This is a genomic window from Bacillus cereus group sp. Bc031, from assembly GCF_027716265.1.
GTDB classification, from domain to species: Bacteria; Bacillota; Bacilli; order Bacillales; family Bacillaceae_G; genus Bacillus_A; species Bacillus_A paranthracis.
Genome location: NZ_JAQFUL010000033.1, coordinates 1 through 51,418 on the forward strand (window position 1 = coordinate 1; position 51,418 = coordinate 51,418).

Genomic DNA, 51,418 nt, shown 5'->3' on the forward strand with positions numbered 1-51,418 from the left:
TTTTCTCTCATTATACAAGAAAGACCCTATAGAATAGACTTTTTTTTAAGTGTCTATTCTATAGGGTACATTTTAACCTGCGTCCTCTTTTTTAGGTTATTCTGTTGAAATTGACTCAATAAAATAATAACAAATATTATTTTATAAATAAATAACTTAATATTTAAATTTACAAATAAAAAATATTTGTCTTATTATTTTAATATATTTTCCACAAAGATACATATAGTATTGAAAAAACAGAGAAGGAGAAGCTTCTCTGTTTTATTTTTGTATATTTTTTTCGACTTGTTCTCGAACAGTTTGAATGTAATTCATTTTATGATCCCAGCATTCTTGACTTAAATCGACAGGGTACTCTTCAGGATTTAAAGTTCGCATATACTCTTCCCAAAATAACGCGAGACTCTGTTCATTGTATTTTTGAATATCCAATATGTCAGGTAGTTCATATGTTCTTTCACCGTTAACGAAAATGTCTTTATGCAGTTCGCGCGCTTCAAAGTTTGTTACAAATTTACTTATATACGTGTGAACAGGGTGAAACATTTTTAAGCGTTCTTCTTTTCCTGGTTCTTCACAATCTAATGCAATATAATCGCCTTCTGCATGATCATTAACTCGGTTGATAATGCGATAAATTCGTTTTAGTCCTGGAGTAGTGATTTTTTCCGGGTTAGATGAAATTTTAATTGTATCATTTAACTTTCCATCAGTATCTTCAATCGCAACGAGTTTATAAACAGCCCCTAATGCTGGTTGCTCAAAGGACGTAATCAATTTTGTTCCAACGCCCCATACATCAATTTTTGCTCCTTGAGATTTTAAATGCATAATGGTGTATTCATCTAAATCGCTAGAAGCAATAATTTTTGTATTTGTAAACCCGGCTTCATCTAGTAGTTTTCTTGCCTTTTTAGATAAATAAGCCATATCACCACTATCGAGGCGAATGCCATAAAAATCGATGCGATCCCCGAACTCTTTTGCCACGCGAATTGCATTTGGAACACCAGATTTTAATGTGTCATATGTATCAACGAGAAAGACACACTTTTTATGAGTTTCAGCGTATTTCTTAAAAGCAACATATTCATCACGATAAGCTTGAACAAAAGAGTGCGCATGTGTGCCGGCTACAGGTATTCCGAAGCGTTTCCCAGCCCGTACGTTACTCGTAGATGAGAAACCACCGATAAAGGCAGCACGTGTACCCCAAAGGGCTGCATCGAACTCGTGGGCACGTCTTGTGCCGAACTCTAAAAGTTCATCGTTATTTGCAGCGTGCTTCATACGAGCTGCTTTTGTTGCAATTAATGTTTGGTAATTCACAATGTTTAACAGGGCAGTTTCAATAATTTGTGCTTCGCCAAGCGGTGCATCAACACGTAATAAAGGCTCGTTATTAAAGACAACTTCACCTTCTCGCATACTACGAACCGTACCAGTGAATTTCATGTTTTGTAAATAATGAAGGAATTCTTCTTCAAATTGCAATTCTGCTAAATAAGCGATATCGCTTTCGGTAAAGCTGAAGTTTTCTATGTACTCTACAATTTTTTCAAGACCGGCAAAAACAGCATAACCGTTCTCGAATGGAAGCTTTCGAAAGTATAAATCAAACACCGAGCGGCGATTGTGAATACCATCTTTCCAATATGTATAAGCCATATTAATTTGATATAAATCTGTATGTAAGGCATAGCTATCGTCTTTATAATAAGTCATCGCGAAAACACCTCCATAATTTGGTTATAGTATACCAATTTTTCACCGCTTGTAGCAAAGAATGGATATGAAGGTGTAGTCAAGAGGGAAAAAAATGAAATAATGCATATTTTTTAGAAAATTAACATTTATCAATTTATATTTCTCAAGATTTTATGTATTATTAGAGTAATGGGGGTAAATGAGAATGGAGGAGGACAATGCAACAAACATTAGAAAAAATAGGCAAACAAGTCTTTTACAAACGGCTACAGCAAAAAATGACACAAGAAGAATTATGTCAGGGCATTTGTTCTGTCTCATACTTAAGTAAAATCGAAAATGGAAAGATCGAAGCATCAGAAGAGATTCTACAATTGCTCTGCACAAGATTAGAAATTGCCGTGACGGATTTGAGAGATGTAGAAGAAGATGTGAAGGTGAAGTTGGATGAATGGTTGAATGCATTAGTTCATTTGGACAAGCCACAAGTAGAACGCATATATGAAGAATTGCAAGGTGAAATGAAGCATGTTTTGGATTTTGAAATTATAAATTATTATAAACTGCTTTATACGCGTTATTTAATTATGAAACGAGATTTTCCTGCTGTTGAAGAAGAATTAGAGAGATTAAAAAAGATGTACAAAAAGTATTCGCCATTTCAGAAATTATTATATACGTATAGTAAAGGTCTATATTATTTTTTACAACATAAATATAAGAGGGCATTGGAATACTTGACTCGAACAGAAGTAATGGCAAAGGAACAAGGTTATCACGAAAATGGAATATATTTTAATTTAGCTCTTGTTTATAATGAATTGGAAGTTGAACATATGACTTTACATTTTGCTAATGTAGCAATGGAAGGATTCAAGAATGAATATAAGTTTCGTTATGTGATAAATTGCCAGTTACTTATTGCATTGAGTTATATACAAAAAAAACAATATAATGAAGCACTATCTATTTATAATAATATTTTGAGGGAAGCAAATTCTTTTGCCGATAAAGAAAATATAACAGCCATTGCTTTAAATAATTTAGGCTTCCTGTACTACAACTTAAAAGATTATGCAAAAGCTAAAGATTATTATTTGCAATGCTTAAAGTACAAGAAGGAAGAGGATTTAAATTATATTGATGCAGTGTATGAAATCGCTTTACAGTGTATTGAATTAAAAGAATTTGAAGAAGCGAAAGATTGGATTGATAAAGGGATAGATATCGCGAAGAGGGATGAAAAGTATAAAAGTATGCTATATATACTTTTAATGCTTAAGCATAAATACTTTGAAACTAAAGATGTTTATAAAAAGTTTTTAGAAGTTGAGGCAATCCCATTTTTTAGAGGCGAAGAAAATAAAAAAGAATTAAAACTGGTTTATTTAGAACTAGCAGGATACCACGAAGAATTATTAGAGTTTAGAGAAAGTAATAATTATTATAAATTAGCAATTAATTTATTAGAAGAAAAGGGAGGAAAATAGTATGAAAAAGAAAATAATTATTGGTGCTTTAGCTTTGGTAGCTGTACTGGTGGTATTGGAACCGCAATATGCTTGGACATCGGATATCTATGGTCAAGGAGAAAAAGTAGTTGAATTGGTAAATTCTTAATAAAAAGCCCCTTTCCAACCGGAAAGGGGTTTTTCAATATTTGTTCCTCAAAATTCTACAAAACTTGAGAAAAAAATTAATTGAATTTTTAGTATATTAATAGTGGAAACATAATGCTAATATGAAACTACTCTTTTTCAAAAAATAATTTATTAGGGGGAAGGTTCATGAAAAAGAAAAGTTTAGCATTAGTGTTAGCGACAGGAATGGCAGTTACAACGTTCGGAGGGACAGGCTCTGCATTTGCAGATTCTAAAAATGTGCTCTCTACGAAGAAGTACAATGAGACAGTACAGTCACCGGAGTTTGTTTCTGGGGATCTAACTGGGGCAACTGGTAAGAAAGCAGAATCTGTTGTGTTTGATTACTTAAACGCAGCAAAAGGTGATTACAAGTTAGGGGAAAAGAGTGCGCAAGATTCTTTCAAAGTGAAACAAGTGAAGAAAGATGCTGTAACTGATTCAACAGTATTACGTTTGCAACAAGTATATGAAGGAGTACCTGTATGGGGTTCTACGCAAGTAGCTCACGTAAGTAAAGATGGTTCTTTAAAAGTATTGTCTGGAACAGTTGCACCTGATTTAGACAAAAAAGAAAAGTTGAAAAATAAAAATAAGATCGAAGGCGCAAAAGCAATTGAAATTGCACAAAAAGATTTAGGGGTAACACCTAAATATGAGGTAGAACCAAAAGCGGACTTATATGTATATCAAAACGGTGAAGAAACAACATATGCATACGTTGTAAATTTAAACTTCTTAGAGCCAAGCCCAGGAAACTACTACTATTTCATTGAAGCAGACAGCGGTAAAGTATTAAATAAATATAATAAATTGGATCATGTAGCAAATGAAGATAAATCACCAGTTAAGCAAGAGGCACCTAAACAGGAAGCGAAACCAGCTGTAAAGCCTGTAACAGGAACAAATGCAGTGGGTACTGGTAAAGGTGTATTAGGAGATACGAAGTCGCTTAATACAACGTTATCTGGCTCATCTTACTACTTACAAGATAATACGCGCGGAGCAACGATTTTCACATATGATGCGAAAAATCGTACTACATTGCCAGGAACATTATGGGTAGATGCAGATAATGTTTTCAATGCAGCGTATGATGCAGTAGCGGTAGATGCTCATTACTATGCAGGTAAAACATATGATTATTATAAAGCTACTTTTAATAGAAATTCTATTAATGATGCAGGAGCACCATTAAAATCAACAGTTCATTACGGAAGTAAGTATAACAATGCGTTCTGGAATGGCTCTCAAATGGTATACGGAGATGGTGATGGTGTAACATTCACTTCATTGTCTGGTGGAATTGATGTAATTGGCCATGAATTAACGCATGCTGTTACAGAGTATAGCTCAGATTTAATCTATCAAAATGAATCAGGAGCATTAAATGAAGCTATTTCAGATGTTTTTGGTACTTTAGTAGAATTCTATGATAACCGTAACCCAGATTGGGAAATTGGTGAAGATATTTATACGCCTGGTAAAGCAGGAGATGCGCTTCGCTCTATGAGTGATCCAACGAAATATGGTGATCCAGATCATTATTCTAAGCGTTACACTGGTACTAGTGATAACGGTGGGGTTCATACGAACAGTGGTATTATTAACAAACAAGCTTATTTATTAGCAAATGGCGGTACGCATTACGGTGTAACTGTAACTGGTATTGGTAAAGATAAGCTAGGTGCAATTTATTACCGTGCAAACACACAATATTTCACGCAATCTACTACATTTAGTCAAGCGCGTGCTGGTGCAGTACAAGCTGCAGCTGATTTATATGGTGCGAACTCTGCTGAAGTAAATGCAGTTAAGCAATCATTTAGTGCTGTTGGTATTAACTAACGATCTAAAGGATAGCTATTAATAAAATACCTCAAAAATAAAGAAGGAGCCTATGCTCCTTCTTTATTTTTTTCTCCATTTTTTCCACAAATAAAACAATCCAATAGCGCCCACGATTGTTACAATCCACTTCGCTTCATTTGTTCCGTTCATGACATGATAAGCAGAATATACCTCGATTAATAATGCCGGTATTTTACCTATTGTACTGGCAATACTGAAGGATAGTAATGACATTTTACCTAGAGCTGCAAATAAAGTCACGATACTAGACGGAATGAAAGGAATGAGGCGGAACGATAGGACGAGTAGAAAGGCCTCTCTACCCTCTACATAAAGTAGGCGTTCTACCTTTGGATACTTATTTACTTTGCTGTGAGTGAATTTCTGAAGACCTATACGATAAATATAAAACGAGATAATAGCCCCTAACGCCTCACCAGCGATCGAAATAATAGTTCCATTTGCTACACCAAAGAGCTGTATGTTAATAGCGGTCAAAAAAATACTAGGGATAACACCTAAAAGACTAATGACTATGTTGATTAAGATACTAAGTGGAATTGCGATTGAATAATAGTCTGTTAAGAAGTTTTGAATTGTTTCAGCCATTGTTTAAAATCCTTTATCTTTTTTTGCATTACACCATATTTCCATTGTGTAGGCAAGTACAAATTTACATAATGTAGAAAAACGTTGATAAAACACCATTAATATACCTTATATAGGTATTGGGTATATATGATGAGGGGTATATTTAAATGACTTAAAAAACACCAAATAAACCCTTTATTTAAAGGCTTTATTTGGTGTTTTTATAGGTGTTTAAACTTGGGAAATAATTGTGAAAACATAGGGGTATATTTATAAAAAGTCAAAAATAGCGGTTTTATGAAAAATAGATGAGGAATTTGAAAAATGTGTATGTTTTTTCGATGTGAAATTGACTTTTAGTGAAGTTACGATAATAATCATGAAAGAGGTGATATGATGAAACGAATAAGTAGTCTTTTCGTGAGTAGTTTATTGGCACTCATGCTGATCTTAAGTGGATGTGCAGGAAAAGAACAAAAAACAGAGAAACAAACAGGGAATCAATCGGCATCAGTAGAAAAAATTAGTGATAATATTTTAGATGAAATGGAAGGGCCACCTAAAAATGGTCATACGATTGAAAGACATGTAGGCAAATCAGAAGAAGATTTGAAGAATCGCTTGAAGACAGATAAAGTATCCGCAGCAAGTACATACTATGACAAGGAAACAGCGACGAAAGCTGTAAAAGATAGTTTGAAGCAGCATGATAAGGAAATTCAAGATTGGTTAAAAAATTCTAAAGAGGCTCGTCTCGTATTAAATACAACACATTCATTCCCGGTTGGAAAAACGGTAATAAAGAAAAATATGAATGTAAAAGACAAGTTAGTAAAAACTGTTACTGTTTTAGCGAGAGATAAGTCAGGGGATTTAGGATATAAGATCATTACTTCTTATCCATCTGATAAATAAGAAGGGGGAGTAAATATGTATACGACATTACAATATTTTTTCAAATCGTATTGTACGTTAAGTATCCATGAAGATGAAATAGTAGGCGTGATGGAAGAGTTTATAGAGCAAGAAGACGAAGAAATTGTTTTGAAATTACGCGATGAATTATTATATATGAAGAAAAAGGATGCTTGGGAAGAGGCGTGCGTATTAGCTGCGAAGCAAGGAAATCGTATGTGGTCGTTAGAAGAAACGAAAGACCATCTTGCAACCTTTTTATTATTATTGCAAAAGAAAAAGGCGTGAGTAGATCACGCCTTTTTTGTTTGATAGTGTCTTATTGTTTTGGAGCGCTTTTATATACGCTTTTTGAAATTTGCCCATTAGATATTACTTCACCGTTTTGTGTAACTTTTTTATATGTAACTGCTGTTATTTTATCATTAGTTCTACTAATTACTTGAGAAGAAACTTCAACATTTTTACCAGTATTTGTGCCGAAAATACGTGTAGTAATACTACCTCCATTTGAAAATGCTTGAATATAAATATGATTGCCTGTATTGTTTTTAAATTTTAAATCTGGACCATAATCTGCTACTGCTGCATCTTGCCCAAGTGGTAAATAATTTACGGGCATAGAATGGTTGCTTCGAGAAACAATTCCTAAATCTGCTCTTAAAGCTGCGCTATATAAAGTACTACTCACTTGGCAAACGCCTCCGCCTGCACTTTGTATAACTTTCCCTTGTGAATATACAGCTGCGGATTTATAACCATGAGCAGCATCCGTTACGCCAACGCGGCCATTAAAACTAAATGTTTCATCAGGTGCGACAATCACTCCACTTAAAGTATTAGCTGACTTATTTACGTTAAAGGATTGATTCCCATTACGGCCAGCCATTGGAGTTGAATATTCAGCAATTACTTCTTTAATCCCCATTTTCTGTATATCTTCTGTAGAACGTTCAGGCTTTAATAGTGTAACGGGTAATGTAACGTCAGATGTGCCAGAAGTAATGGCTTGCCGCGTTAAATCAGTTAACTTTTCTTTATCGATTTTTTCTCCATTTTGGCTTTGGCTAATATTTACTGTAGTGCCTTCAATACTTAATTCTGCATTAACAGGATTTTTTAATGTTTCATTATATTTATCCTTCATAAAGCTTTTATAAGCAGTTGTATTTAATTGAGGTGTTAATTTATAGTCACGTTTTAATTCACCGTTTTCAGCCTGCTTCCGCATTTTGTAACGATTCATTGCATTTCCTTCTTGTTCTTTAAAGATTTTGTCGATAACATCTTTTTCTTTATAATTTATCCCTAAATCTTTCCATGTGTAAGTTTGTTTATCATTTTGGAATATGTAAGTAAGTGATTTTTGATCTAACTCAGTTATCTTTTGATTAATAATAGCTTGAATATCTTTTTTATTTTTTTCATCGAGAGAAATACCTTCAAATGTAGTATTGGGTAATGCAGTAGTATCTAATTGATTATTCAGTTTGGATACATATTGATATCCACCAATACCGCCTACACAAAGTAATATGCCTCCAGTAATTGCAGAACCGATCAGTATTTTACTTAGCTTCATTTATTTCCCCCCAGAAATTTTTGTATAAATATATGTATTACATTTTTTGTATAAAAATGATGAAAATAACATTATGTACGTACTAGTATACTATTATTTTCATTGTGTGTGTAATGTTTTTATAAAATATGTTACACTGTTGTAATGATTGTCTCTTTTTGTCACAATATGTACGAGAAATATGTTGAAAATTATAATAAAAAGGCTGTCTAGAAAGTTCTAGCAGCCTTTTTATTATAATTTTTTATGTTCATTTTTATTCGTAACACCGAGATGTTCTTGTAGTGTTGTCGAAATATTATCGACGCTTTTTTCGTTTGGAACGTAATAATAAATACCACCTATATATTTATCAGTACCTTCTACTTGCAATTTGTCCATTTTTAAGTTTGAACCCATTGAATTTTTCGCAATTGTCATCATATCATCAAAAGTTAAATTTGTTTTTAAGTCTTTATCAACAGCGTCTAATAAACCACCGATTTTATTAATGGAATTCAGAGATAATGCCTTTTCAGCAATAGCTTCTAAAACAAGCTGTTGTCGTTGACCGCGCATATAATCACTATCGATATGACGAGTTCTCGCTAGTGCCAGTGCTTCTTCTCCATTTAAATGTTGACGTCCCTTTTTAAGGTGAATTGCATCTGCTTCATCTTTACTATTTTGTTCTGTGAACTCCACTGGAACATCTACAGTAATCCCACCAAGGGAATCAACAATTTTGATAAAGGATTTAAAGTTGAATTTTACATAGTAATCAACTGGAACATCTAAAAAGTTCTCTACCGTATCAATTGTGCTATCTACACCACCGAATACGTGCGCATGTGTAATTTTATCGTATTTATCACGTGATTTAATATAGACACGTGAATCACGTGGAATACTGACAAGCTTAACAGATTTATCGTTTTTATTAATGGTTGCAAGTAATAGTGCATCTGTACGAGTTGCTTTCCCATAATTCTTGTCTCTAATATCACTTTCATCAACACCCATAATAAGTATGGAAATGTTGTCAGTCATAGGTTTAACGGCTTTTTCACGTTTGCTGGATTTGTCTCCGCGACCAAGTTCAGAATAGGCATTATTTAAAATTGATTTTGCTTTACTGTATATATGGAAGGAGTAGCCTCCTGCTCCAAGTGCTATAACCAGTAATGGAATAAGAAGGAACCAAAGTAGACGTTTTTTCTTTGAGCGTCCCTTTTTGGCTCGAGTATCTTTGTGCATATCGGATTTCATCATTTTTTCTCCTTTAAAACTATCAAAGTATATACATCTAGAAGCGCATTCAAACACATAAAAAATATTGTACGCTAAATAAAAGCGATTGTACATGTATAAAAAATAGATGTCTTGATTATTTATAAAGACATCTATTCGTTATTGTATACAAAAGATAAGGAGAAGAAAATGATAAAATTTTACCTAATTACAACATAATGCTTACGATAATTGCAGATAAAATGCTAACGAGAGTTGCTCCGTATAGTAATTTAAGGCCAAATCTAGCAACGACGTTTCCTTGTTCTTCGTTTAATCCTTTTACCGCACCTGAAATAATGCCGATAGAAGAAAAGTTAGCAAAAGAGACGAGGAAGACAGAAATAATACCAACTGTACGAGGAGAAAGGCTATTAGAAATTTTACTAAGATCCATCATTGCTACAAATTCATTCGTTACAAGCTTCGTTGCCATAATGCTACCAGCCGCGACAATTTCAGAACTTGGTACACCGATAAGAAACGCAATTGGTGCAAAGACGAATCCGATTAATTGCTGGAAAGTAATGCCGAATATAATGAGGAATAGATCATTAATGCAGCTAATTAATGCGACGAATCCGATAAGCATAGCACCGACAACGATAGCTACTCGAAAGCCATCTAGAATGTATTCTCCAAGCATTTCAAAAAAGCTTTGCTTTTCGCCTTTTATTTCTAAAATATCTTCATCATCTTTCACGTCGTAGGGGTTAATAATCAGTACGATAATAAAACCGCTAAATAAATTGAGAACGAGTGCGGTTACTACATATTTAGGTTCGATCATTGTCATATAAGCACCTACGATAGACATAGATACAGTTGACATGGCAGATGCACAAAGTGTATAAAGACGGTGTTTTGGAATTTGAGCTAATTGTTTTTTGACCGTAATAAAAACTTCTGATTGGCCGACAATGGCAGATGCGATAGCATTGTAAGACTCTAATTTCCCAAGACCATTTATTTTGCTGAGGAAGTAACCGATCCAACGAATGAAAAATGGTAGTATTTTGAAATGTTGCAATATACCAATTAAGACGGAAATGAAGACAATTGGTAATAAGACAGTAAGGAAAAATGGCATTTCACCTTTATTGGCAAGGCCGCCAAATACGAAGTTTATACCATCAGCAGCATACTCGAGTAGCTTTGTAAACAGACTGGAAATGATCCGAATAAGTATGAGACCGATTTCTGTATTTAATAACAAATAGGTTAAAATTAACTGTATAATAAGCATGATGAAAATAGGTTTAAATTTAATATGTTTCTTATTGTTACTAGCAATATAAGCAAGCAAGAAAACAACGATAAGTCCCACGAAAAAAGTAATAAATTTCATAGTAAGCCCCCTAAAAGAGATATTCTGCTATATATGTTTTTCATTTCAAGAGAGAATATGCATCTTTGGTAAAGAAAGGAATAGAGAGTATGAATATATGTAGAGTGCACCACGTTGCAATTATTTGTTCAAATTATGAAGTGTCAAAGGATTTTTATACTCGAATATTAGGTTTTAAAGCGACAAATGAAGTATATAGGAAGGAACGAGATTCTTATAAGTTAGATTTATGTGTAGGAGAAGAGTATCAAATTGAATTATTTTCATTTCCAAGTCCGCCTGAGCGCCCGAGTTTCCCAGAAGCGGCTGGACTTAGACATTTAGCATTTGCTGTTACAAATATAGAAGAGGCTGTGAAGCATTTACGCCAATGTGGTGTTAAGACGGAATCAATCCGTATTGATGAAATAACGGAGAAGAAATTTGTCTTTTTCCAAGACCCTGATGGTTTACCTTTAGAATTGTATGAGGTTTGAAATTGGTGAATTTTATATAGGGTTGCTTTTGAGTAAATGAAGAAACTAAAGTGAAACTTCTTTTTTAAAGGAGGTGTCACTTTAGCTAAGAAGGCTAAAGGATATATGTGGATATTTTAAAATTACTGATGGTAGTCATTCTTATTGCATTAACAGGTTTTTTTGTAGCTGTTGAGTTTGCAATTATTAAGGTGCGTAGCAGTCGTATTGACCAACTCGTTAGTGAGAAACGACGAGGAGCATTGGCAGCAAAAAAAGTAACTTCAAATTTAGATGAATATTTATCAGCATGTCAGTTAGGTATTACAATTACCGCTTTAGGGCTTGGGTGGTTAGGAGAGCCGACCATAAAACATTTACTCGAGCCGTTGTTTTTAAAACTGCATTTATCTCCTGCAATTTCCAGCACAGTTTCATTTATTATTGCCTTTGCAGTGATTACGTTTTTACATGTTGTCATTGGTGAACTTGCTCCTAAGACGTTCGCCATACAAAGGGCAGAGCAAGTTAGCTTATTATTATCGAAGCCACTTATTTATTTTTACCGAATAATGTATCCGTTTATTTGGGCTTTAAATGGTTCAGCAAGGCTTGTAACAGGGTTATTCGGATTACATCCGGCTTCTGAACATGAAGTTGCTCATTCGGAAGAAGAATTACGGTTAATCTTATCTGAGAGTTATGAGAGCGGAGAGATTAATCAAAGGGAATTTAAATATGTAAATAATATTTTTGAATTTGATAATAGAGTGGCAAAGGAAATTATGGTACCTCGTACGGAAGTTGTAGGTTTATATGAGGACGAACCATTTGAAACACATATTAAAATAATCGCACAAGAAAAATATACGAGGTATCCTGTATTTGGTGAAGATAAAGATGAAATCATTGGGATGGTTAATGTAAAGGATTTATTTATTCGTTATATGGATGGTAATCGGGACGAGGAGTGCTCGATTATGCCATATACAAGGCCGGTCATTGAAGTACTAGAAAATATTCCAATTCATGATTTACTATTACAAATGCAAAGAAAACACATTCCATTAGCTGTGTTGTATGATGAATATGGTGGTACAGCTGGGATTGTTACATTAGAAGATATTTTAGAAGAAATTGTTGGGGAAATTCGAGATGAATATGATGAAGATGAACACCCGCCTATAGAGCATATAAGTGAAGGGTGTAAAATCGTAGAGGGGAAAGTGCTTATTAGTGAAGTAAATGATTTATTTGGCATACACTTAATCGCTGATGATGTAGATACAATTGGTGGATGGATTATGGTACAAAAGCAAATCGTTGCTGAAGGAGATATTATTGAAAAACACGGCTTTTCTTTTAAAGTTCTGGAAAAAGATATGCATCAAATTAAACGAGTGGAAATAAAGAAGGGAGAAGAATGATTTTCTATAAAAGGTATATATAGAAAATTAAATGTTTGCGCTTTCAAAAAAGGTGCTATATAGTGAAGGTGGACACTGAAAAATTCTTCTGAATGATACTCGTATTTTTAGAGGGCGAATTTTTTAAATAGGGATTTAGAATGAAAAGTATAGGTGATGAAAATGATAGCAACGAAGGATATACGTATAGAAAAAGATTTTTTAGGTGAAAAGGAAGTACCAAGTAGAGCTTATTATGGTGTACAAACATTACGTGCGGTAGAAAACTTCCCGATTACAGGATATCGCATCCATCCGTCACTCATTACGGCAATGGCAATTGTGAAAAAAGCGGCGGCACTTGCAAATATCGATACTGGTTACTTAGCGAAAGACATTGGGCACGAAATTGCAGAGGCAGCGCAAGAAATTGTTGATGGGAAATTTCATGATCAATTTATCGTAGATCCAATTCAGGGCGGTGCTGGAACTTCTATTAATATGAATACGAATGAAGTAATTGCTAATCGAGCGTTAGAACGTATGGGATATGAAAAAGGCGAGTATGCAAAAATTAGCCCAAATACGCATGTAAACATGGCTCAGTCAACGAATGATGCGTTCCCAACGGGAATTCATATTGCAACTCTTATGATGTTAGAAGAACTTCTTATTACAATGGAAGAACTTCATGCTGCTTTCCGTGCAAAAGCAAACGAGTTCGATCACGTCATTAAAATGGGACGTACGCATTTACAAGATGCTGTTCCGATTCGTCTTGGACAAGAATTTGAAGCGTATAGCAGAGTGCTTGCGCGTGATATAAAAAGAATTAAACAATCCCGCCAACATTTATATGAAGTGAATATGGGGGCGACAGCTGTTGGTACGGGATTAAATGCAAACCCTACCTACATTGAACAAGTGGTTAAACACTTACGAACATTTAGCGGATTCCCACTGGTTGGTGCAGAGCATTTAGTTGATGCAACGCAAAATACAGATGCATACACAGAAGTATCTGCAGCGTTAAAAGTATGTATGATGAATATGTCTAAAATTGCGAACGACCTTCGTATTATGGCATCTGGTCCACGTGTTGGATTGGCGGAAATTCAATTACCAGCTCGTCAGCCAGGTTCATCTATTATGCCAGGTAAAGTAAATCCTGTTATGGCAGAAGTAATTAATCAAGTCGCTTTCCAAGTAATTGGTAATGATCATACAATTTGCTTAGCGTCAGAAGCAGGACAACTGGAGCTCAACGTAATGGAGCCTGTGCTTGTATTTAATTTAATTCAATCTATTAGTATTATGAATAACGGATTCCGTGTATTCCGTGAATATTGTATTAAAGGAATTACAGCAAATGAAGAACTGCTGAAACAATATGTTGAGAAAAGTGTTGGAATTATTACAGCAGTTAACCCTCATATTGGTTATGAAGTAGCATCTCGCATTGCACGTGAAGCAATTGAAACAGGAAAATCTGTTAGGGAGCTATGTTTAGAGCATGGTGTACTGACAGAAGAAGAATTGGATATTATTTTAGATCCATTCGAAATGACGCATCCTGAAATTGCTGGAGCTTCTTTACTAAAGAATAAGAAGATGTAATGTAAAAAACACCGATCCAATTTGGATCGGTGTTTTATTTTAAAAGATATTAAATACAGCGTTTAATTGAAGTAAGCTAATGATAGCTAAGAAGATTAGACTGTATTTCATTGCTGTTTTAAATAGGGCAGATTCTTTACCAACTAGTCCAACTGCTGCACAAGCAACTGCTACAGATTGTGGTGAAACCATTTTTGCCATTGTACCACCTACTACGTTTAATGCAACAAGAGTAGAAGGAACGATGTTTAATTGATCTGCAGTTACTGCTTGAAGCGGTGCGAATAATGAACCACTTGATACTACTGAACCTGTAATGAATACGCCAATCCATCCTAAGATTGGAGAAAGAACTGGGAATGCATTACCAGTAGAAGAGAATGCAAGTCCAAGTGTAGATGACATACCAGAGTAGTTTTCCACGTAAGCTAAAGCGATAACACTACAGATTGTATACACTGGAGCTTTTAGTTCTTTTATTGTTTCAACCATTAATTGTTTAACCATTTTACCTTTTACGCGGTACACGATAAGTGAAACGATAATCGCTAATACGATTGCAGTAGTTGTAGATGAGAATACATCAAATTTGAAAACAGCTGCGAAAGGTGTATCAGCTTTTGTAATTGGTGTAGTTTTCATAACAGCGTTATGAAGACCAGGGAATTGAATGTTAAATACTAGGTTTGCTAGTGCGCCATCCGGAGCAAATAAGGCTTTAATTGGTTTTAAATTAAAGATTGTTACGAATGCAGTTAAGAATACGAATGGAGACCAAGCATATAAAATTTGATTGAATGTATGTGATACTTTTTCTTCTTGTTTTTCTTCTTTAGCAGAAGATTTTGGCTGCCAAACACGTAAGAATAATGCAAGAGAGATCATACTTACAACGGCTGCGAAAATATTAGTAAGTTCTGCACCTAAGAAATAAGTTACAACGAACTGAGTAATTGCGAAAGAAACACCACTTACAAGAATACCTTGCCAAGTTTCTTTAATACCTTTCATTCCATCGACCATTGAAACAAGTAAGAAAGGTAATACAATACTGATGAATGGTAAAATAAGAACAGTTTGACGACCGATAGTTAATGCATCTAGCTCAGTTAATTGTGCTGGTACTGTAACTGGGATACCCATAGCACCCATAGCACCACCAGCGATGTTTGCTACTAAACAAATACCTGCTGCTTTTAATGGATTAAAGCCCATACCTACAAGTAGTGCAGCTGTAATAGCAACTGGAACCCCTAGACCAGCTGCGCCTTCTAAGAAAGCACCGAAAGAATAAGCGATTAATAATACTTGTAAGCGTTGATCATTTGTAATGCTTGAAATACTATCACGAATGATGTTGAATTGCTCTGTTTTAACAGTTAATTTGTAAAGGAAAATTGCTGCGATAACAATAGTACAAATTGGATAAAATCCAGATAAAATACCGAATCCGGCAGATGCTACAGCTACTGTTGCTGGCATTTTATAAACAAATATAGCAAGAATAATAGCGACAATCACACTGTAAAGACCAGCGATATAACTTTTCATTTTCAGTCCCATTAAACAAATGATGAAGCAAAAAATTGGAAGTGCTGCGATTAGAGCAGATAACCAAATATTGTTTAATGGGTCATAAATTTGTGTCCAAGTACTCATAATAATGACAACTCCTATCTATTATATGTGAAGAAATTCACATTATTTGTGAAACTATTCACAATCAACTTACATGCTTAGTATATTCTCCTTCAACACTATTGTCAACGTAAAAAAGTATAATTATTCCATAATAGTGTTAAAAGAAATGCTTTGTTCATAAAGTCGACAAAAAGCCCACTCAAATCTATTCGAGTGGGTGAGATAAATTATTTGCATATTCTTTTCTTGTAGTTGTTTATACATTATTGATACTACAGCTCTATAGTAGAGACCGTCTTTGTATCGAATATAGAGCTGCAGAATGTACCGTTTGTCCTATTTGATCAAGTCAGGGGTGGGACATTAAATGTACTTAATAGGAAGTGTTCCATCATAGTTCAAGCGATTGAATATTAATTAAAAAGTAATAAGTTAATATTTAATATTACGGCAGCTCTTTTTACTGAAAATTCCTTTTAGCGTAACAAAGAGGTTAAATATAACCCAAATACGTTACGATAGGTTATCAAGTATAGACGGTATTTTACAATATCATTACTGCACGTTGCAATGAGGTGAAAATATAACAAAAAGCCTGATAAAACAACGTTTGCAAGCAAAGTATTTGCAGTCCGTTATTTTGCTTTTTCGTTATATCATATAGTATAATATTCAAAATCAGCAAGGAATTTTTCCTGAGTTCTTTGCTGGTTAAGGTGGAAAAAATTTTCAGCTTTATAGGTTGATAAAGTTATGTCGTAACAGGAAATATAAGAACAGATATATAAATAAATAAAAAGAAAATAAAAACGAAAATGAGGGGAACTTTATGAGCCAAAATCAATTTGAATGTCATATTTCAGAAGAAGATGTACAAATGTTAAGAGCGTTAGCGCATCCGTTGCGTCTACGCCTAGTAATGGAACTAATGCAACGTGGAACATGTAATGTAACACAATTACAGGAAGTGTTAGAAATTCCGCAATCAACAGTTTCGCAACATTTAACGAAATTAAAACAAAATAAAGTAGTACGCTTTGAACGACGAGGACTAGAAGTGTATTATCAAATTCATAATGATAAAGTAAGTGAAGTAGTAAAAACATTATTTTCTTAAAATTTGAATATTATGGAAAAAGACGTATGGGATATACGTCTTTTTTTATTTGTCAGAAAGGTAACATGAGAGAAAATGTTGGAATGTAAGGAAGAAAAGGCTATTAATTAACATGCTGCTATATGGAATATATTCTAAAGGGAAAAGAAAAGATAGAAAGGAGTGTAGCAAGTAAAAGGAGGAATGGTAGTATGGATGTAAAACGTGTGAAACAAATTTTATCTTCTTCAAGTAGGATTGACGTTACATATGAGGGCGTACCAGTATGGATTGAGAGCTGTGACGAGCAGAGCGGGGTTGCTCAAGTGTATGATGTATCTAATCCTGGAGAAAGCGTTCACGTGAACGTGACGGCTTTAGAGGAGAAGTAATAGAAAAGACGCTTCTGATTTTAGAAGCGTCTTTTTTTGTATTATTCCATCATACTCGCAACTTTTTTAGAGAAGAGAAGGAGTACAAGTCCTAAGACGATAACGATAATGCCAATACTTACAAATACTTCAAGGTATCCTAATGATTGTGTAAAGGAAGCAAGTTTACCAGCTAACCAGTTAGCCATACCTGAACCAGCTAACCATACACCCATTAGTAATGATGCTAATTTAACAGGTGCAATTGCACTTACCATTGATAGACCGATTGGTGATAAGAATAGTTCTCCAATTGTATGGAACATATAAGTGATAACGATGAATAATAAGTTTGCTTTAACAGTTATATCAGCTTCACTACTTCCAGTTTTTAGAACCGCTAATGTTAAAACAAGGTAACCTATACCTAGTAAAATCATACCAAATGCCATTTTTGTTGGTATTTTTAAATCGCCACGCTTTGATTTAGAAAGTTTTAACCATAGCATAGATACGAATGGTGCAAGTAGTACGATGAACGCTGGATTAACGGATTGGAACCAAGATGTTGGAATTTCCCATCCAAAAATTGTACGATCAACAAATTTATCTGTATAAAGTGTTAAAGAACTACCAGCTTGTTCAAAGCCTGCCCAGAAGAATACTACGAAACAAGTTAAAATTACAATTGCCCAAGTGCGGTTTTTTTCTTGTTTTGTTAAAGGTTTCTTTTCGACTGCAGGTTGATTTTTTGTTTTTTTACCAACAACTGTTGTTCCTGCTGTACCAAGATAGCGAGGAGCTAATAAGTTGAAAACAATTTGTCCAATAATCATACCGATACAAGCTGCTAAGAATCCGTATTTATATCCCATAACCATAACGCCATCAACGCTTGTTTTAAAGAAATCTTCTGCTAAAAATCCACAAATAAGTGGAGCGAAGAAAGCACCTACGTTAATACCCATATAGAAGATAGTAAATGCACTGTCACGACGTGAATCATTTTCACTATACAATTCACCTAACAGTGTAGAAATATTTGGTTTGAAGAACCCATTACCAATAACTAATAGTATTAATCCTAGAAATAGTCCTGTTTTTGTATTCATTGAGAATAGTACAAAGTTGCCAATTGCCATAATAATTCCGCCGAGAGTAATGGCATGACGTCTTGTAATATAATGATCCGTTAGCCATCCACCTATAATTGGCATGAAATATACTGCCGCTGTAAAAGTACCATATAATTGCACTGCAAACGCCTTATCAAATCCTAACCCGCCACTAACCGCAGCAGTCGTTAAATAAAGAACTAAAAGGCCACGCATTCCATAATAACTAAATCTTTCCCACATTTCTGTTAAGAACAACAAGTACAATCCTGGTGGATGTTTTTTTGGTGATTGTTGCTCTCCAGCTTTGTCTAATTTTAAAGCTGCATCCATTTTTGTTTCCCCCTAATCCTGTATAACGGATATTTATGTAATCATTTTAATTTACAAAATATTTAGAAGTCAATAGAATTATATGGAAATAGAAAGAAAATTTCTAAAAAATTTCTATTGTTCCTCGACCGTTACTGTATTTTGCCCTGAAAACGAGATGATAAGCGTTTTCAAATGTAATAATTGAATTCTAAAAGAAAATAAAATAGTGATTAATCAGAAAAATTAGATTAAAATATTTATTCTGATATAGAGAAAATATATTCTATTTACTTTTATAATATAACATATTGGGAATAAAAATACAAAACGAAATAATGTGACATTTAAGTGAATTGAAAAATAACCAGCTCCACAGAAGGGGAGCTGGTTAAGGAAATACTATTTAACAAAGCGTTTTTCAATATCATCTAATAGTAAGTTAGCAGCCATTACGCCACCAGCTGTATTCCAAATCACATCATCAACTTTGTATGCTTTACCATTTTTCACTGCATTTAAGTTTTTAAATAGTGGATCATTGATATATTCTTTTTCTAATTCAGAGCCTTTTTTCTCGTTTCCTTTATCGAATGTGAAGTAGAACAATACATCGCCATCCATTGCAGAAATACGTTCTTTGGATACGTTACGCTCTGCGAAGTCATCTTTATTTTGATCGCCAGGACGTTTAAATCCAAGTTCTTTTAAAATAACACCAGAGAATGTATCACCATGATAAATACGAACATCACCAGGCATGAAGCGAACCATAGAGATTTCTTGATTTACTTTATCACCTAGTTTGGCTTTTAAATCTTTCATACGTTTATCGTAATCAGCTAAAACCTTTTGGCCTTCTTTTTCTTTATTTAATGCTTTCGCATAAAACTTGAAGTTATCTTTCCATTCACCGCGTAATGTTTCAGAGAACACAGTAGGTGCAATTGCTTTTAGTTGCTCGTACACTTTTTCGTGACGCATTTTGTTACCGATAATTAAGTCTGGTTTTAAAGAAGCGATAGTTTCTACGTTCACTTGTCCTTCATCACCAACAACTTTTACATCTTTCATTTTATCTTTAATATGTGGATACCATGGATCACCAGTCCAAGACTTTACAGCTCCAACTGGTTTCACACCTAGTTCAAGTAAAGCTTCAGTTCCTTCGTTTGTTAAAATAACTACACGTTTTGGATTAGCAGGAACTTCTGTTTTACCCATTGCATGTTCCACAGTAACCATTTCTTTTTTTGTATCTTCTTTTGTATCTTCTTTCGTATTTGATTTTCCACAAGCGCTTAAAAGCAGAGAAAATGCTAATAAAAATACAAATAATGTAAACGATTTCTTTCGCATGAAATTCATTATGTACCCCCTACATATTGAGAATTTTTTTCAATAGCAAGCATGATATTAAGCCTTTATCTTTTGATTGTCAATACATATGGTGAAAATAATTCTCATTTCCGTTGACAATGAGAATTAAGTTGAAATACACTTACAACGTATCATTATACACCGAAGGGGAAACGCTGCATGTTATTAAAAACAAATCGAGCAAAATGGATTGGATTATTTGTTGGAATCATTGCAGTCATTACTTGTATTTGGGGAAGTATTATTTTCGGATATACAAATACGAGTTGGAATTTAGCGTTAGATGCTTTTTTCTATTTTAATGGGTCCAATGAACATATTATTATTCAAAATGTGCGTCTACCAAGAGCATTAATTGCAGCGAGTGTTGGTGCTAGTTTAGCCATTGCAGGTTGTCTTATGCAAACTTTAACGAAGAATCCACTTGCTTCTCCAGATTTTATTGGATTAAATTCAGGTGCTGCTTTCTTCATAGTTGTAGCAATTGTTATTTTTTCCGTAACATCACTATCAGCTTTCACGTGGATTGCCTTTTTGGGGGCAGCAGTTGCAGCTGTACTTGTATTTGCTTCTAGTTCTTTAGGAAAAGAGGGGACAACGCCTCTTAAATTAACATTAGCGGGGGTCGCAATTAGTGCGTTATTTTCATCATTAACACAAGGATTACTTGTTTTAAATGAAAAGGCGCTTGAAGAAGTATTATTTTGGCTTGCCGGATCTGTGCAAGGAAGAAAGTTAGAAATTTTACAATCTGTATTCCCGTATTTATTAATAGGCTGGATTGCATCTATTATGATGGCAGGGAAAGTAAATACATTAATGATGGGGGAAGACGTTGCAAAAGGACTTGGGCAAAGAACAATTTTAATGAAATCATTCGTGTTACTTATAATTGTCCTGTTATCTGGTGGTTCAGTTGCTGTTGCTGGTCCAATTGGATTTATTGGAATTATTACCCCGCATTTTTCTAGATTTCTTGTTGGAGTAGATCACAGATGGAGAATACCGTATAGCGGCTTGTTAGGTGCAATACTATTGATTTTAGCTGATATAGCAGCAAGATATGTCATTATGCCACAAGAAGTACCAGTAGGAGTTATGACAGCATTTATTGGTGCGCCGTTCTTTATTTATATTGCACGTAAGAGAGGGCTTAGCAAATGAAGAAGTATATTCCGTTTCGTATAGGAAAAGGCGAGCTCTCGTTTTTAATGTATAAACGAGCTTGTCTCGTCTTATTCAGTTTACTAGTTGTTTTAATAGGATTATTTTTTGCGAGTGCAGGTATGGGAGACATGAAAATTGCTCCTTATGATGTATGGCAAGCGATCACTGGAAATGGCGATGCGATGGCAAATATGGTTGTAAATAAATTTCGTATGCCGCGTATTTTAATTGCTATTCTTGTAGGAATCGCACTTGCGGTAGCAGGATGTATTTTACAAGGTCTCGTCCGAAATCCACTTGCTTCTCCTGATATCATCGGGATTACAGGTGGTGCAAGTGTTGCAGTTGTACTGTTTTTAGCTATATTTAGTGATAAAAATAATGCGCTAACTGTAAGCATTCATTATATGCCGTTAGCAGCCTTTGTTGGGGCAACGATTGTAGCGCTTTTTGTATATTTATTTGCATGGAGAAATGACGGGTTATCGCCGATTAGTCTTGTTTTAATTGGTGTTGGGTTTTGGGCATTAACGAAAGCGGCAACGACTTTGTTTATGTTATTAGCGCCAATTTATCAAGCGAGTCAAGCGAATGTATGGATTACGGGTACTGTTTACGGTTCTTCATGGCAAAACGTCATGGTACTTGCGCCGTGGGTTCTCATTTTAACGGTAATATCATTTATAGCTGCTAGACATTTAAATGCGCAAGAGCTAGGGGATGATATTGCGGTAGGACTTGGTGTTCCTTTAACGAAGTCACGCATATTCATGTTATTACTGAGTACAGCTTTAATTGGTGGAGCAGTTGCCTTTGCTGGAGGAATTGGATTTGTCGGTTTAATGGCACCTCATATTTCACGAAGACTAGTTGGTTCTTTATATGGTGCATTACTCCCGGTTGCGGCTATTGTCGGTGCGATTTTAGTACTTGCTGCAGATTTAATTGGGCGTACAGTTTTCACCCCACTTGAAATTCCAGCAGGGGTATTTACATCAGCAATTGGCGCACCTTATTTTATTTATTTACTTTATAAAAGTCGGAATTCATAAAGGAAGATGAATATGCAAAAAGCATTGGAGACGAAACGTTTGACGTTGTCTTACGGTGAAACAATTATTATTGATGAGTTGAATTTAGAAATTCCAAAAGGTGAAATTACCATCTTTATCGGTTCTAACGGTTGCGGGAAATCAACCTTATTACGTTCACTAGCTAGATTATTAAAACCAACAGCTGGTGACATTTTGTTAGATAGTCAAGCCATTCAAAATATGCAAACGAAGCAAATCGCTCGTCAAATGGCAATTTTACCGCAAGGACCGCAAGCGCCAGAAGGGCTTACAGTATTGCAACTTGTAAAGCAAGGACGTTATCCGTATCAAACATGGCTGAAGCAATGGTCAGAAAAAGATGAGGAAATGGTACAGAAAGCACTTGCAGCAACAGGGATGACAGAATTTGCTGAGCGTGATGTGCATGCTCTTTCAGGTGGACAACGTCAACGTGCTTGGATTGCAATGACGCTTGCACAAGATACAGATATTATTTTATTGGATGAGCCTACTACCTATTTAGATATGACTCACCAAATTGAAGTGCTTGATTTATTATTCGAATTAAATGAAACAGAACAAAGAACAATTGTCATGGTATTACACGATTTAAATTTAGCATGCCGTTATGCAGATAATATTGTGGCCATTCAAGATAAACAAATATATGCACAAGGTAAACCTGAAGAAGTAGTGGATGAGAAGCTAGTACGTGATGTATTCCGAATGGAGTGTCAAATCAGTACAGATCCATTATTTGGGACGCCACTTTGTATTCCGCATGGAAAAGGAAGACGTGTACGTAAAGAGGTTGCTCAGGCAATGAGATAATGAAAAAGACGATGAGGGGTTCATCGTCTTTTTATTTTCGGCAAGAGAATAAGAGGAAGAGGGGAATACGTAAACGTCGTTCATATTCTTCCGTATTTTGAAAATAAGTTTGGTTTGGTGTAGCTTCTTTTATGTTTGTAATCGTAAATCCAGTTTGTTGTAATAATGAGAAATATTCTTCCATTGTACGATGATATTTAATAACTTCTTGATCAATCCAAGGTTCAACGCGTTTACCCATTTTAAAATAATCATCGACGAGCCAGTTCGTTCTTTTCCCGCTCGTTTGCAAGCTTTCAAATGAAGAGGTAATAATAGGGTGTTGAACGCTAAAAGTAAAGGTTCCATTTGTCTTTAAAGTTTCGTACACATTTTGAAAAATGATAGTAAGATGTTCGATATAATGTAAGGCGAGTCTAGATGTTACTAAATCAAAAGTAGAAGGAGGGTATGTGTAGTCTTTGAGGTTTAAAAAATGAACGGCGCCATTTTTGTTTTCTAGTTGTTTTTTAGCTTTTTCATACATAAGTTCGGAGCCTTCAATACCGGTGTAAGAGTGGCAGTCTTTTTCTAATAATTCCTTGCCAAATTTTGCGTCACCGCAGCCTAAATCGAGAATTTTCTTTCCTTTCACATCACCAATGAGTTGAAAGAAGGCTGGTTTTTCAAGTGATTCATTTGGGCTATTTTCTCGGTATCTTCGTTTCATATATTGTTCAAAAAACGCTTCGTTATTATATACATCAGATTCAGTAAATGCCATGATTGAAGCCCCCTTACATATTTTTTTATTCTACCAAATATGAAAAGTAAATGATAGATTTCTTGTAATGAATCATATATAATCTAGAATTGTAAGCGGTTACTTTAAACTATTTTTCTATAATAAATTCTGAAAACGTGTTAAGCTAGTAGAGGGATTATTAGAACTATTAAGACAATAATTCGCTTACATGAACGATGGGAGGCTTCACGATGTCTAGTAAAACACTTGCGAAATTTTTAGAAGAAAATTTAGAGGATTTAAAATCAAAGGGGCTTTATAACGTAATTGATCCGCTCGAAAGTTCAAATGGACCGATCATTACAATTGGCGGAAAAGAATATATTAACTTATCTTCAAACAACTATCTTGGATTAGCAACAGATAGCCGTTTGCAAGAAGCTGCAATTGGTGCAATTCATAAGTACGGCGTTGGAGCAGGAGCGGTTCGTACAATTAACGGTACTTTAGATTTGCATATTAAATTAGAAGAAACAATTGCAAAGTTTAAACATACAGAAGCAGCGATTGCTTATCAATCAGGATTTAATTGTAATATGGCAGCGATTTCAGCTGTTATGGATAAAAATGATGCGATTCTTTCAGACGAGTTAAACCATGCTTCTATTATTGATGGTAGTCGTCTATCAAAAGCAAAAATTATTGTTTATAAACATTCTGATATGGAAGATTTACGCCAAAAAGCAATCGCGGCGAAAGAATCAGGACTTTACAATAAATTAATGGTAATTACAGACGGTGTCTTTTCAATGGATGGAGATGTTGCAAAACTACCAGAAATTGTTGAGATTGCGGAAGAATTAGATTTAATGACATACGTAGATGATGCACACGGTTCAGGTGTACTTGGTAAAGGGGCAGGAACTGTAAAGCACTTCGGTCTGTCTGATAAAGTTGATTTCCAAATTGGTACATTATCAAAAGCAATTGGGGTAATTGGTGGATATGTAGCAGGGAAACAAAACTTAATTGACTGGTTAAAAGTTCGTTCACGTCCATTCTTATTCTCTACAGCATTAACACCAGCTGATGCTGCAGCTTGCATGAGATCAATTGAAATCTTAATGGAAAGCACAGAGTTGCACGATCGTTTATGGGAAAATGGTCGCTATTTAAAACAAGGGTTAAAAGAACTTGGCTTTAACATCGGAGAAAGTGAAACGCCAATTACACCTTGTATTATTGGTGACGAAGTATTAACACAAGAATTTAGTAAACGTCTAAATGAAGAAGGCGTATATGCAAAATCTATCGTGTTCCCAACTGTAGCTAAAGGAACAGGACGTGTTCGTAATATGCCAACAGCAGCTCATACGAAAGAAATGTTAGATGAAGCAATTCGTAAGTATGAAAAAGTAGGGAAAGAAATGGGCATCATTTAAGTAAAGACATCTTTTGAATAGCTTGCAAATGAGGAGTGGGGAAAATGAAAAAAATTCTAGTAACCGGTTCTTTAGGGCAAATTGGTTCTGAACTAGTAATGAAACTTCGTGATGTATACGGCGCATCAAATGTTATTGCAACAGATATTCGTGAAACAGATAGTGAAGTAGTAACGTCTGGTCCATTTGAAACGTTAGATGTAACAGATGGACAAAAACTACATGATATCGCAAAGCGTAATGAAGTAGATACAATTATTCATTTAGCAGCTTTACTTTCAGCAACAGCAGAAAAAAATCCGTTATTTGCATGGAATTTAAATATGGGCGGACTTGTAAATGCATTAGAAGCAGCTCGTGAATTAAACTGTAAGTTTTTCACGCCAAGTTCTATCGGTGCATTTGGTCCATCAACGCCGAAAGATAATACGCCACAAGATACAATTCAACGTCCTACTACGATGTATGGGGTAAACAAAGTAGCAGGGGAATTATTATGTGATTACTATCATCAAAAGTTTGGCGTTGATACGCGCGGTGTCCGTTTCCCAGGCTTAATTTCTTACGTAGCTCCTCCAGGAGGCGGAACAACTGACTATGCAGTTGAAATTTATTATGAGGCGATTAAAAAAGGCACATACACCTCATACATTGCAGAAGGAACATACATGGATATGATGTATATGCCAGACGCTTTACAAGCAATCATTTCATTAATGGAAGCTGATCCAAGTAAACTTGTGCATAGAAACGCGTTCAATATTACAGCAATGAGCTTTGAGCCGGAGCAAATCGCAGCATCAATTCGTAAACACATCCCGGCGTTTACGATGGACTACGCTGTAGATCCAGCTCGTCAAACAATCGCTGATAGTTGGCCAAACTCTATTGATGCAACAGCAGCAATGAAAGAGTGGGGCTTTAAAGCAGAATACGATTTAGACAAAATGACAACGGACATGTTGGCTAAGTTAAAAAAAAAGCTCACAGCTGAGTTAGTGATGAATTAATAAAAAGAGTCGATTCTTAGGAATCGACTCTTTTTATTTGTATTTTAGGAATATACAAATAATTACAAGCGTGATAGAATGAGTTAATTTGTGTGTAAAGGGGAGACAAGAAATGGAGAAATGGGAGTTAGCAAAGGAAATTTACAATACGTCACGTTTAACGGGAACATTTAAGCTTCGATCAGGACAAGTATCAAATCAATACTTTGATAAGTACTTATTTGAATCTAATCCAGTACTGCTAGTAGAAATTGCTAAACAATTGAAAGAGCTCATTCCTCCTGAGACAGAAGTGCTGGCAGGTTTAGAGATGGGAGGAATTCCAGTAGCAACAGCATTATCTTTACAAACAGGTATATCAGTTGTATTTGTAAGAAAAGAAGCGAAGAAGTACGGTACATGCAAGTTAGCAGAAGGCGTTGATATTGCTGGGAAAAATGTTTGTGTTGTTGAAGATGTTATTACGACAGGTGGTCAAATACTATTAAGCACGAAAGATTTAAGAGAACTAGGCGTGAATGTACATCATGTTTTAGGCGTAATTGAACGAACAAAAGAAGGAAGAGAAAACTTATTAGAAGATGGCTTACAACTACATTCTTTATTTACAATGGATGAGTTAATTGAAGGAGAAAAGCAACATGCAAAGAGTTGATGTCGTATATGCACTAATACATGACGAAGAAACAGATAAAATATTAATGGTACATAATGTAGAACAAAATGTTTGGTCATTGCCGGGTGGGGCTGTTGAAAAGGGTGAAACGTTAGAGAAAGCTCTAGTAAGGGAAGTAAACGAAGAGACAGGTTTAACGGCTATGGCAGGTGGACTTGTTGCGATTAACGAAAAATTCTTTGAAGAATCAGGGAATCATGCACTATTATTTACATTCCGAGCGAGTGTAGTAAAAGGGGAACTTATGGCAGAAGATGAAGAGGAAATTTCCGCAATAGAGTGGGTGGATCGATCAATCGCAAATGAACGATTCCCATTCTACGATGGAGGATTTGATTCATTATTAGCAGTAGCCATTCCATACAAGTTTCAGCCAGAAACAAAGTGATTGAAAGAAAAAAACAGGAGCGCAAAGCTCCTGTTTTTCTATTCAATCGTCTTCAGTAATAACTTTTTCAATAGTGGTTTAATCTTCAGACGTAAATCTTCAGCGTGATTTGCAACTAAGAAGTGATGGTTATAAATGTTCTTCATTAATTGATAAGTTGCTTCTTTCGCTTCGCCTTCTTCGATGAAAATTCCGATTACTTCCATACCACTTTTACGAGCAAGTTTGACAGCTTCATGCGTATCTAAAATACCGTCTTGTTGGTAGTCTAGCGCAGAAGGTTCACCGTCTGTGAAGACAAGTAAGAATTTATGTTTTTCTGGTCTTTTTGCAAGCTTTTCAGAAACGATACGAATAATATATCCGTCGCGGTTATCTTCTTCTTCGCGAAGCTGCATAATTTCTGGACCAACGTTTGGTAACGTTGAGTTTTTATACGTTACAACTTCATGGATAACGTTCGGCTTATCTTCAGGTTTCGCACTAGAAGCATCTTCCCAAAATCCGCTAATAGCGTGCGGGATTTTTAAAGATTTCAACGCTTCATGGAATAGGACCACACTCTTTTTCGTTTCTTCCATTTTGTTATACATAGAACCAGAGCAGTCCACTAATAGTTGGAATGCAACGTCGAGCTCTTGTGATTCTTGCCCTTTTTTATAAAACATGCGAGGCTGCTTTTCAGTATAAATACGAAGGAATTTCTTACGAAGTCTTCCGTAATATTTATCACTATTTGCATTCGTTTTATTTTCAATCGTTTTTTCGATAATTTTCTTTAATTCTTTTACATCTTTATTAACGACTGATTTGATAGCTTGGTAATCCTTTTTCTCATCAGGATTTGGTTTACGTGCTTCTTTAAATGTATGAGAAGCGCCAGTGTTATATTTACCATATGCACCATCATTTTGACTAGAAGCGTGAGAAGCTCTTGCTTCTTTTGTGTCAGCACCATCAAAGTTAGATTGTGTACTTTTTTGAGAAGTACCTTGTACAGAGCCAAGTGCTTGGTCGCCATCTTCTGATTCGCGAGCAGTGTCACCCATCATATTTGTTTTTGTTCCGCTTTCTAATTCAAAGCGTAAAAAGTTCTCGTTTTCATTGTTTTTATTTTCACGGTGCCATGTTGAGAAGCTTTCATCCATTTTGTTTTTATTTTCATCGTCATCTATGAGCTGCGTATCATCGTTTGCTAAATCTTCGACGCGACAGTTTTTTTCATCTGCAATGACAGATAAATAAAGCGGTGCATGCCCGAAATAGTTGTTCAGCATATCACTTTCAAGAAGCTCCTCTAAGCGATAGCGAATTTTCTCAACGATATACATAATATCTTCCGTATTACGAGCTTGGAATGTTTCATGCAAAATAGCTTCAATTTGCTCGAAATATTCATTATTAAACATTTCATATTTATCGCTCGTTAATGAAAGATAGCATAGACAAAATAGACGATCACCGTGATAGTTACGAACACGATTGATTTCATTTTGTGAGCTAAAGTAATTGCGATACATTTCTTTTCTTCTTTTAAAAACATGCTTTGTGCCAGGGCGTAAGTTTTTTACGATTTCCTCAACACGTAAATCTTCTAATAGAACAAATAATTGTGTTAAAAACTTTTTTAAGGGTGATTCTTGCAATTCAATTGCATAAGAACGAATTAAAGTCATGTCCGAGTAATGTTTATTACCAAGTGCTTTTAAAAACACTTCGCTTTTTAATCCGATTACTGTATCCTCTTCTTTTCGATCATCCCAAAAGTGACTAATGACAACCTTTTTTTCAATTTCGTCGTAGTATGCTTTATAGCCATACTCAAGGTAGGCATCATCTTCTTTGAGAAGGGCATACATTAAGTTTTCCATTTGTAGAAACAGCGACGCATCAATTTTTTTGTCACTAAAAATTTGTCTCATGAATTATCCCTCAAAGAAATAACTTTCTGCTAATTCACGGACAGTCATTTGTTCTGTTTCATCGTTTAATTTTGCGATAATACTACGTTCAATTGCACGCATAACGGGAATATATACACCTAAATCACATGCATCGATAATGCCACGAATACTTGCTGCTTCTTCACTTACGCGGCCATCACGAGCTAAAGGCATAAGATCGCTTGCAAATGCAACGAACTTTTCAATTGTTGTAACATCTTTTAGTTTTGATTCTGCTAATAATAGTTCTTTTAATGTATCACCTTGGATGTAGGGAACTTCAATAATAACGAAACGGTTTTTTAACGCTTCGTTTAGTTCACTTGTTCCAACGTAGCCTTCATTAATTGCTGCGATTACACGATACTCATCATCACCGTATACAACTTCTTGTGTAAATGGATTTGTAATCATTTTACGGTAATCTAATGCACCGTGAAGAAGTGGTAACGTTTCAGGTTTTGCCATATTGATTTCATCAATATATAGGAAATGGCCGTTCTTCATTGCTTTCATAAGAGGACCGTTAACGAATGTAACTTCAGATGCGCCATCTTTCGTTTGTAGTGTGTTGTATCCTAAAATACCTTCTACATCTAAATCGACAGAACAGTTAATACTATGCATTGGTTTTTGGAATAAAGAAGAAAGTGTTTCAGCTAGTACGGTTTTACCACTACCAGTCGGCCCTTTTAATAGAATATTTTTGCCAAGAAGAAGTGCTGTAATGGCATCTTCGATAATGCTATTATCAGATGCTTTATATATTTTTGTACCGATTAAATGTGCATTTTCACCAGCTTCTTGTTTATTCTTTTCGTGAATTGTAGAAAGCTGCTGTTTTAAATCAGCATGTATATGAAATTGTTCTAACATGTATGTCCCACCTAACATTATTTTCATAAAGTAATACATCTTATGATAACTTGTTTTAATATGGTATGCAAAGAAAAGGAGAGGGGACAAATATAAAAGAAAAAGCAATCAATTGTACATTGATTACTTATAGTAAAGGAGAAATGAGCCTCATAAAAGACTCTAATATTCGTTTTTTGATACTTCTTTTTTGGAAAGCGTTCCATTTAATTTCAGTGGAATGCTTAAAGTCTTCTTCAAAATCACGTTTAATATTATGAACAGTTTCTGATTCATACAGTACGCTAATAATTTCATAATTCAATTCAAAGCTTCGTACATCCATATTTGCTGTTCCGATTGTTGCAATTTTATCATCAACAAGTACAATTTTTGCATGCATAAAGCCATCTTTATAACTATAAATGGAGGCACCAGCTTTTAAAAGTGGAGTGAAGTAGGACTGAGATGCTTGGTCACTAATAATACTATCACTTTTACCAGGATATAAAATGCGTACATCTATGCCAGATATTGCACTTAAACGTAATAATGTTAAAGTTTCTTGATCTGGAATAAAGTATGGTGTAGCAATCCAAATAGATTTTTTTGCCGAGCCCATAACAGCTAATAATGTATTGCGAATGCTCTTATCATCTGAGCTTGGCCCGCTTGCTACAATTTGCACGGCACCTTCTGCACTTGAAATTTCTTTACCTGGGAAGTATTGTCTATTCATAAATTGATCCCAAGAATAGGTTTTCAAACCACTAGATGCATAGAGCCAGTCCTCTAGAAAAATTGCTTGTAATTTATATAACGCTTTTCCTTCGAGTTTTAAATGACTATCACGCCAAACGGGAAACTTTTTTGAACGGCCAAGATATTCATCACCGACGTTAAGTCCTCCAGTAAAACCGATTTCTCCATCTACAATGACGATTTTACGGTGGTTACGATAATTGACGGTTTCAAGTAACCAAGCTGAAAAAATAGGATCAAATTCAACAATTTCAATCCCAGCTTCTTTCATAGGTTTTAAAAAGCGTCTTCTTAACGTATTACTTCCTAATCCATCATAAAGGAAGCGTACAATAACACCAGCTTTTGCTTTGTTTATTAAAGCATCCCGAACTTTTGTACCAATCTCATCAGATTTATAAATATAGTATTGAATATGTATATGATGTTTTGCTTGCTCGATAGCTTGCAAAATTGCTGAAAATGTTTGATCTCCGTTTGTTAAAAGTTTTGTAGTTGTTCTATCTGCGGCAGGCCCGCCTCCAAATTTTTGTACAACTTCTGTTAAATGGGTAGAGCGTTCACTTAATGGGACTTTGAGTGATAACTCTAGTCGTTTTCCTTCTAATATTTCACGGAATAATTTTCTTTGTTCTTCTGAACGGTGGAGATGCTTTTTTCTTCTCCAACGGCTACGCCCGAAAATAGAGTATAAAAGTACACCTACAACGGGAAGAAGTGCTAATACTAAAAACCACGCTAAGGTACTTTGAGGAGACCTATTTTCGATAAAAATAACGAATGAAATTCCTACAATTGTGATGGACCAGAGAACGCCGACAAATGTATATAACGAAATATACGATGTATTTAATAGGAAAAGAACGATAGATACAATTGTAAATATTAATAGTAATTGGACAATAGGTTTCTTCATTTCTATATAATTCCTCTAATCTTTCTTCAATATAGACTTCCTAAATAGCGGATGTAATGTGACATTTTTATCCCACTTTAATGGGCAGTAAGCCCCCCCACTGATTAAAGTTTCACTTTATTATAAAGTGTTTTCTGTTTTTTACAAAATGTAGGTATTTCCCCATACTTTCCGCATTTGTCCTACATACAGTGTATTGTTACGTTTTTAAAGAGAAAAGGAAGGTGAATAAAATGTATGGTCGTCCAATTGGAGGATTTGGTCACGGTGGTGGTTTCGGTCACGGAGGTTTTCATGGTGGTTTTGGACATTCACCATTTTTTGGTGGAGGTTTCTTTCCAGGGTTTGTAGCAGGAGCATTACTCAGCCCTGGATTTGGTTATGGCGGATATGGTTATCCGTATTACTCGGATTATTCTTATTATACAGGTTACCAACAAGATCCATATTATTCTTACAATACCTATTAAGATGAGAAAATGGAAAAGGAGAGGGGAAATATGAATTATATAGAAAATAACGGATTGTATTATCGTAATCATCATCATGGAGGGCACCATCATAACGGCGGACATCACCACCATGGTGGGCACAATCACCATGATCATCATCACCATCACGGAGGTGGATGGGGCTGGGGTGGCGGCTCATGGGGCGGTGGATTTTTCCCTGGAAGTTTTGCTGGAGGTGTGTTAGGTGGGCTTACAGCAGGTGCATTAACGGGTGCAGCAGGTGGAGGATACTATCCAGCGCCGTACCCAGTAACTTATCCAGCGCCATATCCAGTGCTATATCCAACACCATATCCGGGGTATCAACAAACAACATATCCGTATTAAATAAAAAAAGAGGCTATCCTCTTTTTTTGTTTAATAAAGTATTTATTTATAAAATACTTCCAAAATTAAGGTGAAAATATGTTAATATTTTGTTATTATAATTCAAAAAACATATATAATAATTTTAATTTATCCCGCATTAAAGGGTAGTAAGCCCCCCACCTCAAAATTCAGCGGAAGCAAGGAAGTTAGGCGGAGATCAACACTCCCCACTGATTAAAGTTTCACTTTATATATATGTTCTTGAAGAGTTGTATAGAGTTAGCTATAAGAAACTGCTACGTATAATTGAAAAGGTATTATATTGCTTTTTATTACAAATAATATTATGTTATTTTAATCGACATATTTCAAAACGTGATGTATGTAAAGGATAATTATTAGGAAATGAAATATCTCTATTTCTATGAAAAGAAACAAGTTGTGTTTTAGTCAGATAGGAAGCAAGGAGAGATGCGCATGCTAGAACAAAGAGGTCATGCATTATATGAATCTTCATTGCGAGATTTAAAGTTAGCATTAGATGAGTCTTCAATTGTTGCGATTACAGACCGAAAGGGTCTTATTACATATGTAAATGATAAGTTTTGTGAAATCTCCAAATATACACGAGAAGAGTTAATAGGGAAAGATCATCGTATTTTAAATTCAGGACATCATCCGAAAACATTTTTTCAAATGCTATGGAAGCGTATTTTGAGCGGAAAAGTATGGAGAGGGGAGATTCGAAATCAAGCAAAAGATGGTACATATTATTGGGTTAAAACAACAATTGTTCCATTTTTAAATGAAAAAGGAGAGCCATATCAATTTATTGCGATCCGAAATGATATTAGTAGTAGGAAAGAAGCAGAACAGAGGTTGCGGTTAAGTGAAAGTCGTTATAGGGAGCTTGCGTATCATGATGCTTTAACGAGTTTACCGAACCGTTTACAATTAATAACGACTGTTAACGAATTGATTGCAGATAAAAAAGAGTTTGGTATGATTTATTTTGATTTGGATCGTTTTAAATTAGTAAACGATACGCTAGGTCATATGATAGGAGATTTACTTTTAAGCGAAGTTGCTTCACGGTTGCATTATGTGCTAGGAGAGAAAGATGTTCTGGCTAGGCTGGGTGGCGACGAATTTGTGTTGTTAACAAACAATCATACACAAGATGAGATGAGGCAGCTAGCGACATCTGTATTGTCATGCTTTCAGGCACCATTTATGCTTGAAGGTCATGAAGTATACATTTCAGCTAGTCTAGGACTGTGCTCATATCCTCAAGATGGACAAGATGTAGAAACCCTATTGAAGAATTCAGATTTAGCTATGTATAGTGCGAAAGAACAGGGAAGAAATGCAGCGTGTTTCTTTACAGATGAGTTACGTGCGAAAATAAATCGTAGAATGAAAATTGAATTTGCTTTGCAAAAGGCAATTCGTGATGAAGAGTTAGATGTGGCACTGCAGCCTATTATTGATTTGAAAACGAAGAAATATACTGGTATTGAAGCTTTAGCGCGTTGTTCGACAGAAGAAGGACCTATTTCACCAGGCGAATTTATCCCAGTAGCTGAAGAATCTGGACTTATTATAAAATTAGGAGACTGGGTATTAGAAAAGTCATGTCGCTTGTTTAAAACATTGCCAGAGTATGAAGAAGGACTAAAGTTATCTGTGAATTTATCCATACAACAATTAATGCAAAAGCGTTTTATTTTATCTGTACGTAGCATTTTAAGGAGAACTGGATTTCCCGCAAATCGTTTAATTTTAGAAATAACGGAAAGCATTGCTGTTCGTCATTTTGATTATATTATTGCTACATTACAAGAATTAATAAATATGGGTATTTTAATTGCTTTAGATGATTTCGGAACGGGTTATTCTTCCTTATATTATTTAAAACAACTACCGCTGGATATAGTAAAAATTGATCGTAATTTTATTCGTGAATTTCATTATGATCATGCACAGCCAGAGCGAACGATTGTAAAATCTGTTATTGAAATTGCCCATAGCTTACATTTAGCAGTAGTTGCTGAAGGGGTAGAGACAGTAGAGCAAGAAAGCTTATTAAAATCGATGGGCTGTGATTATGTACAAGGATTTTATTATGCAAAACCTTTATCTGTAGCAGAGTTAAAGGAAAAGTTAATTATAGACTTCTAATAAAAAAGAGAAGCCAGAAGCTTCTCCTTTTTTAATTCATTTTTTGTGAGTCTTTCATTAGTACAGGATAAAGAATAAGACCTAATACGAACAATCCGATTCCTAAGAAGAACGTTTTTAAATCAGCAGTTCCCGTTTTGATAACCCAAATAGAATATATGAATGCTAATGTAGTAATGATGCCGTCCTTTATTCGAGAGCCAGGCATTATATCATACGTTTCTCCTGTAATAACTAATTTGAATTGGTACAGCGTAGAAACAAGGTATGGAATTAAATAAGTTAATGTTGCTACAACGATAGCGAAATTATAAGCTTCTGATACGGTACCAGAAATCGTTGAGAACAAGAAAATCTGCGTCATTACATTTGTAATCAATAATGATTTTGAAGGACTACCCTTTTTATTCGTTTTCGCGAAAAGCTTAGGGAAAAGTCCGTTCTTTGCAGCCTGATAAGGTACTTCTGAACTAACAACAATCCAGCCCACTGTAGATCCAAATAAAGATACAAGTGCAAGTAGAGCCATGATATAGGCACCTTTATTGCCAATTGCTAAATTTAATGCGTCTACTAATGGTTTTTGAGACTCTTTTAAAGCATCTTGCGGGAGAGCGCCCATTGTAAGTAGCGTAATTGACATGTAAATAAGAAGAGCGATAATTAATCCGAAAATCGTAGCTTTTTTTACATCGCGCTGAGATTTTGCACGATTAGAAAGCATGACAGCCGATTCAATACCGATGAACGCCCAAAGTGTTGCAATAGCAGCTGAATTGATTTGTCCACCTAAAGAAATGGATTGTCCTGCTTCATTCATAAATGTTTGCCCATCTCCGAAATTAGAGGCATTGAAAATGAATAATGTGATTACAATAAACATTGTAAATCCAATAATTTTTGCAATAGTAGCAAGAAGATTCATATTTCCAGCACGATCAATATTTTGAGAAAGAATATATTGAATTCCCCATAACATAAGGCTGCATACGAGGAACGTTAATCCTTTTCCAAGTTCTAGTGAAAATCCGTTCGTTGAAAAGAGAATTTGCTTACTTTGTAAAACTGGAAAGAATGTTGATAAATATCCAGCAAAGGAAATAATAACAGATGCTGTTGCAGCCCAGTTCGCAGCCCAATATCCCCATGCCATACTATAGCCTGCAACTTTACCCGCTTTTTTTGAAGGGAACATCGCTTGAGCATAGCTTTGTGGCCCCGCTTTTAATTCTGGTTTTCGGATTGCTAAATTTCCAAATACGAGTGCAATCATAAATACACCAAGTCCTGTAATACTCCATGCAAGTGTAGAACCCATTGGACCTGATACTTGTGCTAAATTTGCTGGGAGCATAAATACGCCACCGCCAACCATATTCCCGATAACAAAAGCTGTTAAAATCCATAATCCCCATTTTTTCGTTTCCATTTTTGTTAACTCCTTTGTAGTAATATTTGCTTAAACATCATTTTTTACTAGCTTTTTGGCAATAAAAAAAGAGCCATGTAGATAAAAAATACCTACATGGCTCTTCGCCAAAGCGTAGGTACAACGGGAATAACCCTTGTACCTACGCGTAATTTTTCCGCTAGGTTTCAAGGGTTACGTATGATGATGATGTTTTTGTGCAAATGTAACTACAATTGTTGTATAAGTAAGCATAGTTCTTTGCTCCCTTTCTCCTCTGATTTTGAAGTTAGTATACTACATGTTTTTTTGAATGAAAAGAAAAATATAAAAATTTTTATAAAAATACGTTTTAGAGATTAAATATTTACCTTTATTTTTCCTATACTGGAAAATAAGTGAGAGATTGGCAGAAGAGTGTAGCATGGTATAATACATATAGAACTAGAAGGTGACAAGGGGCTATTGTAGATGATGAGTAAGTATGAACAAATTTATACAGAAATCAGTAATTCTATTGATAATAGGCAATTAAAAGAGGGATGCAAAATCCCATCAGAAACTGAATTAATGAAGCAATATGAAGCGAGCCGCGGTACTGTAAGAAAAGCTGTAGATTTATTACAAGAACGTGGATATGTTCAAAAAATACACGGAAAAGGTGTTTTTGTTTTAAAGCGAAAAAACATTGAATTCAACTTTGGTGGTATTGTAAGTTTCCAAGAAGAAAATGAACGTTTAGGACGCCATTGTATTACAGAAGTCGTGGAAATGGAGAAAGTAAAAGCGACAAAAGAGGTTGCAAAGCTATTAAATGTGAAAGAGAAAACAGACATAGATCATATTAAACGCGTACGAAATATTGATGGAGAAAAAGTAATTTTGGATATTAATCATTTTGTATCGGAATATATTCCTGGATTAACGAGTGAAATTGCAGCGGGGTCCATTTATAAATATATTGAGAAAGAACTAGGTCTTCATATTAGTTACTCACAGAGAGTAATTGAAGTGCAACCATGTACAGAGGACGATAGAAAGTATTTAGATTTAAATGGAACAGATTATGTTGTTGTCGTGAAAAACTTTACGCATTTGTATGATGGAAGTCAGTTCGAATATACAGAATCCCGCCACCGCTTAGATATTTTTCATTTTTCGGATGTGGCGCGGAGAAAATAAGGAGATGGAACGTAATGTTTCATCTCTTTTTTTATAAAAAAACGACAAACTCGTATATACGAGTGTTGACTAACTTATATATACGAGTTAATATGTAATTGTAAACGGTATCAAAAAAAGAAAAGAGGGACGGGAATATGGGGAAAGACTATCGTAAAACAGCAGAGGAAGTGTTGCAGTATATTGGCGGGAAAGACAATATTGAACAAGCTGCGCACTGTGTAACGAGACTCCGTATCGCTTTAAAGGATGAAAGTAAAATAGATAACGATAAATTGCAGTCTGTTTCATTAGTAAAGGGAGCGTTTCATAACGCTGGGGTATTCCAAATTGTAATTGGTCCAGGAGATGTGGATCGAGTATATGCTGAATTGATAACGCTTGCAGGTATGAAGGAAGCGACAGTAGCTGATGTAAAAGATTCTGGAAACCAAAAGTTAAATCCAGCTCAAAAGTTTGTAAAAGTATTTTCAGATGTATTTATGCCGATATTACCAGCAATCGTAACAGCTGGTTTACTAATGGGTATTAACAATCTATTAGGCGCAAAGGACTTATTTTTTGATGGGAAAAATTTATTAGATGTGTATCCAAACTTAGGCGGGCTTTGGGATTTAATTAATATGATGGCCAATACAGCATTCGTATTCTTACCGGCACTTGTCGGGTGGTCAGCAACAAAACGTTTTGGTGGTAGTCCAATACTAGGGATTGTTATGGGATTAATGCTTGTGCACCCAGCCTTATTAAATGCCTGGGACTATGGAAAAGCAGCGACTGGTTTAGATGGTCAAAAGATTGAGTACTTCAATATTTTAGGACTGTTCCAAATTGAGAAGGTAGGATATCAAGGACAAATTTTACCTGTTTTAGTAGCAGCATTTGTATTAAGTAAAGTAGAAATCTTTTTAAAGAAACATGTACCAAATGCAATTCAATTATTAGTTGTACCAATTACAACAATCGTTGTGACAGGTGTATTAGCATTAGGGATTATTGGTCCGGTTACACGTCATATTGGAGATTTATTAACAGTAGGATTAGTAGGTGTATATGAAACAGTACCAGTAGTTGGAGCGGTATTATTTGGAGCATTGTATGCACCACTTGTAATTACAGGTATGCATCATATGTTTATTGCTATCGATTTACAATTAATTGCACAACACGGTGGTACATTCATTTGGCCAATGATTGCTCTTTCTAACATTGCGCAAGGTAGTGCGGCACTTGCGATGTTCTGGATTTCTAAAAATCAAAATGATAAAAGTATGGCATCGACATCAGCAATCTCGGCATATTTCGGTATCACAGAGCCGGCTATGTTTGGTGTAAACTTACGAAATAAATTCCCGTTCTATGCAGCGATTATCGGATCGGCTGTGGCGGCGATATTCATTACATTAAATGGTGTATTAGCACCTGCTATCGGAATTGGTGGATTACCAGCATTTATTTCTATCATTCCGAAATCGATTCCAATGTTTATTGTAGGAATGGTTATCGCAGTTGTCATCCCATTCACGTTAACGTGGTTATTTGCAAAAAGAGTAAAACAGAAGTAGGAGGAAGTTAAACATGAAGGATTGGCATAAAAGTGTAGTTTATCAAATTTATCCGAAGAGCTTTAATAGCTATTACAATAAAGAAACCGGTGATATAAAAGGGGTTACAGAAAAACTAGATTACTTAAAAGAACTCGGAGTAGATTATATTTGGTTAACACCGATATACCAATCGCCACAAAATGATAATGGATACGATGTAAGTGATTACTACAATATTGATCCATCTTACGGAACGATGGAAGAGTTTGAAGAGCTTTTAGAAGAAGCAAAAGCACGTAACATTGAAATTATGCTTGATATCGTTGTAAATCATAGTTCGACGGAGCATAAGTGGTTTAAAGAAGCGAAGGAAGATAAAAATAGTCCATATCGTAATTACTATATTTGGCGTGATGAAAAAAATAATTGGCAATCTAAGTTTGGTGGGTCTGCTTGGAAATATGATGAGAAGACAGAGCAATATTATTTACATCTATTTGATGAGACACAAGCAGATTTAAACTGGGAAAATGAAAAACTTCGTGAAGAAGTATATGATATGATGCGCTTTTGGCTTGATAAAGGGGTAACTGGATTCCGATTAGATGTTATTAATTTAATTTCAAAAGATCAACAGTTCTTAAATGATAATGGAAGTACGGCGACAAGCGATGGCCGTAAATATTATACAGATGGCCCACGTGTTCATGAATATTTACAAGAAATGAATCGAAATGTTTTTGAAGGTAAAGATGTAATTACAGTTGGAGAAATGTCATCTACGACAATTGATAATTGTATTAAATATTCAAACCCTGAGCGTAATGAATTAAGTATGACGTTTAGTTTCCATCATTTAAAAGTTGATTATCCGAATGGTGATAAGTGGACGAAGGCTGATTTTGATTTTATTAAATTAAAAGAGATTATGTCTAATTGGCAAATTGAAATGCAAAAGGGCGGGGGATGGAATGCGTTATTCTGGTGTAATCATGACCAGCCTCGTATTGTGTCACGCTTCGGTAATGATGAGAAGTATAGAAATGAATCTGCAAAAATGTTAGCAACGGCTATGCATATGTTGCAAGGAACACCTTATATTTATCAAGGCGAAGAAATCGGTATGACGAATCCTAATTTTGAGTCTATTGAACAATATCGTGATGTGGAATCGTTAAATATATATGATATAAAGTTGGAAGAAGGATTATCAAAAGAAGAGATTATCGGGATTTTAAAACAAAAATCTCGTGACAACTCCCGTACTCCAATGCAGTGGAATGAAGAGATGAACAGTGGCTTTACAACAAGTACACCTTGGATTTCAGTAGCTGAAAACTTTAAAGAAATAAACGTAGAGAAGGCATTAGAAGATAAAGAGTCTGTATTTTATCATTATAAAGAGTTAATAGAACTTAGAAAAACGTATGATGTAATTACAGAAGGAGAATATGCTATTTTGGATGAAAATGATCCTAAAATTTGGGCATATACTCGTACTACAGAAAGTGAAGTGCTACTTGTTATCAATAACTTCTATGGAGAGGAAATAACGTACTCTATACCAGCGCACGTTCAATTAGATGGAATGAAACAAGAAGTATTACTGTCGAATTATAAGGATTCCAGCAAGGATATTACAAACCTTGACTTAAGACCATATGAATCAATTGTATATCGATATACGAAATAAAAGGTTGTATGCCTGCGTGGCATACAACCTTTTATTTTAAGACACCACTATACAAAATGCTTACTTCTACCTCAGGCTTAAATTTTACTTTTGCATAATCTTTATTCCAATTTTTTTCTTCCATAGGTCAGGATGATAAGCGATAAGATGTCTACCAATTCCGAAAGCATCACAATTTGCCTTTTGTAACTTTTTCGTTATTTTTTTCGCTTCTTTCGTGAGCTGTTTGGATAGTTCCTTATTTAGTTTTTTTCTTTCATCCATTTTGTAAAGATTATCTCTCGGAGCTTCAAGGGCTATAACTTTTAATTGAAGCTTAATGTGAGCATAAACATTTCCTTTTTTATCTGTTGTTATTTTTAAGTCTCGTTTTAATTTCCGATTGCTCACTTCCATTGTTAAATAGTCAGATGTCTTCTCGGATTCATCGCTAGTAAGCTTTTGGGTTATACGGGCACTTGTTCCCATTTTTCCAGTTAATAATACGAATAAAACAGATTGTTTTAAAGGTAAATGCCCGGTCAATTTATCATTGTTAAATAAAGCTAATCCGTTTGTAATTACTTCTTGTCCTTTTATTTTTATAGAAGGGAGGGTAAAGTCTTTACCCGGATCTAACATTTTTGTAGCAGCTGTTTCTAAAGTTTCTTTTGGAAATACACTCATATCTTCTAAGCTTTTCACTTTTTTCTTTAGAAAATCTCCAATTAGTAAATTTCCTACTTTCTTTTTTTCTAGTATCTCAGATGTTTCACCATCTACTGCAATAAGTTTTACTAAAGCAGTTGGGTTTGTTGGGTCCCGAAAGCTGACATCTAAATAGGGTAGTATACCTTTTTTAAAAATTTTTGTTCCTAGTAATTGAACACCATATTTGAAATAACGAATGTTTCCCGTTACATTTTTTTTCAGTGCATCGCTTGTATCTCTTATGTTATGCCCGGTTGCTGAATGTATTTCATTCTCGAATGAAGATTGTTCGCCGCTTGAACTTTTTACGAGCTCAATTGTTTGCTGGAGTTGATTCTCTTCCGTAATATCAGATCCAATACTATAAGCTAACCTTGCTTCCCTTAATGGTTCTTGATCCCAACAGCCAGCAAGGAATGCACTAGTGCATAATACAAAAAGTAATTTAACTCTTTTTTTGAACATACTGTTCTCCTTTCTTATTTCTTATTACTGAATAAAGTAGAAATAAAAGAGGGAGGACAACGATGAAAATATAGGTGAACTTATCTGTGAAAGTTGCAATCACTTTTAATTCTTCAGGTGTATCGATAAATAGGGCTATACTAAAAGCAATAATACCAACGATTGGGACAGCCTTTTTATGATTACCAAGATTGAATATATGTCCAATTCCTATAGAAGCAGCACAGTAATAACTAGCGATAGAAGCTACAACTGTTATCATCCAAATTGGTATGAATAGTAAATCAGTTCGGTCTATAATCCCGATATGCAAGGATCGTAATAAGTAAGCAACTGGTTCTGGAATAAGCTCAATTTGTTTTGGACTAAATACGATAAAGCAAATCCAAACAGTAAAAGTATAAAAAAGGGTTACAAATCCATTCGCGATAGAAATTGCCTTTAGTTTTGCAATAGAACCCCCATTTACTTTGGGGAAAGCGATAAGAATAATTTCAAAACCATACATAGCTGTAATTGTTTCTTTAGATGCTTGAATAATATTCCACCATCCAGCTTCTGTAATTGGAAAAATATAAGAAAAATCGGCTCGCGTGAGTCCTAAGGCGATTAAAAGAGCCATTGGTAAAATGAGAATAGAGGCCATGACATAAAATCGTACGATGACTTTAAAAGTGTTATAAGCTACATAACAACAAGCTATTGTAAATAGTATGAGAATGGCATACCAAGGAGTTGCTTGTAATATCCACACTTTAATGACATTACAAGCATTCAACATAACCGTCATACCAATAAGGGTAAAATAAAAAACATAAGCAAAACCTAATAGTTTTCCAAACTTATTCCCAAATAGCATACAAACACTTTCATACATATCTGCATCAGGAAATCGTTTTAAGAAAAGCCACATAAGTAAAATAATAAGCTGAATCGCAAGCCCAGCGATGAGTGCAGAAATCCACCCACCGCCTTTAGCAATCGGGTGAAGGCGGTTCGGTAGAGAAAGTATGCCTACTCCGATTTGGCACTGAATAACGAAAAAGGTAAATTGAACTAACGAAATTTTACTTTGCGTGTTTGTCACCGTCCTCATCCTCTCTCGTTACATGTTGGCGCTGCATTTTTTTCGGTTTTGGATCATGTGGTCGTTCCCAAAATGACCAAATTGGTAGTCTGACAAAAGAATCTTTCATATCTTTAATCCGCATTGGTGCAACAGGAGAAAGATATGGTGTATGAAAAGAATGAAGCTGACATAAATGAACGAAAGTTATAATGAGACCGAACGATATTCCTACATATCCGAATAGGGCAGCAAGGAGCATTAATGGAAATCGAAGAATCCGAACTGCTGAACTCATATCGTTTGATGGAACGAGAAAAGATGAGATTGCAGTTAAAGCTACAACGATAATCATTGTGTAAGAAACGAGTCCGGCTTTTACAATTGCATCACCAATTACTAAACCGCCTACAATACCGATTGTTTGTCCAACTCTGCTCGGCAAGCGAATACCAGCTTCCCGTAATAACTCGAAAATTAGCTCCATTAAGAGAGCTTCAAAAATAGGAGGAAGTGGTACTTTCTCTAATGAAGCTTTAATTGTATACACAAGTTCGAGTGGCAATACATCAGGATGAAAGGCTACGGTTGCGATATATATAGCTGGTAAGAGAAAAGCAATCAAAAAACTCACTAAGCGAATCATTCGGACGAAAGAACCGACAATCCAGCGGTTATTATAATCATCTGGTGATTGATAGAAAGCGAATAACGTAACAGGAACGATAAGCGCTGTTGGATCTCCATCAGATAAAATAGCAACTCGTCCTTCCATTAAATTTGCTGCGACTCTATCTGGACGCTCTGTATTTAATTGCTGCGGAAATGGTGAGAAAGACGTATCCTCTATAAATTCTTGTATATATCCCGGAGGCATAAGTGCATCTGTCTTAATCGTTTCTAACCTTCTTTTTACTTCTGTAACTAAATCGTCATTCGCTATGTTTTGCATATAAGCAATTGCCACTTTCGTATGCATTTCTTCACCAAGTGTGAAATATTTAACGACGATATTTGGACTTTTTATGAGTTTACGAATGGAAGCTAAATTGGTTGCTAAATCTTCTACAAAACCAGTATGTGGTCCACGTACAATACCTTCATTATCAGGCTCTGCTATATCTCTCTTTAAAGATAAAGCTGTTTCGAAAATACAAAAACTGTCGACTTGTTCATGAAAATATAATGATTTGCCTTGTAATAAAAGTTGCACACCGTAATTTAAATTTGTTTCTTTCTTCATACTTAATGTGGCAAAAGCTTTATCTAAAGATAAATCGGACCGAGTTAATAAAGGTTCAAGAGCTAATTGGTGAATTAAATTCGGGTCTGCTACAGATTCGATATATAAGATTGTTCCTTTGCCGTTTTGGAAAGGAAGATCTAATTTTTTTATATCGTCTGAATGACAGAGCTTATTTTCGATATAATTAATGTTTTCCGGAAGTGATGGAAACATATGCTTTTGATCCGTACTCTTTTGTTGTTCTTTTTGCTCTGTCATAATTTCCACCTCTTTTAGATAAAGTTACTTCTGTTAATTTTTGCTTTTTGTGAGAAATTTATGCTTGGATTATTTTTGACAAAGTAGCTTGAAAGTTATGTTACGTCATCTTTTATACTATAGAAAATAGGATATAGGGGATGATATAAATGACTTTGAGGTATATGTGGGGATGGAAAGAAGTTTTATATTTATTTATGTTTGTATTTGTTATTGTTCCAGTAACTGTCGAATCCCTTTTTTATAAATATATTTTAGAAGTAATAGGTAACTCACTATATGCTGGAGTATTAATGGGCTTTATAATGGCAGTGATATTTACTACTGTAGTTTATCTTTTTTGTATCAAAAGATATAAACTCTCGTGGAAAGATATTGGAATTCGGAAGCTTTCATGGAAAGATCTTTTATGGACAGTTGGAGCGGTTATTTTCTTAATTGTAGCTAGTATTGCTGTATTAGTGGTAATGGAGAAAATGGGTATTTCCTTTGAAAATAGTAAGACGGAGACAGTCCAAAATGATAAATCAATCTATTCATTCTGTATCGCGGTAATTGGAGCAGCAATTATATCACCAATTTATGAAGAAATTTTATATCGAGGTGTTTTTTATACATTTTTTCGTGATAGGTATGGTATGTGGGGCGGTATACTTATAAGTTCCATAATATTTACTGTTGTTCATATTCCAACATATAACACATTACCAGTAAACTTTTTAAGTGGAGTAGTATTTGCTTGGTTATATGAGAAAACAAATTCTATTTTATCGGCTATGATTGTCCACGCATTATTCAATTTCATAGCAGTACTTCTCACATTTGTGTCGAATTAAGAAGATATATAGGAGGGATACATATGGAAATAGCAGTAGAACGAGTTTTTACAAAAGAAATTTTAGCAAGAGCAGCAAAGACATTTCATGTAACAGTGGAAGAAAAGCCACTTGGAGATTTTGAAAATTATATTTTTAAGGCAAAGGGTGATCGTGGCGAAGATTACGTATTGCGTTTAACCCACTCTTCTCATTGTTCTAAAAAAGAAGTCGAAGCTGAACTAGATTTTTTACGATATGTTGCGGAGAATGGGGCAAAGGTAGCAGGCCCCCTTTATTCAGCATCTCAAAATCTTGTAGAAGAAATCAGAGCAGAGGATGGGACTTCCTTTTTCGCTTCCTTATTTACATATGCAAAAGGTGAGCAAGTAAAAGGAGCGGAATCGCCTTATTGGGGAGACGCTTACTTTGAAGCATGGGGAAAAGCGATTGGACAACTGCATCGCCTTACAATGGATTATCCTAAAACAGACTACCGTGATACGTGGGAAGAAGATGAGAGTGGGATTGTTAATGAATTAGAAGATGATCAAGTGAAAAAGATCGCTGCGGTATTAATGGATGAGATAAAGGCTCTTCCAATTGAAAGAGAAACATTCGGCCTTATGCATGGGGATATTCATCCAGGTAATTTTCATTATGATGGAAAAGAGCTAACAATCTTTGATTTTGATGATGCGGCTTATAATTACTTTATACACGATTTAGCGATGGTTCTTTATTACTCTGTTCTATTTACAACGTGGACAGCGGAAGAGAAGACAGACTTTGCTCGTAAACAGTTACAAGTGTTACGGAAAGGCTATGAGTATGAGCACAGACTGGCGGATAGCTGGTATGAATCATTACCACTATTTTTACGTTTGCGTGACATAGGTCTATACGGCACGCTCCAAAAGAAATTTAAAGGGAAAGATATGCCAGATAATTTCCGAAAGTTATCAGAAGAGCTATACGAAAGAATTATAAAAAAAGAAGCAATTGTGAATATATAATACATTCTGTTCAAAACAAAGTATATAAAACAAATATATACTTTGTTTTTTTATACAAAAATATGTTTGTTTTATTAAAATAATATTGTCATAGATTCGGTATACACTTATAATTTTTATATATTTTGAATATTCTTGATAAAAAGGAGGGGGAATATTGGAAGCTTTCGTAAATTGGTTAAATAATATTGTTTGGAGTCCAGCACTTGTTTATTTATGTTTAGGAGCAGGTTTATATTTTTCTATTCGAACGAGGTTTTTACAAGTAAGGCACGTAGGAGAAATGGTGAAGCTGACATTTAAAGGAGAAAAATCAGAGGCTGGTGTTTCTTCATTCCAAGCGTTAGCACTTTCGTTATCAGGGCGCGTTGGGACAGGGAATATCGCTGGGGTAGCTACAGCGGTTGCCTTCGGCGGACCAGGAGCTGTATTTTGGATGTGGGCAGTAGCCTTTTTAGGAGCAGGATCAGCTTATGTAGAATCAACACTCGCGCAAATCTATAAGACAAAGCATCAAGGACAGTTTCGCGGTGGACCTGCTTATTACATTGAAAAAGGTTTAGGGGTTAAATGGTATGCATTAGTATTCGTTGCAGCGACAATCCTTGCAACTGGGCTTTTATTACCAGGCGTGCAAGCAAATAGTATTGCTGTAAGTTTAGAGACAGCTTTTGGAATTAATACTACTCTATCAGGGGCTTTATTAGTTGTTGTATTGGCTCTTATCATCTTCGGTGGAGTAAAACGAATTGTTAACGTAGCGCAAGTTGTCGTACCGTTTATGGCTGTTGGGTATATTTTAGTAGCTTGTGTTATTGTCGCTATGAATATTGAAAAATTGCCAGAAGCATTTATGTTAATTATAAGAAGCGCTTTCGCATTAGAAGCAGCATTTGGTGGTATTATCGGTTTAGCAATTTCTTGGGGAGTAAAACGAGGTATTTATTCTAATGAAGCAGGGCAAGGAACAGGGCCACATGCAGCGGCAGCAGCTGAAGTATCACATCCAGCTAAGCAAGGTTTAGTGCAAGCATTTTCCGTTTACATTGATACATTATTTGTTTGTTCAGCAACAGCATTTATGATGATTATTACAGGCATGTATAACGTATTTGATGCAAGCGGAAAAAACTTTATCGTAAATAAATTAAATGGTGCTCAGCCAGGGCCGGGATATACACAGGCAGCGGTAGAATCTGTTTTCCCTGGATTTGGAAACGGTTTCGTTGCAATCTCATTACTATTCTTTGCATTTACAACAATTATGGCGTATTACTACATTGCAGAAACGAATATCGCGTACTTAAATCGTGATAAAGACCGCCCTTGGCTGTCTATGGTACTAAAGTTTGTATTTTTAGGAGCTGTATTCTACGGTTGTATCAAAACAGCAGCAACGGCTTGGGCTTTAGGCGATATCGGTGTAGGAATTATGGCATGGGTAAATATCATTGCGATTTTACTATTACAAAAACCTGCATTAGTTGCATTAAAGGATTATGAAAAGCAGAAAAAAGAAGGAAAAGATCCAGTATTCGATCCAGGGCCATTAGGAATTAAAAATGCTGATTTCTGGGAGCATGAATATGGAAAAGATAAGAAAGAAGAAGTATCGTAATGGAATAGAAATGAAAAAGCAAAGGGGAAATTCCTTTGCTTTTTTTATGGACAAAATGAGGCTGAAAGTTATTTTTTTGCCTATTTTTGAATATAAAAAGAATGTACATGCTTTGTTAGGGGAAGGGGTGAGTATGTTGATAGAGTTTCGGAACGTAAATAAATATTATGGCACCTTTCAAGTTTTAAAAGATATTAATGTACAAGTGAAAAAAGGTGAAGTGGTAGTAGTTGTTGGGCCTTCAGGATCAGGAAAAAGTACGTTGCTTCGGTGTATAAACCAGTTAGAGTCAATTACAGAGGGAGAGTTAATTGTACAAAATACGGAGGTACACAATGCGAAAACAGATATGAATGAATTACGCCGAAATATCGGAATGGTCTTTCAACATTTTTATTTATATCCACATAAAACGGTTCTTCAAAATATTACACTAGCACCTATTAAAGTAAATAAAATTTCAAAAGAGGAAGCAGAGAAAACGGCGATGTTTTATTTAGAGAAAGTAGGAATTCCGGAGAAGGCCAGTGTATATCCACATCAATTATCTGGTGGACAACAGCAAAGGGTGGCAATTGCTAGAGGACTTGCGATGCAGCCGGAAATTATGCTATTCGATGAGCCTACGTCTGCTCTTGATCCAGAGATGATCGGGGAAGTACTTGATGTTATGAAAACACTAGCTAAAGAAGGGATGACGATGGTTGTTGTCACGCATGAGATGGGATTCGCGCGGGAGGTAGCCGATCGGATTTTATTTATGGATGATGGCAAAATCATTGAGGATACAACACCGGCGCAATTTTTTGCAAGTCCTGAACAAGAAAGAGCGCGTCTATTTTTAAGCCGAGTGTTAAACCATTAAAGGAGGAGTTTTATGCTTAAAATGAAAAAGTTGTTTACATTAATCGTATTTTCATGCCTATTCGTACTTGTCGTTGCTGGATGCGGAAGTAAAAAAGATGAGGCAAAAGAAACGAACACGAAGCAAGGCGGTGCTGTTGAACAAATTAAGAAGCGAGGGAAGTTAGTAGTTGGGGTGAAGAATGATACGAACTTATTTGGATTGAAAAACCCTTCAACAGGGCAGGTAGAAGGATTTGATGTTGATGTTGCAAAGGCACTTGCGAAAAAGATTCTTGGGGATGAAAAGAAACTAGAGTTGAAAGAGGTAACATCTAAAACGCGTATTCCACTACTGAAAAACGGTGACATTGATGCAATTATTGCAACAATGACAATTACAGAAGAACGTAAAAAAGAGGTCGATTTTTCAGATGTATATTTTAAAGCAGGGCAATCGTTACTCGTGAAAAAAGGAAGCGATATTAAAAGTATTGATGATGTGAAAAAGGGCGTAAAAGTGTTAGCAGTAAAAGGCTCAACATCGACAAATAACATTCGCCAAAAATCACCAGAAGCGACTGTATTAGAATTTGAAAATTACAGTGAGGCATTTACAGCGTTAAAAGCAGGAAAAGGTGATGTGTTAACGACAGATAATGCAATTCTTTACGGTATGGCAAAACAAGATTCGAATTATGAAGTTGTCGGGAAAATTTTCACGGATGAGCCGTACGGAATCGCAGTGCAAAAAGGTGCAGATGATTTAACGAAAGAGATTAATAATTTAATTAAAGACATGAAAGCAAGCGGAGAATATGACAAATTATATGAGAAATGGATTGGGCAGAAACCAGAGAAGTAAAGTGATAAATAGTAAAAGTGAGAGGATGAGAGTACTCATCCTCTTCTTGTAAAGAAAGAGGGGAGAATATGTGCCTGATTTTTCTATATTAACGAATAACATTGATATGTATTTAGAAGGCTTTAAGTATACAGTTATGTCTAGTGTACTTGCATTAATAGGAAGCTTTATTTTAGGAGTAATTTTGGCGGTAATGCGTATTGCACCAATTCGCATTTTAAATTGGTTGGGAGCTGCTATTGTAGAATTTGTAAGAAATATTCCGCTCGTATTAATTGCATTTATATTCTATTTCGCTTTACCTGTAGTAGGAATTACTCTAAATGGTTTTGTAGCAGGAACAGTTACGCTTACCGTATATACTGCAGCGTTTATTGCGGAAGTCATTCGCGCTGGTATTTTATCCGTTGCAAAAGGTCAAATGGAAGCAGCACGTTCCTCAGGATTAACGTATGTACAGGGAATGTATTATATTGTTTTACCCCAGGCGATGAAAATCGTAATCCCTCCTTTAGGAAATCAATTTCTCAATTTAGTAAAAAACTCTTCTATACTCGGAATTATTGCTGGTGCTGATTTAATGTATCAAGGAGATTTAATTTCAACGAAGACGTTTGTTACGTTCGATGTGTATATATTTGTCGGGATGTTTTATTTAATATTAACAATTCCGCTCAGTATGCTAGTGCGTTATTTAGAAAAACGCTTAGCAAAGGAGGCGGTGTAAATGGATTTTAAGGGAGCAATTACAGGAGATCATATTCTCTTTTTATTAAAAGGATTACTCATCACATTAGAGGTAGCACTCGTAGCAATTGTACTTAGCTTTATTATCGGTAGTGTAATAGGGATTGTACGGTACACAAAAGTACCCGTCTTCTCACAAATATTAGGAGTTATCGTTGAAGTAATTCGAAACTTACCACTACTTTTAATTATATTTTTCACATATTTTGCACTTCCAGAAGCAGGCTTGAAATTAGAAATTATAACAGCCGTAATTGTCGCTTTAACAATATTTGAAGCTGCAATGATATCTGAAATTGTTCGAAGTGGCCTATTATCTATTGAAAAAGGACAGATTGAGGCTGCAAGATCTTCAGGATTAACGTATGTGCAAGCACTTTGGCACATTATTTTACCACAAGCATTAAGAAGAATGGTCCCGCCACTTGTCAGTCAGTTTATTTCATTGCTGAAAGATACAGCGCTAGCAGTCGTTATATCACTCCCAGAGCTTATGCATAATGCTCAAATTATTAGCGGACAAAATGTAAATTATATGATTCCAACGTTTATAGTAGTAGCTTGTATGTACTTTATTGTAAACTATAGTTTATCAATTTTATCGAGAAGGTTAGAACTTCGTTAACCCTTACAATATATGTAAGGGTTTTTCCTTGTTTCTCCTTATTTTCCTCTAAATAGAATCTAAATCTTGCAATAATTCAATTTTTTATATTATTTTATCAGAAAAGTTTTAATTTTATATAGAAAATGTAATCGCTTTCGTGTATATTTTTATTATCAGAAAATTTTAACAAGATATAGGGGTATTGGTACATGCCCATCAACTTAAGAACGAAAACAAAATGAACTTTCGTTCAAACAAACTAAAAAACACGTAATGTACTTT

At 35.1% G+C, this 51,418-nt stretch carries 45 protein-coding genes and 1 pseudogene; 30 read left to right on the plus strand and 16 right to left on the minus strand.

The window, feature by feature from the left end; all coding sequences use genetic code 11:
* Positions 1 to 264: 264 nt before the first annotated feature.
* Positions 265 to 1,728 carry a nicotinate phosphoribosyltransferase gene (locus tag PDQ33_RS14475; protein ID WP_076872108.1) on the minus strand — a complete coding sequence of 488 codons (1,464 nt, stop codon included), beginning with the start codon at positions 1,726 to 1,728 and terminating at the stop codon, positions 265 to 267.
* 200 nt (positions 1,729 to 1,928) lie between these two features.
* On the opposite strand from PDQ33_RS14475, the gene PDQ33_RS14480 reads away from it, so the two are divergent.
* From PDQ33_RS14480 to PDQ33_RS14490, 3 genes are all read left to right on the plus strand, one after another.
* Positions 1,929 to 3,200 (plus strand): tetratricopeptide repeat protein, encoded by a 1,272-nt coding sequence (locus PDQ33_RS14480; protein ID WP_163073021.1) that lies wholly within the window; start codon positions 1,929 to 1,931, stop codon positions 3,198 to 3,200.
* Position 3,201: 1 nt separating this feature from the next.
* Positions 3,202 to 3,330: an NprX family peptide pheromone gene (locus tag PDQ33_RS14485; protein WP_000726843.1), complete on the plus strand. Its 129-nt coding sequence runs from the start codon at positions 3,202 to 3,204 to the stop codon at positions 3,328 to 3,330.
* Between the two features lie 167 nt (positions 3,331 to 3,497).
* Positions 3,498 to 5,198 carry a M4 family metallopeptidase gene (locus PDQ33_RS14490; RefSeq protein WP_076872413.1) on the plus strand — a complete coding sequence of 567 codons (1,701 nt, stop codon included), beginning with the start codon at positions 3,498 to 3,500 and terminating at the stop codon, positions 5,196 to 5,198.
* A gap of 63 nt (positions 5,199 to 5,261) precedes the next feature.
* Here PDQ33_RS14490 and PDQ33_RS14495 read toward each other — a convergent pair whose 3' ends face one another.
* The gene (locus PDQ33_RS14495) at positions 5,262 to 5,810 is read right to left on the minus strand and encodes a TVP38/TMEM64 family protein (RefSeq protein ID WP_000852207.1); all 549 of its coding nucleotides are present in this window, start codon (positions 5,808 to 5,810) and stop codon (positions 5,262 to 5,264) included.
* Positions 5,811 to 6,188: 378 nt separating this feature from the next.
* On the opposite strand from PDQ33_RS14495, the gene PDQ33_RS14500 reads away from it, so the two are divergent.
* The gene (locus tag PDQ33_RS14500) at positions 6,189 to 6,707 is read left to right on the plus strand and encodes an RNase A-like domain-containing lipoprotein (protein WP_000822717.1); all 519 of its coding nucleotides are present in this window, start codon (positions 6,189 to 6,191) and stop codon (positions 6,705 to 6,707) included.
* A 15-nt stretch (positions 6,708 to 6,722) separates the two neighbouring features.
* Positions 6,723 to 6,995: a hypothetical protein gene (locus PDQ33_RS14505; RefSeq protein ID WP_000288788.1), complete on the plus strand. Its 273-nt coding sequence runs from the start codon at positions 6,723 to 6,725 to the stop codon at positions 6,993 to 6,995.
* A 31-nt stretch (positions 6,996 to 7,026) separates the two neighbouring features.
* On the opposite strand, the gene PDQ33_RS14510 is transcribed toward PDQ33_RS14505, so the two are convergent.
* The 3 genes from PDQ33_RS14510 to PDQ33_RS14520 all read right to left on the minus strand — a co-directional run bounded on the left by PDQ33_RS14510 (position 7,027) and on the right by PDQ33_RS14520 (position 10,906).
* Entirely contained in the window at positions 7,027 to 8,289 is a 1,263-nt protein-coding gene (locus PDQ33_RS14510) for a VanW family protein (RefSeq protein WP_076872415.1), read from the minus strand.
* Between the two features lie 234 nt (positions 8,290 to 8,523).
* On the minus strand, positions 8,524 to 9,537 hold the full coding sequence (locus PDQ33_RS14515) for an LCP family protein (RefSeq protein WP_000834035.1): 1,014 nt from the start codon (positions 9,535 to 9,537) through the stop codon (positions 8,524 to 8,526).
* 190 nt (positions 9,538 to 9,727) lie between these two features.
* Positions 9,728 to 10,906 (minus strand): NupC/NupG family nucleoside CNT transporter, encoded by a 1,179-nt coding sequence (locus PDQ33_RS14520; protein ID WP_000668867.1) that lies wholly within the window; start codon positions 10,904 to 10,906, stop codon positions 9,728 to 9,730.
* Positions 10,907 to 10,995: 89 nt separating this feature from the next.
* Here PDQ33_RS14520 and gloA2 point away from each other — a divergent pair, with 89 nt between their 5' ends.
* The 3 genes from gloA2 (at position 10,996) to aspA (ending at position 14,384) form a co-directional block, all read left to right on the plus strand.
* Positions 10,996 to 11,382, plus strand: a complete 387-nt coding sequence (gene gloA2 / locus PDQ33_RS14525) for an SMU1112c/YaeR family gloxylase I-like metalloprotein (RefSeq protein WP_002092770.1) — start codon at positions 10,996 to 10,998, stop codon at positions 11,380 to 11,382.
* Between the two features lie 107 nt (positions 11,383 to 11,489).
* Complete coding sequence (locus tag PDQ33_RS14530; RefSeq protein ID WP_000353303.1) at positions 11,490 to 12,788, plus strand: hemolysin family protein; 1,299 nt, start codon at positions 11,490 to 11,492, stop codon at positions 12,786 to 12,788.
* 162 nt (positions 12,789 to 12,950) lie between these two features.
* Positions 12,951 to 14,384, plus strand: coding sequence for an aspartate ammonia-lyase (aspA, locus tag PDQ33_RS14535; protein WP_000562152.1), 1,434 nt, complete (start codon positions 12,951 to 12,953; stop codon positions 14,382 to 14,384).
* Between the two features lie 39 nt (positions 14,385 to 14,423).
* Here aspA and PDQ33_RS14540 read toward each other — a convergent pair whose 3' ends face one another.
* A complete protein-coding gene (locus PDQ33_RS14540) occupies positions 14,424 to 16,043 on the minus strand; it encodes an L-lactate permease (RefSeq protein ID WP_270755989.1) in 1,620 nt (539 codons plus the stop codon).
* An 811-nt stretch (positions 16,044 to 16,854) separates the two neighbouring features.
* On the opposite strand from PDQ33_RS14540, the gene PDQ33_RS14545 reads away from it, so the two are divergent.
* Positions 16,855 to 17,142: an ArsR/SmtB family transcription factor gene (locus PDQ33_RS14545; RefSeq protein WP_000081427.1), complete on the plus strand. Its 288-nt coding sequence runs from the start codon at positions 16,855 to 16,857 to the stop codon at positions 17,140 to 17,142.
* A gap of 191 nt (positions 17,143 to 17,333) precedes the next feature.
* Entirely contained in the window at positions 17,334 to 17,513 is a 180-nt protein-coding gene (locus PDQ33_RS14550) for an acid-soluble spore protein H (RefSeq protein WP_000382683.1), read from the plus strand.
* Positions 17,514 to 17,554: 41 nt separating this feature from the next.
* On the opposite strand, the gene PDQ33_RS14555 is transcribed toward PDQ33_RS14550, so the two are convergent.
* Positions 17,555 to 18,940: a peptide MFS transporter gene (locus PDQ33_RS14555; protein ID WP_270755992.1), complete on the minus strand. Its 1,386-nt coding sequence runs from the start codon at positions 18,938 to 18,940 to the stop codon at positions 17,555 to 17,557.
* A 381-nt stretch (positions 18,941 to 19,321) separates the two neighbouring features.
* A complete protein-coding gene (locus tag PDQ33_RS14560; RefSeq protein ID WP_001010248.1) occupies positions 19,322 to 20,287 on the minus strand; it encodes an ABC transporter substrate-binding protein in 966 nt (321 codons plus the stop codon).
* A gap of 171 nt (positions 20,288 to 20,458) precedes the next feature.
* Between PDQ33_RS14560 and PDQ33_RS14565 the strand changes: the two genes are divergently transcribed.
* The 3 genes from PDQ33_RS14565 to PDQ33_RS14575 are packed head-to-tail and all read left to right on the plus strand — an operon-like array spanning position 20,459 to position 23,352.
* Positions 20,459 to 21,463, plus strand: coding sequence for a FecCD family ABC transporter permease (locus PDQ33_RS14565; RefSeq protein WP_270755995.1), 1,005 nt, complete (start codon positions 20,459 to 20,461; stop codon positions 21,461 to 21,463).
* Positions 21,460 to 22,518, plus strand: a complete 1,059-nt coding sequence (locus PDQ33_RS14570) for a FecCD family ABC transporter permease (protein WP_076872621.1) — start codon at positions 21,460 to 21,462, stop codon at positions 22,516 to 22,518. The genes PDQ33_RS14565 and PDQ33_RS14570 overlap by 4 nt, the downstream gene beginning before the upstream one ends.
* Positions 22,519 to 22,530: 12 nt before the next feature.
* Positions 22,531 to 23,352 (plus strand): ABC transporter ATP-binding protein, encoded by an 822-nt coding sequence (locus PDQ33_RS14575; protein WP_001167952.1) that lies wholly within the window; start codon positions 22,531 to 22,533, stop codon positions 23,350 to 23,352.
* Positions 23,353 to 23,383: 31 nt separating this feature from the next.
* Here PDQ33_RS14575 and PDQ33_RS14580 read toward each other — a convergent pair whose 3' ends face one another.
* The gene (locus PDQ33_RS14580; protein WP_076872620.1) at positions 23,384 to 24,115 is read right to left on the minus strand and encodes a class I SAM-dependent DNA methyltransferase; all 732 of its coding nucleotides are present in this window, start codon (positions 24,113 to 24,115) and stop codon (positions 23,384 to 23,386) included.
* A 212-nt stretch (positions 24,116 to 24,327) separates the two neighbouring features.
* Between PDQ33_RS14580 and PDQ33_RS14585 the strand changes: the two genes are divergently transcribed.
* The 4 genes from PDQ33_RS14585 to PDQ33_RS14600 all read left to right on the plus strand — a co-directional run bounded on the left by PDQ33_RS14585 (position 24,328) and on the right by PDQ33_RS14600 (position 27,592).
* A complete protein-coding gene (locus PDQ33_RS14585) occupies positions 24,328 to 25,518 on the plus strand; it encodes a glycine C-acetyltransferase (RefSeq protein WP_000095906.1) in 1,191 nt (396 codons plus the stop codon).
* A gap of 44 nt (positions 25,519 to 25,562) precedes the next feature.
* Positions 25,563 to 26,528, plus strand: a complete 966-nt coding sequence (locus PDQ33_RS14590) for an L-threonine 3-dehydrogenase (protein ID WP_000723136.1) — start codon at positions 25,563 to 25,565, stop codon at positions 26,526 to 26,528.
* Positions 26,529 to 26,640: 112 nt separating this feature from the next.
* The gene (gene pyrE, locus PDQ33_RS14595) at positions 26,641 to 27,183 is read left to right on the plus strand and encodes an orotate phosphoribosyltransferase (RefSeq protein WP_142243824.1); all 543 of its coding nucleotides are present in this window, start codon (positions 26,641 to 26,643) and stop codon (positions 27,181 to 27,183) included.
* Positions 27,170 to 27,592 (plus strand): NUDIX hydrolase, encoded by a 423-nt coding sequence (locus PDQ33_RS14600; RefSeq protein WP_001189958.1) that lies wholly within the window; start codon positions 27,170 to 27,172, stop codon positions 27,590 to 27,592. Before pyrE ends, PDQ33_RS14600 begins: the two co-directional genes overlap by 14 nt.
* A 38-nt stretch (positions 27,593 to 27,630) precedes the next feature.
* Here PDQ33_RS14600 and PDQ33_RS14605 read toward each other — a convergent pair whose 3' ends face one another.
* The 3 genes from PDQ33_RS14605 to PDQ33_RS14615 all read right to left on the minus strand — a co-directional run bounded on the left by PDQ33_RS14605 (position 27,631) and on the right by PDQ33_RS14615 (position 32,068).
* Positions 27,631 to 29,514 carry a vWA domain-containing protein gene (locus PDQ33_RS14605; protein ID WP_001248871.1) on the minus strand — a complete coding sequence of 628 codons (1,884 nt, stop codon included), beginning with the start codon at positions 29,512 to 29,514 and terminating at the stop codon, positions 27,631 to 27,633.
* A gap of 3 nt (positions 29,515 to 29,517) precedes the next feature.
* Positions 29,518 to 30,411 carry an ATP-binding protein gene (locus PDQ33_RS14610; protein WP_000892979.1) on the minus strand — a complete coding sequence of 298 codons (894 nt, stop codon included), beginning with the start codon at positions 30,409 to 30,411 and terminating at the stop codon, positions 29,518 to 29,520.
* 127 nt (positions 30,412 to 30,538) lie between these two features.
* Positions 30,539 to 32,068, minus strand: a complete 1,530-nt coding sequence (locus PDQ33_RS14615; RefSeq protein ID WP_076872618.1) for a cardiolipin synthase — start codon at positions 32,066 to 32,068, stop codon at positions 30,539 to 30,541.
* Between the two features lie 233 nt (positions 32,069 to 32,301).
* Here PDQ33_RS14615 and PDQ33_RS14620 point away from each other — a divergent pair, with 233 nt between their 5' ends.
* The 3 genes from PDQ33_RS14620 to PDQ33_RS14630 all read left to right on the plus strand — a co-directional run bounded on the left by PDQ33_RS14620 (position 32,302) and on the right by PDQ33_RS14630 (position 35,070).
* A complete protein-coding gene (locus PDQ33_RS14620) occupies positions 32,302 to 32,538 on the plus strand; it encodes a hypothetical protein (RefSeq protein WP_000274352.1) in 237 nt (78 codons plus the stop codon).
* Positions 32,539 to 32,568: 30 nt separating this feature from the next.
* Positions 32,569 to 32,907: a hypothetical protein gene (locus tag PDQ33_RS14625; RefSeq protein WP_001106391.1), complete on the plus strand. Its 339-nt coding sequence runs from the start codon at positions 32,569 to 32,571 to the stop codon at positions 32,905 to 32,907.
* A gap of 459 nt (positions 32,908 to 33,366) precedes the next feature.
* The gene (locus PDQ33_RS14630; RefSeq protein WP_270395447.1) at positions 33,367 to 35,070 is read left to right on the plus strand and encodes a putative bifunctional diguanylate cyclase/phosphodiesterase; all 1,704 of its coding nucleotides are present in this window, start codon (positions 33,367 to 33,369) and stop codon (positions 35,068 to 35,070) included.
* 31 nt (positions 35,071 to 35,101) lie between these two features.
* Here PDQ33_RS14630 and PDQ33_RS14635 read toward each other — a convergent pair whose 3' ends face one another.
* Positions 35,102 to 36,499 (minus strand): amino acid permease, encoded by a 1,398-nt coding sequence (locus PDQ33_RS14635; protein ID WP_270756002.1) that lies wholly within the window; start codon positions 36,497 to 36,499, stop codon positions 35,102 to 35,104.
* A gap of 450 nt (positions 36,500 to 36,949) precedes the next feature.
* Here PDQ33_RS14635 and treR point away from each other — a divergent pair, with 450 nt between their 5' ends.
* The 3 genes from treR to treC all read left to right on the plus strand — a co-directional run bounded on the left by treR (position 36,950) and on the right by treC (position 40,900).
* Positions 36,950 to 37,660 carry a trehalose operon repressor gene (treR, locus tag PDQ33_RS14640; RefSeq protein ID WP_000987250.1) on the plus strand — a complete coding sequence of 237 codons (711 nt, stop codon included), beginning with the start codon at positions 36,950 to 36,952 and terminating at the stop codon, positions 37,658 to 37,660.
* A gap of 137 nt (positions 37,661 to 37,797) precedes the next feature.
* Positions 37,798 to 39,225, plus strand: coding sequence for a PTS system trehalose-specific EIIBC component (gene treP / locus PDQ33_RS14645; protein WP_000513947.1), 1,428 nt, complete (start codon positions 37,798 to 37,800; stop codon positions 39,223 to 39,225).
* A gap of 13 nt (positions 39,226 to 39,238) precedes the next feature.
* Positions 39,239 to 40,900, plus strand: a complete 1,662-nt coding sequence (gene treC / locus PDQ33_RS14650; protein ID WP_076872617.1) for an alpha,alpha-phosphotrehalase — start codon at positions 39,239 to 39,241, stop codon at positions 40,898 to 40,900.
* Positions 40,901 to 40,931: 31 nt separating this feature from the next.
* Here treC and gerKC read toward each other — a convergent pair.
* From gerKC to gerKA, 3 genes and pseudogenes are all read right to left on the minus strand, one after another.
* Positions 40,932 to 42,055: pseudogene (gene gerKC / locus PDQ33_RS14655) on the minus strand (spore germination protein GerKC).
* The gene (locus PDQ33_RS14660) at positions 42,036 to 43,142 is read right to left on the minus strand and encodes a GerAB/ArcD/ProY family transporter (RefSeq protein WP_000185780.1); all 1,107 of its coding nucleotides are present in this window, start codon (positions 43,140 to 43,142) and stop codon (positions 42,036 to 42,038) included. The pseudogene gerKC and the gene PDQ33_RS14660 overlap by 20 nt, the downstream one beginning before the upstream one ends.
* A complete protein-coding gene (gene gerKA, locus PDQ33_RS14665) occupies positions 43,123 to 44,625 on the minus strand; it encodes a spore germination protein GerKA (RefSeq protein ID WP_270756007.1) in 1,503 nt (500 codons plus the stop codon). Before gerKA ends, PDQ33_RS14660 begins: the two co-directional genes overlap by 20 nt.
* A 149-nt stretch (positions 44,626 to 44,774) precedes the next feature.
* On the opposite strand from gerKA, the gene PDQ33_RS14670 reads away from it, so the two are divergent.
* The 7 genes from PDQ33_RS14670 to PDQ33_RS14700 all read left to right on the plus strand — a co-directional run bounded on the left by PDQ33_RS14670 (position 44,775) and on the right by PDQ33_RS14700 (position 51,154).
* A complete protein-coding gene (locus tag PDQ33_RS14670) occupies positions 44,775 to 45,461 on the plus strand; it encodes a CPBP family intramembrane glutamic endopeptidase (RefSeq protein ID WP_076872616.1) in 687 nt (228 codons plus the stop codon).
* Positions 45,462 to 45,484: 23 nt separating this feature from the next.
* Positions 45,485 to 46,456: a phosphotransferase enzyme family protein gene (locus PDQ33_RS14675; RefSeq protein ID WP_076872615.1), complete on the plus strand. Its 972-nt coding sequence runs from the start codon at positions 45,485 to 45,487 to the stop codon at positions 46,454 to 46,456.
* A gap of 157 nt (positions 46,457 to 46,613) precedes the next feature.
* Positions 46,614 to 48,074, plus strand: coding sequence for an alanine/glycine:cation symporter family protein (locus PDQ33_RS14680; protein WP_000387151.1), 1,461 nt, complete (start codon positions 46,614 to 46,616; stop codon positions 48,072 to 48,074).
* A gap of 136 nt (positions 48,075 to 48,210) precedes the next feature.
* Positions 48,211 to 48,939 carry an amino acid ABC transporter ATP-binding protein gene (locus tag PDQ33_RS14685; protein ID WP_163170595.1) on the plus strand — a complete coding sequence of 243 codons (729 nt, stop codon included), beginning with the start codon at positions 48,211 to 48,213 and terminating at the stop codon, positions 48,937 to 48,939.
* A 12-nt stretch (positions 48,940 to 48,951) separates the two neighbouring features.
* Positions 48,952 to 49,782, plus strand: coding sequence for a glutamine ABC transporter substrate-binding protein GlnH (glnH, locus tag PDQ33_RS14690; protein WP_000916479.1), 831 nt, complete (start codon positions 48,952 to 48,954; stop codon positions 49,780 to 49,782).
* A 70-nt stretch (positions 49,783 to 49,852) separates the two neighbouring features.
* Complete coding sequence (locus PDQ33_RS14695) at positions 49,853 to 50,509, plus strand: amino acid ABC transporter permease (protein WP_001112694.1); 657 nt, start codon at positions 49,853 to 49,855, stop codon at positions 50,507 to 50,509.
* Positions 50,510 to 51,154, plus strand: a complete 645-nt coding sequence (locus PDQ33_RS14700; protein WP_270756010.1) for an amino acid ABC transporter permease — start codon at positions 50,510 to 50,512, stop codon at positions 51,152 to 51,154.
* Positions 51,155 to 51,418: the final 264 nt, after the last annotated feature.

Bases quoted from the DNA above. Each gene is read 5' to 3' on its own strand.
- PDQ33_RS14475 (WP_076872108.1), bottom strand. From the start codon at position 1,728: ATGACTTATTATAAAGACGATAGCTATGCCTTACATACAGATTTATAT.
- PDQ33_RS14480 (WP_163073021.1), top strand. From the start codon at position 1,929: ATGCAACAAACATTAGAAAAAATAGGCAAACAAGTCTTTTACAAACGG.
- PDQ33_RS14485 (WP_000726843.1), top strand. From the start codon at position 3,202: ATGAAAAAGAAAATAATTATTGGTGCTTTAGCTTTGGTAGCTGTACTG.
- PDQ33_RS14490 (WP_076872413.1), top strand. From the start codon at position 3,498: ATGAAAAAGAAAAGTTTAGCATTAGTGTTAGCGACAGGAATGGCAGTT.
- PDQ33_RS14495 (WP_000852207.1), bottom strand. From the start codon at position 5,810: ATGGCTGAAACAATTCAAAACTTCTTAACAGACTATTATTCAATCGCA.
- PDQ33_RS14500 (WP_000822717.1), top strand. From the start codon at position 6,189: ATGAAACGAATAAGTAGTCTTTTCGTGAGTAGTTTATTGGCACTCATG.
- PDQ33_RS14505 (WP_000288788.1), top strand. From the start codon at position 6,723: ATGTATACGACATTACAATATTTTTTCAAATCGTATTGTACGTTAAGT.
- PDQ33_RS14510 (WP_076872415.1), bottom strand. From the start codon at position 8,289: ATGAAGCTAAGTAAAATACTGATCGGTTCTGCAATTACTGGAGGCATA.
- PDQ33_RS14515 (WP_000834035.1), bottom strand. From the start codon at position 9,537: ATGAAATCCGATATGCACAAAGATACTCGAGCCAAAAAGGGACGCTCA.
- PDQ33_RS14520 (WP_000668867.1), bottom strand. From the start codon at position 10,906: ATGAAATTTATTACTTTTTTCGTGGGACTTATCGTTGTTTTCTTGCTT.
- gloA2 (WP_002092770.1), top strand. From the start codon at position 10,996: ATGAATATATGTAGAGTGCACCACGTTGCAATTATTTGTTCAAATTAT.
- aspA (WP_000562152.1), top strand. From the start codon at position 12,951: ATGATAGCAACGAAGGATATACGTATAGAAAAAGATTTTTTAGGTGAA.
- PDQ33_RS14540 (WP_270755989.1), bottom strand. From the start codon at position 16,043: ATGAGTACTTGGACACAAATTTATGACCCATTAAACAATATTTGGTTA.
- PDQ33_RS14545 (WP_000081427.1), top strand. From the start codon at position 16,855: ATGAGCCAAAATCAATTTGAATGTCATATTTCAGAAGAAGATGTACAA.
- PDQ33_RS14550 (WP_000382683.1), top strand. From the start codon at position 17,334: ATGGATGTAAAACGTGTGAAACAAATTTTATCTTCTTCAAGTAGGATT.
- PDQ33_RS14555 (WP_270755992.1), bottom strand. From the start codon at position 18,940: ATGGATGCAGCTTTAAAATTAGACAAAGCTGGAGAGCAACAATCACCA.
- PDQ33_RS14560 (WP_001010248.1), bottom strand. From the start codon at position 20,287: ATGAATTTCATGCGAAAGAAATCGTTTACATTATTTGTATTTTTATTA.
- PDQ33_RS14565 (WP_270755995.1), top strand. From the start codon at position 20,459: ATGTTATTAAAAACAAATCGAGCAAAATGGATTGGATTATTTGTTGGA.
- PDQ33_RS14570 (WP_076872621.1), top strand. From the start codon at position 21,460: ATGAAGAAGTATATTCCGTTTCGTATAGGAAAAGGCGAGCTCTCGTTT.
- PDQ33_RS14575 (WP_001167952.1), top strand. From the start codon at position 22,531: ATGCAAAAAGCATTGGAGACGAAACGTTTGACGTTGTCTTACGGTGAA.
- PDQ33_RS14580 (WP_076872620.1), bottom strand. From the start codon at position 24,115: ATGGCATTTACTGAATCTGATGTATATAATAACGAAGCGTTTTTTGAA.
- PDQ33_RS14585 (WP_000095906.1), top strand. From the start codon at position 24,328: ATGTCTAGTAAAACACTTGCGAAATTTTTAGAAGAAAATTTAGAGGAT.
- PDQ33_RS14590 (WP_000723136.1), top strand. From the start codon at position 25,563: ATGAAAAAAATTCTAGTAACCGGTTCTTTAGGGCAAATTGGTTCTGAA.
- pyrE (WP_142243824.1), top strand. From the start codon at position 26,641: ATGGAGAAATGGGAGTTAGCAAAGGAAATTTACAATACGTCACGTTTA.
- PDQ33_RS14600 (WP_001189958.1), top strand. From the start codon at position 27,170: ATGCAAAGAGTTGATGTCGTATATGCACTAATACATGACGAAGAAACA.
- PDQ33_RS14605 (WP_001248871.1), bottom strand. From the start codon at position 29,514: ATGAGACAAATTTTTAGTGACAAAAAAATTGATGCGTCGCTGTTTCTA.
- PDQ33_RS14610 (WP_000892979.1), bottom strand. From the start codon at position 30,411: ATGTTAGAACAATTTCATATACATGCTGATTTAAAACAGCAGCTTTCT.
- PDQ33_RS14615 (WP_076872618.1), bottom strand. From the start codon at position 32,068: ATGAAGAAACCTATTGTCCAATTACTATTAATATTTACAATTGTATCT.
- PDQ33_RS14620 (WP_000274352.1), top strand. From the start codon at position 32,302: ATGTATGGTCGTCCAATTGGAGGATTTGGTCACGGTGGTGGTTTCGGT.
- PDQ33_RS14625 (WP_001106391.1), top strand. From the start codon at position 32,569: ATGAATTATATAGAAAATAACGGATTGTATTATCGTAATCATCATCAT.
- PDQ33_RS14630 (WP_270395447.1), top strand. From the start codon at position 33,367: ATGCTAGAACAAAGAGGTCATGCATTATATGAATCTTCATTGCGAGAT.
- PDQ33_RS14635 (WP_270756002.1), bottom strand. From the start codon at position 36,499: ATGGAAACGAAAAAATGGGGATTATGGATTTTAACAGCTTTTGTTATC.
- treR (WP_000987250.1), top strand. From the start codon at position 36,950: ATGATGAGTAAGTATGAACAAATTTATACAGAAATCAGTAATTCTATT.
- treP (WP_000513947.1), top strand. From the start codon at position 37,798: ATGGGGAAAGACTATCGTAAAACAGCAGAGGAAGTGTTGCAGTATATT.
- treC (WP_076872617.1), top strand. From the start codon at position 39,239: ATGAAGGATTGGCATAAAAGTGTAGTTTATCAAATTTATCCGAAGAGC.
- gerKA (WP_270756007.1), bottom strand. From the start codon at position 44,625: ATGACAGAGCAAAAAGAACAACAAAAGAGTACGGATCAAAAGCATATG.
- PDQ33_RS14670 (WP_076872616.1), top strand. From the start codon at position 44,775: ATGACTTTGAGGTATATGTGGGGATGGAAAGAAGTTTTATATTTATTT.
- PDQ33_RS14675 (WP_076872615.1), top strand. From the start codon at position 45,485: ATGGAAATAGCAGTAGAACGAGTTTTTACAAAAGAAATTTTAGCAAGA.
- glnH (WP_000916479.1), top strand. From the start codon at position 48,952: ATGCTTAAAATGAAAAAGTTGTTTACATTAATCGTATTTTCATGCCTA.
- PDQ33_RS14700 (WP_270756010.1), top strand. From the start codon at position 50,510: ATGGATTTTAAGGGAGCAATTACAGGAGATCATATTCTCTTTTTATTA.